The sequence below is a fragment of the Pseudomonas sp. Choline-02u-1 genome (genome assembly GCF_002836515.1).
In the GTDB taxonomy this organism is placed as follows: Bacteria; Pseudomonadota; Gammaproteobacteria; order Pseudomonadales; family Pseudomonadaceae; genus Aquipseudomonas.
The window spans coordinates 1-55,823 of the sequence record NZ_PJBC01000014.1 but is presented as its reverse complement, the minus strand read 5'-3'; the positions used below and the strand labels follow the sequence as shown (position 1 = coordinate 55,823).

Genomic DNA, 55,823 nt, shown 5'->3' with positions numbered 1-55,823 from the left:
GTGCCATCGGGTAATTTCATTCTGAAGTGGACAGCCAGTTTTGTTATGGTGCAGCTCGTTTTTTAACGGACTGATATTCTGCCCACGGATCGGCACTCATTTATGTCAAAGAGTTGCTGTAGAAATGCCTGAACCAATCCCGATCAAGGACCATGAAAAAGAGACGCGGCTGGTCAATAAACGATTGATTGCCTGTGCTCTGTTCGTCTTCGCCATCAGCTGTGCTCTGGTTGTGCGCCTATACATCCTCCAGGTCGTGGAGTTCGAGTACCACTCGACCATCTCCGAAAACAACCGTGTCCACGTCTTGCCGATTCCGCCGACGCGCGGGCTGATCTACGACCGCAACGGTGTCCTTCTCGCCGACAACCGTCCCAGCTACAACCTGACCATCACCCGTGAGCGTGCAACTGACATCAATCAGGAGCTGGACGAAGTCATCAACTTGCTGCACTTGCCTGCAGAAGACCGCACGGTATTCGATAAGGCGATGAAGCAATCCCGTCATCCGTTCACACCGGTCACTTTGTTTTATGAGCTGACGGAAGAGCAAATCGCCGTCCTGGCGGTCAACGAGTTCCGTTTGCCGGGTCTTGATGTCGAACCGCAGTTCGTCCGGCACTACCCCCTCGGCGCTCATTTCGCCCATTCGATCGGTTATGTCGGCCGGATCAATGAAAAAGAATCGAAAACCCTGGACTCCGTTGAATACCGTGGTACGCAATCCATCGGTAAGACCGGTATCGAGCGCTTCTATGAAGCGCAGCTGCATGGCCATGTCGGTTACGAAGAAGTCGAAACCAACGCTCAAGGCCGAGTGCTGCGGGTGCTCAAGCACACCGATCCGGTGCCAGGTAAAAACATCGTCCTCAGCCTGGACGTCAAGCTGCAGGAGGCCGCTGAAGCGGCGTTGGGCGATCGTCGTGGTTCAGTGGTAGCCCTCGATCCGTCCACGGGAGAAGTGCTGGCGATGGTCAGCAATCCGAGTTTCGATCCGAATCTGTTCGTCACAGGCATCAGCTCGAAGGAATATTCGGCGCTGCGGGATTCCATCGACCGGCCGCTGTTCAACCGTGTATTGCGCGGCCTCTACGCCCCAGGCTCGACGATTAAACCGGAAGTCGCCGTCGCGGGGCTGGACGCAGGCGTCGTGACTCCGCAGACGCGAGTATTCGATCCCGGCTATTACCAACTTCCGGACTTCGATCACAAGTATCGCAACTGGAACCACAGCGGTGACGGCTGGGTGGACATGGACGCGGCGATCATGCGTTCCAACGACACCTACTTCTACGACCTTGCGCACAAGCTTGGCATTGATCGTCTGCACGACTACATGGCGATGTTTGGCCTTGGTGAAAAAGTCTCGCTGGACATGTTTGAAGAGTCGCCCGGCCTGATGCCGTCGCAAGCGTGGAAACGCGCTACAAGGCGACAGGCCTGGTATCCCGGCGAGACGGTTATTCTTGGCATCGGCCAAGGCTACATGCAGGTCACGCCACTGCAATTGGCTCAAGCCACTGCCCTGATCGCCAACAAGGGCATATGGAATCGGCCGCATCTGGCCAAGTCTGTGGATGGCGTTGCGCCGGTTGACGAGCATCCGATGCCGAATATCCTGCTCAAGGATCCGCGCGATTGGGAGCAGGTCAACCACGGCATGCAGATGGTCATGCACGATGCTCGAGGCATTGCCCGAGCGGCCGCTGCGGGCGCGCAATACCGCATCGCCGGCAAGAGTGGTACGGCGCAAGTGGTGGCGATCAAGCAGGGTGAGCGCTACAACCGCGAAAAAACCCTCGAGCGCCATCGTGACAACGCCCTGTTTGTAGGATTCGCACCGGCCGAACATCCGAAGATCGCCATCTCGGTAATGATCGAAAACGGCGAGGCGGGTGGTCGTGTTGCCGGTCCAGTAGTGAGACAGATCATGGACGCTTGGTTACTCGACCAGGATGGCCACCTCAAGCCGCAATACGCAGCGCCGAGCAAAGCACCGGGCGATCCTCACGTCTGAGGCGTAACGGTTTCACAGCACAGGCTCCCGCAAGGGGAGCCTGTAATTACGCTCCGGGAACCGGGCAATTCATGTCACCTTCCTCGCATTTCAAATAGTGTTTGAGTGCCTCGACACGCGTCTTGGTCATGCCGGTCAGGCAAACGCTGTAAATCAATGGATAGACACTCCCGCCCGCCACCCCAGATGCCGAAAACTTGCACTCGGCATCCCGGAAGCTGATCCACGCCCGCTGCGCGTTGACCAGCAGCTTCTTGCCTTCCGGGTTGTCCTTCAAGCGCCCGGTGACCTGCTGGTACAGCGCATTCAGTTCCTTGTCTGCCGCTTTGAACGCTTGCCCCGCACATTGATTCATCGTTGCCTGATCGCTGGCATTGGCACAGTCAGTGGCGGCATGGGCGAATGGGGAAAACACAAAGGGCGCAAAGGCCAGAAGCACGCGTACTGACATGAGGTTCTCACTGTATCGAATGTAAAGAGCACCACAGTGTAGCGATTGTTATGTACGAAAGCGGGACGCCTCAAGCAAGCGATCCGCCGTGGCCGTGATTTCCTCGACTTCATGCAGTCGCTCCAGCCAGTGTTCGGGAATTCCTCGAGCCCCGTAGTAGGCTCCTGCCAATTGGCCCACGATAGCCGCTGTCGTATCCGCATCGTCACCCAGATTGGCTGCTGTGAGTACGGCGTCGGTGTACGTATGCGTGTGATGAAAGCACCACAAAGCGGCTTCCAGTGATTGGACGCTATAGCCGCTGCCTTTGATTTCAGTCTCGCCTTTGTCGAGGTATTCACCCCGCGCGATAGCAACCACCTTGGGCTGGGAAAGCTCTGACAGTGACGACCGGCGAAGCTGCGTTTTGTCCGCACCTTCAAGCGCTCTTGTGATCAGATCAGCCAGCAATTGGCAGCACTCGACTGCCTCCGGCGCGGCATGAGTTGTGCGCGAACTGTCGGCCGCAAAGGCCTGGATCTGTCGAATGTCGGGAAAATAGAACAGCACGACGGGCGCCAGTCGCATCAGCGATCCGTTGCCGGCAGTCAACGGGTCAGTCGAGCCGGCAAAAGGCTCCCCAGTTTGCTGGTACTGATGCAGCGCCCGGCTAACGGTCATGCCGATGTCGAAACATTCACCGGTGGAGCTCAGGTATCCCCATTTCCACCAATTGAGATAGCGGCCCATCTGATCAGCCGCGTCGAACCCATTCTTGCTCAGCAGGCTCTCGGCCAGGCACAGCGCCATTGAGGTGTCATCGGTCCATTGCCCAGGTTTGAGCTGGAACGGACCACCGCCAACCATATCACTGACCGGCTGGAATGATCCTCGCGGTTGAAACTCCACTGTTGTGCCGACCGCATCGCCGCAAGCCAAACCGAGGAGGGCGCCGCGATAACGATCGGCGAGAGAAGGCTGCATGATTCTTCCTTGTTTCTGCGAATTCGCGGGAAAGATAACAGGTCAGACGACGCTGATCACAGAGCGGAAACTACGGCAGGATGTGTCCGCTCGAATCAGTGGCTGCAGCGCTTCGATACAACTTCGCATTGGACATGTGGTCATACAAGCCTAGTGTTCAGAACAGGAGGTGACGTATGAAACCAGTACCTAACAGTTTCGAACGCAAAATCACGCTCAAGGCGTCGCGTTCCCACGTTTGGCGTGCATTGGTCGATGCCGAGGCATTTGGTCAGTGGTTTGGCGTGGCGCTCGAGGGCCGGCGGTTCATTGCAGGTGAATGGACGCAAGGCCAGGTCACGTACCCCGGTTATGAACACGTGTTGTGGAATGTGCTGATCGAGCGCGTCGAGCCGCAGCAGTTGTTTTCTTTCCGCTGGCACCCGTATGCAGTCAATCCGAAGATCGATTACTCGCAAGAGCCGACCACGCTGGTCAAGTTCGAATTGCAGGACTTCGAAAAGGGTACGTTGCTCAAGGTTTCGGAATCGGGCTTTGCACACATTCCCGACATCCGCCAGAAGGAGGCGTATTACATGGACAGTCGTGGTTGGGAGGAGCAATTGAGCAGGCTTGAACAGTTCCTCGCCGAAAGCGCGAAGGCCCGTGAAAGCGGAAATGCCTGAAGGGTCTAAGGGTTTTCGGAAGTGGTTGTATGGCGAATGTCTTACACGCGTTGATAGCTTTTACGACTATTGCTGATTGGATCCACTCGGTAATCTACACACATCAACTGAGACGCAGGGAGTGTTTCAGGATCATGGATGATCGACCATTTGCAAGGATCGCTGCCGACAGGGAGTCGATAATGGTCTTGGGAAAAACCCGCTTCGGCGGGTTTTTTTTCGTCTGTATGCAGGTGCCGCCGAAGGCTGCGATCTTTTGATTTTGCTTCTAAAGCCAAAGTCAAAGAAACCGCAGCCTGCTGCAAATGTCACCCGTTACGAAGCAATCAACTGCCGCAATACGTAATGCAGAATCCCCCCGGATTTGAAGTACTCGACCTCATTCAACGTATCAATCCGGCACAAGACTTCAATCTTCTCCTGACGCCCGTCCTCGCGAGTGATCACCAAAGCCAGGTTCATCCGCGGCCTCAGCTCAACGCCGGTCAATCCCAGAATCTCGAACGTCTCTTTGCCGGTCAGATTGAGGCTCTTGCGATTCTGATCAAGCTTGAACTGCAATGGCAGCACACCCATGCCAACCAGATTCGAGCGGTGAATACGCTCAAAGCTCTCCGCAATTACAGCTTTGACGCCCAGCAGATTGGTGCCTTTCGCCGCCCAGTCACGGCTCGACCCGGTGCCATACTCCTGACCGGCAATCACTACCAGCGGCGTGCCCGCAGCCTGATATTTCATCGCAGCGTCATAGATCGCCATTTTCTCCCCGGTGGGAATGTAAAAGGTATTCCCGCCTTCCTCGCCCCCGAGCATCTCGTTACGAATACGGATGTTGGCAAACGTGCCCCGCATCATCACCTCATGATTGCCGCGACGGGAACCATAAGAGTTGAAGTCGCGTGGCTCGACGCCTTTTTCCTGCAGATAACGCCCCGCAGGGCTGTCGACCTTGATGTTGCCGGCGGGGGAGATGTGGTCTGTGGTTACCGAATCACCCAGCAAAGCCAAGACCCGCGCGCCCTTGACGTCTTTTACCTCCGGCAGAGGACCGGAAATGTCGTCGAAGAAAGGCGGATGCTGGATGTAGGTCGAATCGTCCTGCCAAACGTAAGTCGCCGCTTGCGGGACTTCGATGGCTTGCCATTGCTCATCACCGGCGAACACTTCGGCGTATTCCTTGTGGAACATCGTCGTATTGACCTGAGCCACCGCCTCGGCGATTTCCCGGCTACTTGGCCAGATGTCGCGCAGATATACCGGATTGCCCTGTTGGTCTTCGCCCAGCGGTTCGCTGCTGATATCGGTGCGCACGCTACCGGCCAATGCGTAGGCGACGACCAGCGGAGGTGAGGCCAGCCAGTTGGTCTTCACCAGCGGATGTACGCGGCCTTCGAAGTTGCGGTTGCCGGACAAGACCGAAGCGACGGTCAGATCGGCTTTCTGAATGGCTTTCTCGATCGGCTCCGGCAGTGGCCCGGAGTTGCCGATGCAGGTGGTGCAGCCATAGCCGACCAGTGAAAAACCGAGTTGATCAAGGTACTGCGTCAGCCCGGCAGCCTTGTAGTAATCAGTGACGACTTTCGAACCAGGGGCTAGTGAGCTTTTTACCCACGGCTTGCGCGTCAGGCCTTTCTCGACGGCTTTCTTCGCCAGCAACCCGGCCGCCATCATCACGCTCGGGTTGGAAGTGTTGGTGCAGGAAGTAATCGCGGCGATAACCACGGCACCGTTTTTCAGGCGATACGTCTTGCCCTCGTATTCGTAGTCAGCTTCGCCTATCAGATCGGCGTTGCCCACCGCCACGCCGCCACCGCCCTCGCTTTCCAGGCGTCCTTCTTCCTTGCTGGTGGGTTTGAATTGCAGGTCGATGAAATCACTGAAGGCCTGCGCGACATTCGGCAGCGAAACGCGATCCTGCGGGCGTTTCGGCCCGGCCAGACTCGCTTCGACGCTGCCCATGTCCAGCGCCAGGCTGTCGGTGAACACCGGCTCCTGACCCGGCAGCCGCCACAGGCCTTGAGCTTTGGTGTATGCCTCGACCAGCTTCACCACTTCCGGCGGCCGGCCCGACAGGCGCAAATATTCGAGCGTGACATCGTCGACCGGAAAGAAGCCGCACGTCGCGCCGTACTCCGGAGCCATGTTGGCGATGGTTGCGCGGTCGGCCAGTGGCAAGTCGGCGAGGCCGTCGCCATAGAACTCGACGAATTTACCGACCACGCCTTTCTTGCGCAGCATCTGCGTCACGGTCAGCACCAGATCGGTCGCGGTGATACCTTCCTTGAGTTTGCCGGTGAGTTTGAAGCCGATCACTTCGGGAATCAGCATCGACACCGGTTGCCCGAGCATGGCGGCTTCCGCTTCGATCCCGCCAACGCCCCAGCCAAGTACGCCGAGTCCGTTGATCATGGTGGTGTGGGAGTCCGTGCCGACCAGCGTGTCGGGAAATGCGTAAGTGCGGCCATCTTCGTCTTTGGTCCACACGGTGCGGCCGAGGTATTCGAGGTTGACCTGGTGGCAGATGCCGGTCCCCGGCGGTACCACGCTGAAGTTATCGAATGCGCTCTGGCCCCAGCGCAGAAAGGCGTAGCGCTCGCCGTTGCGTTGCATTTCGATGTCGACGTTCTGCTCGAACGCACTGGCGCTGGCGAACTTGTCGACCATTACTGAGTGGTCGATCACCAGATCCACCGGCGACAATGGATTGATCCGTTGCGGATCGCCGCCGGCCTTGGCCACAGCGGCGCGCATCGCCGCCAGGTCGACCACGGCGGGGACGCCGGTGAAATCCTGCATCAATACACGGGCCGGGCGGTACTGGATTTCCCGATCGGAGCGGCGCTCCTTGAGCCACGCGGCGATGGCCTTGAGGTCGGCGCCGGTGACGGTTTTTTCGTCTTCCCAGCGCAGCAGGTTTTCCAGCAGAACCTTCAACGACATCGGCAGCTTGTCGAGGTCGCCCAGGCTTTTGGCGGCTTCCGGCAGGCTGAAATAGTGGTAGGTCGTGGCGTCAATTTGTAGGGTTTTCAGTGACTTCAGACTATCGAGGGACGGCATTACGATCACTCCTTTGAGTCCGCACGGCTACGGACTGAGGGGACGGGCAGAGCATTAAACCTAGCCCTGTTTTGAGTAGCTGGCTAATAACTGGACTCTATGAGCGGAACCAAGGTTCCGACTTCGGCTATCATGCGCCGGTTTTCGTGACAGGCATTGCGGCAACGCAAGGCTTGAGCATCGCGCAGCGGCCGAATCATCGGCCGCTGCCCAGGAGTAAGAATGAACACCCTATTCATGCATTGCCGGCCCGGCTTCGAAGGCGAAGTCTGTTCGGAGATTTCCGACCTCGCCGCCCGTCTCAATGTCGCCGGTTACGCCAAAGCCAAAACGGCCGCGGCCTGCGCCGAGTTTGTCTGCACCGAAGCCGATGGCGCTGAACGCCTGATGCGCGGTCAGCGTTTCGCTGAGCTGATCTTCCCGCGCCAGTGGGCGCGTGGTTTTTTCATCGATCTGCCAGAAAACGATCGGATCAGCGTGATCCTGGCGCACATGGCCGATTTCCGGGTGTGCGGCAGCCTGTGGCTGGAAGTGGTCGATACCAATGACGGCAAGGAACTGTCGAACTTCTGCAAAAAATTCGAGGGCCCGCTGCGCAAGGCGCTGACCGCCGCCGGCAAACTGGTGGAGGACGCCAGCAAGCCGCGTTTGTTGCTGACCTTTAAAAGTGGTCGTGAGGTGTTCCTCGGCATGGCTGATGCCGGCAATTCGGCCATGTGGCCGATGGGCATTCCGCGCCTGAAGTTTCCCCGCGAAGCGCCAAGCCGTTCGACCCTGAAGCTGGAAGAGGCGTGGCACCACTTCATTCCGCGTGATCAGTGGGACGACCGTCTGCACAGCGACATGACCGGCGTCGACCTCGGTGCGGCGCCGGGCGGCTGGACCTGGCAACTGGTTAACCGCGGCATGCTGGTCACCGCCATCGACAACGGCCCGATGGCTGAAAGCCTGATGGACACCGGCCTGGTTCAGCATTTGATGGCGGACGGGTTCACCTTCAAGCCCAAGCAGCCGGTTGACTGGATGGTTTGCGATATCGTCGAGAAACCGGCGCGCAACGCGGCGATGCTGGAAGAATGGATTGGCGAGGGACATTGCCGCGAAGCAGTGGTCAACCTGAAGCTGCCGATGAAGCAGCGTTATGCCGAAGTAAAGCGGCTGCTGGAACGCATTGCCGATGGTTTCAAGGCGCGGGGAATCAAGGTAGATATTGGCTGCAAGCAGCTGTATCACGATCGTGAGGAAGTGACCTGCCACCTGCGCCGGCATGACAGCAAAAAGCCCAAGTCTCGCTGACCCATAGAGGTTGGACGAGATCCCGGGCAATGCGCGACAATGCCGGCCAGTTTCTGGAGTGAACCATGAGTGAAATGATCGATTCTCCGGTCGACGGCACCCTCGACGCCACCGGCCTCAATTGCCCGGAACCGGTGATGATGTTGCATCAGCACATCCGCGACCTGGTGCCCGGCGGCCTCTTGAAGGTGATCGCTACCGATCCTTCGACCAAACGTGACATCCCCAAGTTTTGCGTGTTCCTCGACCATGAGTTGGTCAGCCAGCATGAAGAAGCGGGTACTTATCTGTACTGGATTCGCAAGAAACCCTGACTCTGGGCAAAAAAAAGACCTGCAAATGCAGGTCTTTTTTTATGGGTGATCAGCCGAGCGAGCGACTGATCCGGATCCGCTTGCGCGCGCTGCGTGTCAGACGAATCGACAGCATCAGCGCCGCGCAACTCAAGCCGACAATCAAACCCTGCCACAGCCCGCTCGGGCCACGTGACTCGCCGAGCCAGTCGGTCAGCCCCAGCGCATAACCTACCGGCAAACCGATCCCCCAATAAGCGAACAGGGTCAGGATCATCGTCACGCGAGTGTCCTGGTAGCCACGTAACGCGCCGGCGGCGGTCACCTGGATCGCATCGGAAAACTGGAACAGTGCCGAATAGACAATCAGCATCGCCGCAATATGAATCACCGTCGGATCAGCGGTGTAGATCGATGCAATCGGCTCGCGCAGCAAAAGCATCAGGCTCGCCGACAGGCAGGCGTAGGCCAGTGCGGTGCCCATGCCGACTCCAGCGGCAAAACGTGCCTCACGCGGTTCCTCACGGCCCAGCGCCTGGCCGACACGCACGGTGACCGCCATGCCCAGCGAATAGGGAATCATGAACACCAGCGAGCTGACGTTCAGCGCGATCTGGTGCCCGGCCACCACCGTCGCGCCGAGGCTGCCGATCAGCAGGGCGATCACGGCGAAGATGCTCGACTCGGCAAACACCGCGATGCCGATCGGCAAACCAATCGATAGCAGACGTTTGATCACCGCCCACTGCGGCCAGTCGAAACGGCTGAACAGTTCGCTTGAGCGGTAGGCCGGCGCCCAGCGTTCGTAGCCGGCCAGGCCCAGCGCCATCACCCACATCACGATCGCCGTGGCCCAGCCGCAGCCGACGCCACCCATGGCCGGCACGCCGAAGTGGCCATAGATGAAGATGTAATTCAGCGGAATGTTCAGTGCCAGCCCGCACAGGCCCAGCACCATGGCCGGGCGCGTGCGGCCGATGCCGTCACTGGTGCAACGCAGCACGTGATAAATGGCCACTGCCGGCAGACCGCTGGCGATGCCGTGCAAGTACTGCATGCTCGGGTCGATCAGTTCGGCATCGACCTTCATCAGGTGCAAAACCGGTTCGGCGGCGACCAGCATCGCAGTGGCGATCAACCCCACCACCAACGCTAGCCATAGCGCCTGACGCACGATCGGACCGATCTCGCTGTGCTTGCCAGCGCCGAAGCGTTGCGCGACCTTCGGCGTGGTGGCCAGCAAGGTGCCGGTCATCAACAGAAACACCGGGACCCAGATCGAGTTGCCCAATGCTACCGCCGCCAGATCCTTGGGCCCTACGCGTCCCGCCATCACCGCATCGACGAAGCCCATGGCCGTGGTCGCCAGTTGCGCGATGATGATCGGCAGCGCCAGGGCGAGCAGGTTTTTCAACTCCAGGCGAATCCGCGCAGGGCGGGACAGGGAGACGGCGACGGGTTGGTCAGTTACAGAGTTCACAGGCGAAGCGTCCAGAAAGTATTGATGCGCAGAGCGGCGCATTCTACGCCGCTGACGCCTCGGTCAGGAAAAATCCTCTGTTGCGTATTTGTAAGCGCAAACCCTGCTGGCTGATCGGCGCGTCTGCACCTAAACTGCCGATCCGCCCAAGGAGCCCGCCATGCTGATTGTTGCCGACGAAAATATCCCGCTGCTCGATGCTTATTTTGCCGGTTTCGGTGAAATCCGCCGTGTGTCGGGCCGCTCCATTGACCGTGCCACGGTCGAGCACGCCGATGTGTTGCTGGTGCGTTCGGTGACCCGCGTTGACCGTGCGCTGCTTGAGGGCAGCAAGGTGCGCTTTGTCGGTACCTGCACCATCGGCACCGACCATTTGGATCTCGATTACTTCAAAGAGGCCGGGATTGGCTGGTCGAGCGCGCCGGGGTGTAATGCTCGTGGCGTGGTCGACTACGTACTGGGCAGTTTGATGACACTGGCCGAAATCGAAGGCGTTGATTTGACTCAGCGTACCTACGGCGTTGTCGGCGCCGGTGAAGTCGGTGGTCGCCTGATCAAGGTCTTGAAAGGTTTGGGCTGGAACGTAAAGGTTTGCGATCCGCCGCGTCAGGCTGCCGACGGCGGCGATCATGTCAGCCTCGAGCAGATCCTCGAGCAGTGCGACGTGATAAGTCTGCATACACCTTTGACCCGTAACGGCGACGATGCGACCTGGCATCTGTTTGATCGGCAGCGTCTGCAGCAACTCAAGCAAGGTGCGTGGCTGATCAATGCGGCGCGCGGCCCTGTGGTCGATAACGTTGCGCTGCTTGAAGTGCTGCTGGAGCGTGAAGACCTGCAGGCAGTGCTCGACGTCTGGGAAAAGGAGCCGGAAGTTGATCCTGCGCTGGCCGAACTCTGTGTGTTGGCGACACCGCATATTGCCGGTTACAGCCTTGACGGCAAGCAACGCGGAACCGCGCAGATCTACCAGGCCTACTGCGCTTTCAGCGGCCAGCCTGCGATTATCCAGCTGAGTGATCTGTTGCCAGCGCCGTGGTTGTCGGAAGTTTCCTTGCATGGCGACAGTGATCCGGCGTGGGCGCTGGCGATGTTGTGTCGGGGCGTGTATGACCCGCGCCGCGACGACGCGGATTTTCGCCGCAGTCTGGTAGGAAATGTCGCTGAGCAGCGTGAGGCATTTGACCAATTGCGCAAGCAGTACCCGGTACGACGCGAGATCGAAGGGCTGAAGGTGCGGATTGAAGGGGATGCGCCTGTGTTGCGCCAGATTGTGGCGGCGCTCGGCGCAACCCCGGTCCCATAACCGCATTGGCCTGTAGGAGCTGTCGAGTGAAACGAGGCTGCGATCTTTTGATCTTGCTTATTGAAGATCAAAAGATCGCAGCCTTCGGCAGCTCCTACACGATTCGCAGCTAAATCAGGCGCAGAAAAAACCCGGCCAATCAGGGTCGGGTCGGGAAGACGTTGGCTACATCACTCTTGTTCGGCAGGCTTGACCAATCGCTTCTCCAGTTCGCGGCAGGCGTCCTGGATCATGTCTTCAGTGATTGGTACTTCGCGGCCCTGCTCATCGATAATCGAGCAACCCAGAGACTGGTCGGGTTGGGTGCGGATCACTTCAATCTTGTCTTCGCTGCTGTGTTGCAAGGACATGGCCTGTCTCCTCATCAGGTTGTGTGCCTAAGTTAAAACCGCCACGTGACCAGGCTGTGACAACTCCCTGCGATCTGTCGGCGAGCGGCATCTCTACTCAAACAGAAATGCCGTCTCGTCTCAACCGCAACCTTAGACCAATCGTTTCTAGCATCCGGACATCCCGGGCATATTTAACCTGACTCATTGTGATTTACAGAGTTCCACCCCATTTGAGTCTGTAGGCTGGCCCGATTCATTTGCGCAGACGTGAATTCCATGATCTCCTTGCTATCTTCCCGACACCGGCGCGCCTTGCGCCTGACCAGTCATTTTCTCCTGCCGTACCGCTGGCATGCCTTCGGCGCTTTACTTGCGCTGATCGTCACCGCGGGCATTACCTTGTCAATGGGGCAGGGCATCAAGCTGCTTGTGGACCAAGGTTTCATGACCCGATCGCCGCATCTTCTTAATCAGTCCATCGCGATCTTCATGTTGCTGGTACTAGGCCTGGCACTGGGCACTTTCGCCCGTTTCTATCTGGTGTCATGGATCGGTGAGCGCGTGGTCGCTGATATTCGTCGCCAAGTGTTCAATCATTTGGTGTACCTGCATCCAGGCTTTTATGAGGACAACCGCAGTTCGGAAATCCAGTCGCGCCTGACCGCCGACACCACGCTACTGCAATCGGTGATTGGCTCGTCGCTTTCGTTGTTCCTGCGCAACCTGTTGATGGTAGTTGGCGGTGTGGTGCTGCTGTTCATCACCAATCCCAAACTCACCAGCATTGTGGTGATTGCGCTGCCGCTGGTGATTGCGCCGATCCTCATATTCGGCCGTCGCGTGCGCAATCTGTCGCGCCAGAGTCAGGATCGTATCGCTGACATTGGCAGTTACGTGTCTGAAACCCTCGGCCAGATCAAAACCGTGCAGGCCTACAACCATCAGGTGCAGGATGAGCAGCGTTTCGCCTCCACCGTAGAGCAGGCGTTCGAGACCGCACGCAAACGGATCTTCCAGCGGGCGTGGTTGATCACGCTGGTGATCGTGCTGGTGCTTGGCGCGGTGGCGGTGATGTTGTGGGTTGGTGGCATGGATGTCATGGCCGGGCGGATATCGGCCGGCGAGCTGGCGGCATTCGTTTTTTATAGCCTGATCGTCGGTAGCGCGTTCGGCACGCTGAGCGAAGTGATCGGCGAACTGCAACGCGCTGCGGGTGCCGCTGAACGCATCGCGGAATTGCTGCGCTCGGAAAACATTATCCAGCCACCGGTGGCCGGACTGGTCACTTTGCCAGCGCGAGTCAAAGGTGAGCTTGAATTGCGCGACGTGCGCTTTTCCTACCCCTCTCGTCCGGAAAGTTACGCAGTCGATGGCTTGAGTTTGACGGTGAGGGCGGGCGAAACCCTGGCATTGGTGGGGCCGTCAGGCGCGGGCAAATCCACGGTTTACGACCTGTTGCTGCGCTTCTACGATCCGCGCGAAGGGCAGATTCTGCTGGATGGAGCGCCGCTGACCAGCCTTGACCCGCTGGATCTGCGCCGCTGTTTCGCTCTGGTGTCGCAAACCCCGGCGCTGTTTTTTGGCAGCGTGGAGGAGAACATTCGCTACGGCTGCCCGACCGCCACACTGGCGCAGGTCAAGGAAGCCGCGCGAATTGCCCACGCCCACGACTTCATCGAACAAATGCCGGATGGTTATCAGACTCATCTGGGCGATGGCGGCCTCGGCCTGTCCGGCGGTCAACGCCAGCGCCTGGCCATCGCTCGGGCCTTGCTCGTGGACGCGCCAATCCTGCTGCTGGACGAAGCCACCAGCGCCCTCGACGCACAGAGCGAGCATCTGATCCAGCAAGCCTTGCCAACGCTGATGGAAAACCGCACCACGCTGGTCATCGCCCACCGACTGGCCACGGTGAAAAACGCTGATCGGATTGCGGTGATGGATCAAGGCAAGTTGGTGGCGGTTGGGACACATCAGCAATTGATCGCCAGCAACCCGCTGTATGCGCGGCTGGCGGCGTTGCAGTTTAATGATGGCCACGCAGTGGACTTGTAGGAGCTGCCGAAGGCTGCGATCTTTTGATCTTGCTTTACAAAAAATGCCCGCATTGAATGCGGGCATTTTTACATCAAAGATCGCAGTTTTCGGCAGCTCTTGCCTACCCGGGATTACCGGTTACTGATCATCAAAATACCGCTCATGCCAATCCACCAGCGGTTGGGGAGAATTAAGCTTCTGGCCGTAGATCACCGAATATGACAGTACGTTCTGCACGTATTGACGGGTTTCGTCGAACGGGATGCTTTCCACCCAGACGTCAAAACTCAGGTGATCAGCGCCGCGCAGCCACTGACGCACGCGGCCGGGGCCGGCGTTGTAAGCGGCGGAGGCGAGGACGCGGTTACCGTTGAACTGGCTGTGCACCTGACTGAGGTAAGCAGCACCGAGCTGGATGTTCTTGTCCGGATCGAGCACTTGCTGGGGCGAGGCCAGCGGAATGCTGAACTTGCGCGCGGTTTCCTTGGCGGTGCCGGGCATCAGTTGCATCAGACCGCTGGCGCCGACGCCGGAGCGCGCGTCGTCCATGAAGGCGCTTTCCTGCCGGGTGATGGCGAACACCCAGCTTGAATGCAGGCCGCGGACCTTGGCTTCACGCACTAGGGTATCGCGGTGAGCCATCGGGAAGCGGATGTCCAGGTCGTCCCAGTACTGCGCCTGACTGATGGTGCGGATTGCCGGGAAGTACCATTTCAGGTCATACGCCAGTTTCGCCTGGGCGACCATTTCATCGCGATTGAAATGACGGCTGACGTGATACCACTCGCGACGCCCGTCGACGATCTGCCCACGTGCATGAAACTCCAGCGCACGACGCACGCCGGGGGTGTTGCGAACCTTGCTGATCAACGCCTGGCTGAGCACCAGCGGCTTATTGTTCAACGAGTAAGGCGACTGCGAGCGATCAGCGGCAAGGAAACCGTAGAAGTCCCGTTCCCGCGCCAGATTCTTGTACAGGGTCAGCGCTTGCGGGTTTTGCGGTTGGGCCAGTTCCAGGCTGCGCGCCTGCCAGTAGCGCCAGCGGTTGGTGGTGGCCAGGTCTTGCGGCAGACGTTTGGTCAGTTCGTAGGCATCGTTCCAGCGTGCCAGACGCAGCAGCAGGCGCAGGCGCCATTCCGATACGGTGTTGTCGCGCAGCTCCGGATCGTATTTGGTCATAACGTCCAGCGCGCGGCTGTCGAAGCGGCGCGCAAGGGTCAGGCCGATCTCGCGAGCAATCGCGACTTTTTCATCGCGAGAGAAATGCATGCTGCTGGCGTAACCGTCGAGCAGAGCCATGGCCTTGTCCGGATCCTGCCTTGCGAGGCGGCGCAGGCCGAGGCTGACAACGTCTGACATCGGCTCGTCGGCCGGGGTGAAGCGCGACGGCTGGTTAAGCAGTTCGGGTTTCTGCGCGACGTCGACCAGCAAGCGACCGCGCGGGGCGAGGCTGGTCAAGCCGTTGATCAGGCTGTTCGCCAGCGGATAGTTACGCGCCTGCGCGGCGAGTTTGGTGCGTTCCCAGCGTTTCTGTTCGGTCAGTTGGCCGTCGGCAGCCCAGATGCCGAACAGGGCGTCACAGGCGGCGGGTTGCGATTTGCCGGTCAGCCAGAGTTTTTCCGCGTTGGCGTAGCCTTCAGCTTTCTTGTCGTGGCTGATCTGATACTGCGCGTTGAGGCAGTCTAGCTCAGTGAAGTTCAGCTTCGGATCGTAGTATTTGACGAAGGTCGCCCAGTCGCCACGGTCGGCGAGCCAGCGCAACCAGCGCAGCTTCATCCAGTTGGCTTGCGGCAGGTCACCGTGTTCGGCGAGGAATTTCTCGATTTCCGCGTTGCTTGCCGTCTTCAGACGCGCGGTCAGTTCGTCGTAGGCCAGATACGGTTCCAGCGGATAATCGGACAGCGCCTGGCTGTAGCGGAAATACGGGCCGGTATCGCCCTTGGCCAGCGCGCGCTTGGCTTCATCGTAATACTGGCGTTGGGTAGACAGGTCCACCGCCTGGACGGATTGAGCGGCAGCGGCGGTAAGAAACAAGCAGGACATAACACTGAAAAGGCGACTGCGCATGAGACATCCGGGCAGAGAAATCATGACAAGTGCCGATCGGAATCCGCACTGAATTGCCTGTAGCTTAGCCTTTTGCCAGCAAGCGGCGAAAGCTTTGCGAGCCTCGCTGCACAAGTTCGCAACAAATGTTGTGCAGAGTGCTTCGACAGACAAATTGCCGGCCTGCTGAAGCCTCAAGTCAGGTAGAATGCGCGCCCGGTTTTTGGAGAAGCTCATGACCCTGCTCAAATTCAGCGATGTGTCCCTTGCGTTCGGCGCTATGCCGTTGTTGGACAAGGTGTCCTGGCAGATCGCCCGTGGTGAGCGGGTGTGCATCATCGGTCGCAACGGCACTGGCAAGTCCAGCATGATGAAACTGGTCAAGGGCGACCAGAAGCCCGATGACGGCTCGGTGTGGCGTGCCCCCGGTCTGAAAATCGGCGAATTGCCGCAAGAATTGCCAGTGGCCGACGACCGGACGGTATTCGATGTGGTGGCTGAAGGCCTCGACGGTGTAGGCGCCTTGCTCGCCGAATACCATCACCTGAGCCAGAACATCGTCACCGACGCCGATCTGGACAAGCTGATGCATGTCCAGCACGACCTCGAAGCCCGTGACGGCTGGCGCTTGCAGACGCTGGTCGACAGCACCCTCAGCCGCCTGCAACTGCCGGCCGACAAGACTCTCGCCGAACTCTCCGGCGGCTGGCGTCGTCGCGTGCTGCTGGCACAGGCGCTGGTGTCCGAGCCCGATCTGCTGCTGCTCGACGAACCGACCAACCACCTGGACATCGGTGCGATTGCCTGGCTCGAAGAGGCGCTGAAAGATTTCCAGGGCGCCGTGCTGTTCATCACGCACGACCGTTCCTTCCTGCAAAACCTCGCCACGCGCATTCTCGAACTGGATCGCGGCGGCCTGATCGATTGGAACGGCGACTACGCCAGTTTCCTCGTACACAAGGAAGCCGCGCTGGCGGCTGAAGAGACCGCCAACGCGCTGTTCGACAAGCGTCTGGCTCAGGAAGAAGTGTGGATCCGTCAGGGCATCAAGGCCCGTCGCACCCGTAACGAAGGCCGTGTACGTGCGCTGAAAGCTTTGCGCGTTGAGCGCAGTGAGCGTCGCGAGCGTACCGGCAAGGCCAACATCCACCTGGAAACCGCGGACAAGTCCGGCAAGCAAGTGATGGTGCTGGAGAACGTGAGCTTCGCGCATCCGGGCGGGCCGTTCCTGATCAAGGATTTTTCGATGGTCCTGCAGCGCGGCGACCGTATTGGTCTGCTCGGCGCCAACGGTACCGGCAAGACCACACTGTTGAAACTGATGCTCAGCGGTCTGCAACCGACCAGCGGCAAAGTGGAAGAGGGCACGCGCATCGACGTGGCGTACTTCGACCAGTTGCGCCATCAGTTGGATCTGGAAAAAACCGTGATCGACAACGTCGCCGAAGGTCGCGACTTCATCGACATCGACGGGCAGAGCCGTCACGTGCTGAGCTATCTCGGCGACTTCCTGTTCAGCCCGCAGCGTGCGCGCACGCCGGTCAAGGCGTTGTCCGGTGGTGAGCGTGCACGTCTGTTGCTGGCGAAGCTGTTCAGCAAACCGGCTAACCTGCTGGTACTCGACGAGCCGACCAACGATCTCGACGTGGAAACCCTCGAACTGCTCGAAGAAGTGCTGCTGACCTTCAATGGCACCGTGCTGATGGTGAGCCACGACCGGGCATTCCTCGATAACGTGGTGACCAGCACCCTGGTATTCGAAGGCGAAGGCAAGGTTCGTGAATACGTCGGCGGTTATCAGGACTGGATCCGTCAGGGCGGCTCACCGCGTCTGTTGGGCGTGACTGAAAGCAAGTCGGGCAAGGCTGACCTGAACTCGGCGGTGGTTGCCGCTGAGCCTGCTGTGGTTGCTGCGCCTGCCGCTGCTGCACCGGCTGCAAAGAAAAAGCTGAGCTACAAGCTGCAGCGCGAGCTGGAAGCCTTGCCGGGCGACATCGACGCCAAGGAACAGCAGATTGCTGCGGTTGAGGCTGAAATGGCTGAAGCCGGTTTCTATCAGCGTCCGCCGGCGGAAACGGCCAAGGTCATTGCTTCGCTGGAACAATTGCAGGCCGAGCTGGATGCGTTGGTGGAGCGTTGGGCCGAGCTGGATGCCTGATCGATCGTGATGTGCAAAAGCCCGGCGCTCAGTGATGAGCGCCGGGCTTTTCATATGTAACGCGATCAGCAGGCTGGATCAGATCAAAATGTGGGGAGCGAAACCAGTCAGCGTTTGACCAGGTGCACCGCGAGCACATCGCAAGGGGCGCCATGCAGCACATCATTTGCGGTCGAGCCTAGCAATAGCGCCAGACCGTGACGGCCATGGCTGCCAACCACGATCAGATCGCACGCTTGTTCCTTGGCAAAATGATGAATTTCCTGGCGTGGCTGGCCGTAGGTCAGGTGGCAATTGGCGCCAACGAGCTCGGTATATTTGGATTTGAGCTTTTCAAGGCGTTCCTTGGCCTGATCGAACTGCTGTTGTTGCAGTTGTGACAGATCCATCGGCACATCGCCACCGAAGGCCATGGCCATTGGTTCAACGATATGCACCAGCGACAACTTGGCACCGTTGCTCACCGACAACTCGCGGGCGCGGTGGATCACAGGGTCGCACTCTTCGGTCAGATCTACAGCGACCAGTATGTGGTGGTAGGGCATGAGGTGCTCCTCCTGAGGTTTCGATATTGGTAAGTATGGCTGGTTTCAAGCGCATTGGTTCGCAAGCGAGACAATGGGCCCATCAAAAATCGGGAGTACAGATATGACGGTCTGGCTGGTGGTGTCAATCCTGCTGGTAGTTTTAAGTCCGCTGGCATGGCTGCGCCCATCGCGTGCGCAGAGCGGTCGCATGGCCTTGCGTATGGAGGCGCGGCGCATGGGCCTCGCCATGCAACTCGCGCCCCAGGAGTGGCCGCACTGGCTGCTGCCGGAGCCGCCGAATCCTTGTGCCCAGTACCATCGGCCGCGGCGAGGCGGTCAGCCGGCGTGCTGGACCTACTGGCAGAAAACTCCGGGCGTGTGGGTCAATCAATGGCAGGAAGTCTGCGATGACCGGGCGCTGCTCGATTATTTCGAAAAATTGCCGGGCAATGTTTTCAAGGTCGAGGCGGACAAGCAGATGATCGCATTGTATTGGGGCGAGAAGGGTGAGGCGACGGTTCTGCAGGATATCGACGCGACCCTTAAAGCGCTGGCGTGATGCGTGGACTTTTCTCACTGCAACGGTGTGAAACGTCCGGCAGACGCGCATTAAAAAGCCCGACATGATTCATCGGGCGGGGTTGGCCAGGCAGGCCGGAAATAGTTTTTTCTGCTGACGCGGTTTCAAGCGCGCTGTGCATTTCCCAGTAGTCCCACCAGCGTAGCCCTTTAAACAAAGGCTGCGACGGATTAGGGCGATTTTTCTAATTATTGATTCTATGAATGGCTGGACATGCAAGTGCGTGTTGCAGGTCTACGCCCTACGGAAATGACCGCAAAGTCGCATTTCAACCGGTATTTTGGGCGATTGACAATTGCCGGGAATTCCGAGAAGGTGACGTACCCAAATCAAACGGGCGTATGAATTGAGCGTTTGTCTTACAGACTGCTCCTACAGAATCCCGACTATCGCGTTGGCGGGTGTGCCGGGTGGATTGGCGTTAGCATTGACGAAAAAGCGTCCTGCCGAGCCATTCGCCTGCGTCCGACGTGTACTGTTCAGCTTCCATATCGTGGAGATCAGTTGATGATTTACGAAGGTAAAGCCATCACGGTTAACGCTCTTGAAAGTGGCATCGTCGAATTGAAATTCGACCTCAAGGGTGAGTCCGTCAACAAGTTCAACCGTCTAACCCTGAACGAACTGCGTCAGGCCGTAGACACCATCAAGGCAGATGCTTCGATCAAGGGCGTGATCGTCAGCAGCGGCAAAGACGTATTCATCGTCGGCGCCGACATCACCGAATTTGTCGACAACTTCAAGCTGCCGGATGCCGAGCTGGTTGCTGGCAATCTCGAAGCCAACAAGATCTTCAGCGATTTCGAAGACCTCAACGTACCAACCGTCGCGGCCATCAACGGCATTGCCCTCGGTGGCGGTCTGGAAATGTGCCTGGCGGCTGACTATCGCGTCATGTCCACCAAGGCCAAGATCGGCCTGCCAGAAGTCAAGCTGGGCATTTACCCGGGCTTCGGCGGTACAGTGCGTCTACCGCGCCTGATTGGTGTCGATAACGCCATTGAGTGGATTGCCGCCGGCAAGGAAAACCGCCCTGAAGACGCGCTCAAAGTCAGCGCCGTCGACGCCGTGGTTGCCCCAGAGAAGTTGCAGGAAGCAGCCCTTGAGCTGATCAAGCGCGCCATCTCCGGCGAGTTCGATTACAAGGCCAAGCGTCAGCCGAAACTTGAAAAACTCAAGTTGAACGCCATTGAGCAAATGATGGCTTTCGAAACTGCCAAAGGCTTCGTGGCTGGCCAGGCCGGCCCGAACTACCCGGCGCCGGTCGAAGCGATCAAAACCATCCAGAAAGCCGCGAACTTCGGTCGTGACAAGGCACTGGAAGTGGAAGCAGCAGGCTTCGTCAAGCTGGCCAAGACCTCTGCCGCACAGAGCCTGATCGGCCTGTTCCTGAACGACCAGGAACTGAAGAAAAAAGCCAAGGCTTACGACGAAATCGCCAAAGACGTGAAGCAGGCCGCCGTACTCGGTGCCGGCATCATGGGCGGCGGTATCGCCTACCAGTCGGCCTCCAAAGGCACGCCGATCCTGATGAAGGACATCAACGAGCACGGCATCGAACAGGGCCTGGCAGAAGCTGCCAAGCTGCTGGTCGGCCGCGTTGACAAAGGTCGCATGACCGCTGCGAAGATGGCTGAAGTGCTCAACGGCATTCGCCCGACGCTGTCGTACGGTGACTTCGGTCACGTCGATCTGGTCGTCGAAGCGGTGGTCGAAAACCCTAAGGTCAAGCAAGCGGTACTGGCTGAAGTCGAAGACAAGGTCAAAGAGGACACCATCCTCGCGTCCAACACCTCGACTATCTCCATCAGCCTGTTGGCCAAGGCCCTCAAGCGTCCGGAAAACTTCGTTGGTATGCACTTCTTCAACCCGGTGCACATGATGCCGCTGGTGGAAGTGATCCGTGGCGAGAAGTCCAGCGAACTGGCCATCGCCACTACCGTGGCTTACGCGAAGAAAATGGGCAAGAACCCGATCGTCGTCAACGACTGCCCGGGCTTTCTGGTCAACCGCGTGCTGTTCCCTTACTTCGGCGGTTTCGCCAAGCTGGTCAGCGCCGGTGTCGACTTTGTCCGTATCGACAAGGTCATGGAGAAATTCGGCTGGCCAATGGGCCCGGCGTACCTGATGGACGTGGTCGGCATCGACACCGGTCATCACGGTCGTGACGTGATGGCTGAAGGTTTCCCGGATCGCATGAAGGATGACCGTCGTTCGGCCATCGACGTGCTGTACGAAGCCAAGCGCCTGGGCCAGAAGAACGGCAAGGGCTTCTACGTCTACGAGGCCGACAAGAAAGGCAAGCAGAAGAAAGTCGCCGACCCGTCGGTACTCGAAGTGCTCAAGCCGATCGTTTACGAGCAGCGCGAAGTCACTGACGAAGACATCATCAATTGGATGATGATCCCGCTGTGCCTGGAAACCGTGCGTTGCCTGGAAGACGGCATCGTTGAAACCGCCGCCGAAGCCGACATGGGTCTGGTTTACGGTATCGGTTTCCCTCCATTCCGTGGCGGTGCGCTGCGCTACATCGATTCGATCGGTGTCGCCGAGTTCGTTGCCCTGGCTGACCAGTACGCTGATTTGGGCGCGCTGTACCACCCGACCGAAAAGCTGCGCGAAATGGCCAAGAACGGCCAGAGCTTCTTCGGTTAAGCGCCCCCAACTAGAGTGAGAGTGAACTTATGAGCTTGAATCCTAGAGACGTCGTGATTGTCGACTTCGGTCGTACTCCGATGGGCCGCTCCAAGGGCGGCATGCACCGCAACACCCGCGCTGAAGACATGTCGGCGCACCTGATCAGCAAACTGCTGGAACGCAACAGCAAGGTCGACCCGGCGGAAGTCGAGGACGTGATCTGGGGTTGCGTCAACCAGACCCTGGAGCAGGGTTGGAACATCGCGCGCATGGCGTCGCTGATGACCCAGATCCCGCACACGTCTGCAGGCCAGACCGTCAGCCGACTGTGTGGCTCGTCGATGAGCGCGCTACACACCGCTGCGCAAGCGATCATGACCGGTAACGGTGACGTGTTCGTGGTCGGCGGCGTCGAGCACATGGGCCACGTGAGCATGATGCACGGTGTCGACCCTAACCCGCACATGTCGCTGTACGCGGCGAAAGCCTCGGGCATGATGGGTCTGACCGCTGAAATGCTCGGCAAAATGCATGGCATTACCCGCGAGCAGCAAGATGCTTTTGGCGTGCGTTCCCACCAGTTGGCCCACAAGGCAACCGTGGAAGGCAAGTTTAAAGACGAAATCATCCCGATGCAGGGTTACGACGAGAACGGTTTCCTGAAACTGTACGACTATGACGAAACCATTCGTCCGGAAACCACCCTGGAAAGTCTGGCGGCATTGAAGCCGGCATTCAATCCAAAGGGCGGCACCGTGACTGCAGGTACTTCGTCGCAGATCACCGATGGTGCCTCGTGCATGATCGTGATGTCGGCGCAGCGTGCACAGGACCTGGGTATCCAGCCAATGGCGGTGATCCGTTCGATGGCGGTGGCAGGTGTGGATCCGGCGATCATGGGCTATGGTCCTGTGCCGGCAACACAAAAAGCCCTCAAGCGTGCGGGTCTTGGCATCAACGATATCGACTTCTTCGAGCTCAACGAAGCTTTCGCTGCACAGGCCTTGCCAGTGCTGAAAGATCTGAAAGTGCTCGACAAGATGAACGAGAAGGTTAACCTGCACGGCGGCGCGATCGCTTTGGGTCACCCGTTCGGTTGCTCCGGTGCGCGTATTTCCGGCACCCTGCTGAACGTGATGAAGCAGAATAGCGGCACCTTCGGGGTGGCCACTATGTGCATTGGTCTCGGCCAAGGCATCTCCACCGTCTTCGAACGCGTTTAAGCGTCTCGTCGATGGAAGCCGGGGCCCAGTGCCCCGGTTTTTGTTTTTGGGTTTTTTATTTTATTTTCGAAAAGATTTCAGTGAGGGCCGAAGCATGCCGATACAACCTGGGCTCTACCAACATTACAAAGGTCCGCAATACCGTGTATTCAGTGTTGCGCGGCATTCCGAAACCGAAGAAGAAGTGGTCTTTTACCAAGCCCTGTATGGCGATTACGGCTATTGGGTGCGCCCGCTGAGCATGTTCGTCGAGTCGGTCGAGGTTGACGGCGAACAGGTGCCACGCTTTGCTTTGGTGCAAGCCGAACCGAGCGTTTTTGACAAGGCATGAGGCCAGGGCGCAGGCAACCCTGTGCTTGACCTCATCTTGTATCAACTATATATAGCGGTGCCGCGTCAGGCGCCAACCGCCTTTCACTTCTAGAATTCAGGAATTTTCTGATCCATGGGCAAATCGCTGGTCATTGTGGAATCCCCGGCTAAGGCCAAGACCATCAACAAGTATCTGGGCAACCAATACGTGGTGAAGTCGAGTATCGGCCATATCCGAGACCTGCCCACTAGCGGTTCGGCTAGCGCCAGCAAAGAGCCAGCCGCCAAGCGCGGCAAGGCGGCTGCGGGCGAAGGTCCGGTGCTCTCGCCGAAAGAGAAAGCGCGTAAGCAGCTGGTCTCGCGCATGGGCGTCGATCCCGAGCATGGCTGGAAAGCCAAGTACGAGATCCTTCCAGGCAAAGAGAAGGTCATCGAAGAGCTGCGCCGGCTCGCCAAGGATGCTGACACCATCTATCTCGCAACCGACTTGGATCGCGAGGGGGAAGCCATTGCCTGGCACCTGCGCGAAGCCATCGGTGGTGACGACAGCCGCTACAAGCGAGTGGTGTTCAACGAAATCACCAAGAAAGCGATTCAGGAAGCCTTCTCCGAACCGGGCGAGCTGGACATTGATCGTGTCAACGCCCAGCAGGCGCGTCGCTTCCTCGACCGCGTCGTCGGCTACATGGTCTCACCGCTGCTGTGGGCGAAGATTGCCCGCGGCCTGTCCGCCGGTCGCGTGCAATCGGTTGCCGTGAAGCTGGTGGTCGAGCGTGAGCGAGAAATCCGTGCGTTCATTCCGGAAGAATATTGGGAAGTGCACGCTGATCTCGGCACTGCCAAAGGCTCGACCGTGCGTTTCGAAGTGGCTCGCGAAAAAGGCGAAGCCTTCAAGCCGCTGAACGAAGCCCAGGCCATGGCCGCGCTGGAGAAGCTCAAGGCTTCCAGCTACAGCATCGTCAAGCGTGAAGACAAGCCGACCAGCAGCAAGCCATCAGCACCGTTCATCACGTCGACCTTGCAGCAGGCTGCGAGCAACCGTCTCGGTTTCGGCGTGAAGAAAACCATGATGATGGCCCAGCGTCTCTACGAAGCCGGCTACATCACTTACATGCGTACCGACTCGACCAATCTCTCGGCCGACGCCGTGGCGATGGCGCGCACTTACATCGAAGACGAATTCGGCAAGAAGTACCTGCCGGAGACACCGAACGTTTACAGCAGCAAAGAAGGCGCGCAAGAAGCTCACGAAGCGATTCGTCCGTCTGACGCCAATACCACGCCAAGCAAGCTGGCGGGCATGGAGCGTGATGCTGAGCGTCTGTATGAGCTGATCTGGCGCCAGTTCCTCGCCTGCCAGATGCTGCCGGCGCAATACCTGTCGACCACCGTCAGCGTCGGCGCTGGCGACTTCGAGCTGCGTGCCAAGGGCCGTATCCTCAAGTTCGATGGCTACACCCGCGTCATGCCGCAAATTGCCAAGCCTGGCGATGATGACGTACTGCCTGACATGGCGCAGGGCGATGTGATGAAGCTGATCAAGCTCGATCCGTCGCAGCATTTTACCAAGCCGCCGGCGCGTTACTCCGAAGCCAGTCTGGTCAAGGAAATGGAAAAACGCGGCATCGGTCGTCCTTCGACTTACGCTGCGATCATTTCGACTATTCAGGATCGCGGTTATGTAACGCTGCACAACCGTCGTTTCTATTCTGAAAAGATGGGCGACATTGTCACAGAGCGTCTGTCTGAAAGTTTCTCTAATCTCATGGACTACGGCTTCACCGCCGGCATGGAAGAGAACCTTGATGATGTGGCGCAGGGCGAGCGCGACTGGAAAAACGTGCTGGACGAGTTTTACGGCGACTTCAAGAAGAAACTCGAAGTAGCAGAGAACCCGGAAAGCGGCATGCGCGCTAACCAGCCGGTCATGACCGATATTCCGTGCACCACTTGCGGTCGTCCGATGCAGATCCGTACTGCCTCGACCGGCGTGTTCCTTGGTTGCTCGGGCTACAGCCTGCCGCCGAAAGAACGCTGCAAGGCAACGGTCAATCTGGTGCCGGGCGATGAAATCGCAGCGGACGACGAGGGCGAATCGGAATCGCTGGTACTGCGTGGCAAGCATCGCTGCCCGATCTGCAGCACGGCGATGGACGCCTACCTGCTGGACGAAAAGCGCAAGTTGCACATCTGTGGCAACAACCCGGATTGCGCCGGTTACGAAATCGAAGAAGGCAGCTATCGCATCAAGGGCTACGAAGGTCCGAGTCTGGAATGCGATAAATGCGGCAGCGAGATGCAGCTCAAGACCGGCCGTTTCGGCAAGTTTTTCGGCTGCACCAACCCTGAGTGCAAAAACACCCGCAAGCTGCTGAAGAGCGGTGATGCGGCGCCGCCGAAGATGGATCCGGTGAAGATGCCTGAGCTGAAATGCGAAAAGGTCAACGACACCTACATCTTGCGCGATGGCGCCTCCGGCCTGTTCCTGGCGGCCAGTCAGTTCCCGAAAAACCGCGAGACCCGTGCTCCGCTGGTGATCGAGATTCTGCCGCACAAGGACGAGATCGATCCGAAGTACCACTTCCTGTGTGAAGCTCCGCAGAAGGATCCTGATGGTCTGCCGGCGGTCATCCGCTACAGCCGCAAGACCAAGGAGCAATACGTGCAGACCGAAGTCGACGGCAAGCCGACTGGCTGGAAGGCGTATTACGACGGTGGCAAGTGGACAGTTGAAGACAAGCGCAGCGCGAAAGCCAAGGCTGAGTAAGCGTTAGTCTGAGCAGCGAAAAGGCCGCATGAAACCATAAGGATTTCATGCGGCCTTTTTGTTTTGCTTGCAGTGGTATCGGCTCATCCATGACACTGTTCGGCCTGTGTGAAGCAATTATTTCGTTGTGGAGGCTGCCGTCATGGCCCACGAACTCTATACCCGTACCAACCAGAAGATCTATTTCGCCGGCCTGTCACTGGAAGCTTTGGCTCATGCTGAAGAGGGGCGGGCGATGAATTCTCTGGCGCTGATCCAGGCCGGGCGTGAGTCAGCGTTGTTCCACCTCTATGGCGCACTGCTGGGTTTGTGTCATGAGATTGCCGGCTTTTACCGTCTGCCGCAGGCCCATACGCCGAGGGCGGAAGAGTTGCTGAAACGGGAAGTGCTGGAATCGATAGCGATCCCGGAGCTGGCGGAAATGGTCGAGCTGGCCGGGAACCCGGAAACCTGGCTGGCCAAATTGTTGGCGGCGCACGCGGCACTGTTTCAGCCGCCAAAGGTGCTACACAAACCGAAAGGCGACGTGACACAGCCGCTGATTCAAGCGATCAATCTTGATGAAGAACAAGCGCCAGAAGAATTGAGTCGAGAAGAGCTAGAGAGCTGGCGGCAAAACCTCAAAGGCTTGGCCATCAGATTCCGTGAAGGCTTGAACGAGTGCTGACGGGGTTTGATGCAGTGGTAATCTGAAACATGCTGCTGGTCAAGATCCCGAGCGGAGCTCGAATGATGTCTATATAATTGCTGCCTTTCGTGGAGAACAGACCTATATGCCAACGTCCTTTCTAGAAATTGTCGAGTTACCAGACGGCCGAATCGAACTGCGCAGGGCTGAGGACGAAGGTTCTCTGGTGACGCTGGATTTCTCCGAGGATGCCAAAGCGTTTCTGCAGGGTCAGCACGTTGAAATCGCCAAAGCGATGTTGAGCGTTGGCGTGCAAATGGCAGGTCGTATGGTTGAAGGCGAATTTGATAAGGAAGAAGGGCCGCGAGTTCTTCATTGACCCACGCTTTGGCCCTGTTTCAATCGCTTGCGCTATAAATCTGCTTCTCTGTCCCTGGAGAAGCTCTACGCTTCACACAGCGCGTATTACCAGGCAATTAACCCAAACGAATGTTCAGACTCTGAGCTTCGCCCGTACGTGCGGCGCTGATCAGTTGTTGTCGTGAATTGGCATTTAATGGGTTGAGCCAGGTCACTACGGTATGGCTGCGCCCCAGGCGCAACGCTTCGCACGCTAGTTGCTGAGCACTCTGCGTGCCACGCGGTTGCAGCAGCAGGATGCGTTCGCGGTTCAGACCCGCATCGCGCAGCCAGGTTTGCGTCAGGCTGGTGGGTGGTGCGATCAGTGTCAGCCAGCGAGCGTCCTGATCATCGCTGAGCTCACGCAGAATCGGCGCCAGCAGGTTCAGGCAGTTCCCGGCGGCACCACGCAGTGACAGCTCACTGAAAGCATCGGGTTTGGCGTTCCAGTCTCGCTCGACCACTTCTTTCAGAGTCGGCGCCATAGGCTGCGCCAGAAACGCTTCGAATAAAGGCAGTTGTGTTTGCTGAGGTGTATGTGGGAACTGCATGGAGCCTCCTTTAGCGGCGAATGACGCCGACACTCAAGCCTTCAATCACCAGTTCCTGATCTTTCAGGTCGACTTCGATAGGGGCAAACTCGGGGTTTTCGGCGATCAGCCAGACTTTGCTGCCTTCTCGTTTGAAGCGCTTGACCGTCACTTCGTCGCCGATACGCGCAACCACGACCTGGCCGTTACGTGCTTCACGAGTGGTATGAACCGCCAGCAGGTCACCGTCGAAAATGCCGATGTCCTTCATGCTCATACCGTGAACACGCAACAGGTAGTCGGCGCGCGGATGGAAGAAGGTCGGATTTATGTTGCAGGACTCTTCGATGTGCTGCTGGGCGAGGATCGGCGCGCCGGCAGCCACTCGGCCAATGATCGGCAGGGTGGAGTCATCGGCCTTGGCTTCGAAGCCAGGAATACGGATGCCGCGGGAAGCGCCCGGGGTCATCTCGATCGCGCCTTTGCGGGCCAGGGCCTTGAGATGTTCTTCCGCCGCGTTTGGCGATTTGAAACCCAATTCCTGAGCGATTTCCGCACGGGTGGGCGGATAGCCGTTGTCTTCGAGGCAACGTTTGATGAAGGCCAGAATCTCGGCTTGGCGTGGCGTCAGCTTTAGCATATTGATCGCTCTGTCTTTTTATACAGTGACTGGGATTATATACAGTGAAGCGGTCTTGGCAATGGGCGTTTTTTTGCCTCCCGCCGAGCGGTCGCGAAGGGCGCTTATTAATGCTGGCGCCTTGTGTGGTTAAATAGCTGACCGACCATTCCCAAAACGAACCGGCAGGCTTGACAAGGCTTAGGCTGAAACGTATGTTTCAAACAAGTGTTTGTCAGGCGGAGTAGCCATGGCCCAGTCGGAAACCGTTGAACGCATTCTTGATGCTGCCGAGCAGTTGTTCGCGGAGAAAGGATTCGCTGAAACCTCATTGCGTTTGATCACCAGCAAAGCTGGCGTCAATCTGGCTGCGGTGAATTATCACTTCGGCTCGAAAAAGGCGCTGATTCAAGCTGTGTTCTCGCGCTTCCTCGGTCCGTTCTGCGTCAGTCTTGACAAAGAGCTGGAGCGCCGCCAGGCCAAGCCGGAAAACAAGCCGACGCTTGAAGAGCTGCTGGAAATCCTCGTCGAGCAAGCGCTCGTCGTCCAGCCTCGCAGCGGTAACGATCTGTCGATCTTCATGCGCTTGCTCGGCCTCGCGTTCAGTCAGAGCCAGGGTCACTTGCGGCGTTATCTGGAAGACATGTACGGCAAGGTGTTCCGCCGCTACATGCTGCTGGTCAACGAGGCGGCGCCGCGCATTCCACCAATCGAGCTGTTCTGGCGCGTGCACTTCATGCTCGGCGCTGCAGCGTTCAGCATGTCCGGGATCAAGGCCTTGCGAGCGATTGCCGAGACCGATTTCGGCGTCAATACCTCCATCGAGCAAGTCATGCGCCTGATGGTGCCTTTCCTCGCGGCCGGCATGCGCGCCGAGACCGGCGTTACTGATACCGCAATGGCCAGCGCGCAATTGCGGCCGCGCAGCAAGTCCATGCCGGTCGCCGCCAAGGTTTGACCGCGCACGGGTGGGCGCGGCAGCTGGTATCCGCTAAGCTAGCCGGCCATGCCGACTCTCGTACTGAACCCGATCTGCATGAATTCTGTTGGCCGTCCCGGCGCTGCCCGTGGTAGCGAACACAGGCGGATCGGGTTTTTCGTTTTCAAGGAATCTCTATGACTGCTGGCCTGCAAGGCTCGTTGATGGTGGACGTCGCCGGTACCTGGCTGACGGCCGAAGATCGCCAATTGTTGCGTCAGCCCGAAGTGGGCGGCCTGATCATTTTTGCCCGTAACATCGAGCATTCACGCCAGGTGCGCGAACTCAGCGCCGCGATCCGCGCGATTCGTCCGGACCTGTTGCTGGCGGTGGACCAGGAAGGCGGGCGCGTGCAGCGCTTGCGTCAGGGATTTGTTCGTCTGCCGGCCATGCGCGCCATCGCCGATAACCCGAATGCAGAGTATCTCGCCGAGCAGTGCGGCTGGATCATGGCTACCGAAGTGCTGGCGGTCGGGCTCGACCTTAGTTTCGCCCCGGTGCTGGATCTGGACTATCAGCGCAGCGCCGTGGTCGGCACCCGTTCATTCGAAGGCGATCCCGAGCGCGCAGCCTTGCTCGCCGGTGCATTCATTCGCGGCATGAACAGCGCTGGCATGGCCGCCACCGGCAAACATTTCCCGGGCCACGGCTGGGCCGAAGCCGACTCCCACGTGGCGATCCCGAACGACGAACGCAGTCTCGACGAGATCCGCGCCAACGATCTCGTGCCCTTCGCCAGACTCAGTCAACAACTGGCCGCCGTTATGCCGGCCCACGTCATCTATCCGCAAGTCGATTCACAGCCCGCCGGTTTTTCCCGACGCTGGCTGCAGGACATCCTGCGCGGCGAATTGCAGTTCGATGGCGTGATCTTCAGCGATGATCTGTCGATGGCCGGCGCCCACGTGGTCGGCGACGCTGCCAGCCGTATCGAAGCCGCACTCACTGCGGGCTGCGATATGGGGCTGGTCTGCAACGATCGCGCCGCTGCCGAACTGGCGCTAAGCGCGGCGCAGCGCATGAAGGTCAAGCCTTCCGCGCGCATCGCGAAGATGCGCGGTCAGGCCTTTGCCAGCACTGATTATCGTCAGGACCCGCGTTGGCTCACCGCCCTCGGCGCGCTCAAAGACGCTCAACTGATCGATTAAGGATTTTTCGTTATGACCGTTTACGCAATCATCGGTGGCACTGGCCTGACTCAGCTCGAAGGCCTGAGCATTCGCCAATCGCTGGCAGTCGACACCCCGTACGGCGCGCCTTCGGCCGAGGTGCAGATTGGTGAGTACGCCGGCAAGGAAGTGCTGTTCCTCGCCCGTCACGGTCACCCGCATCGCTTCCCGCCGCACAAGGTCAATTACCGCGCCAACCTCTGGGCGCTGAAGCAGGCGGGTGCGGAAGCGATCATCGCGGTGAATGCAGTGGGCGGGATTCACCCGGCCATGGGTACCGGGCATTTTTGCGTGCCGCACCAGATCGTCGACTACACCAGCGGGCGCGAACACACTTATTTCGCTGACGATCTGGAACACGTCACCCACATCGATTTCAGCTTTCCCTACAGCGAGCCGTTGCGCCAGCAACTGATTGCCGCGGTCGCCGCCGAAGGCTGCGAATACAGCGATCAAGGCGTGTACGCCTGCACCCAGGGCCCGCGTCTGGAAACGGTCGCCGAGATCGTGCGACTGGAGCGTGATGGCTGCGACATCGTTGGCATGACCGGCATGCCGGAAGCCGCGCTGGCCCGGGAGTTGGATCTGGATTACGCCTGCCTGGCGCTGGTGGTGAATCCAGCCGCGGGCAAGACCACAGAAGTGATCACCATGGCCGAAATCGAGCAGGCACTGCACGATGGCATGGGCAAGGTAAAATCAACGCTGGCGCGGGTGCTGGTCAGCTAACGACTGCCCATGAGCATTTTCATCGAGCGGCTCAAAGGGCTGACATGGACCCACGCATTCAGTAGCAAGGCGTTGGCCAAGGCCCGCGCTTATGCCGCCGATGATCGGGTCGAGATCCTCGAGATCGATGACAAGAAGATAGAGGCGTTTTGCGTCGGCTCGCAACTTCAGGCGTATGAGCAAAGCATCTACCTGTCCGAAGATCGGCTGGGGTCGGTAAACCTGCGTTGCCTATGCAGCTGTCCTGTTGCAATCGACTGCAAGCACTGCGCTGCGGTGCTCTATCACCTGCTGGGCACTGGCCAGGATGCGTCTGGAAGTGACGCGCAGACGCCGTTGGGACGAGCGCTGGAGCACTGGCTTTCGACAATTCCCGTGCCGGCCAAGCCCGCTGAAGAAAGTGCGCAAACCGCAGGCACGCAACTGTTTTACAAGCTCAAACCGACGTCTGCGAACGGCAAGTGGCTGCTCGATATTTTCAAGGTCCACCAGCTCAAAAGCGGCGAGTTACGCGAGTTCAAGCCGATGTACTCGCTCTCGGAAATGCTCATGCGCCAGCCCGGCTACCTGTCTGAGCTGGATCTGCGCATCGCCCGGCTGTTGGTCGCCATGCATTCCCATCACGCCTATTACAGCGGCTATCCGCTGGAAGGCAGCAGTGGCGCCGAACTGCTGGAAATGCTCCTGCGCACCTCGCGGCTGTTCCTCGACTTCGAAGACCTGCGAGCGCTGACACCGGGGGCGAAACGCGTGGGTCAGTTCTATTGGGCTGAGCAGGCCGATGGCGGATTCCGCGCGCAATGGAGCAGTGCCGAAGCTGCGCAGGAAACCGTGCTGGCGCTGGAGCCGCTTTATTACCTCGATCGTGAACGGCGACAGGTTGGCCCGCTGTTCACTGAGCTGGAAGTAAAGCTCGCCTGCCATTTGACCCAGGCGCCAGATATTCCGGCGCATCAGGCCATGCAGTTCAGCCATCGCATGAGCGCGGCAACCCAAATTGCGCCACCACACAAGCTCACCGAACGGATCATCGATGACGTGCTGCCGCAGCCGCAACTGACCTTGGTCAGCGGTCGAGAACGCTCGCGCTGGGAGTCTGTGCTGGAGCACCGCGCCGCTCTGCTGTTTACCTACGACGGTCATCCGGCGGTGGATCGCAACCCGGAAGTCATGATCCTCAACGGCAGCGAAACTCAGCGCATTCAGCGTCAACCTGCGCTGGAAAAGAAGCTGCGCCAGAACCTGCAAAAACATGGCTTCAAGAAAGCCACGCGCAAGAGTGCAATGGATCGTCCCGGCGAGATGTTTACCTTGCCGGATGATTCCGCCTGGCTCGGGTTCATGCACGAAGGGCTGGCCACACTGCGCGCCGCAGATTGGAAAATCGAGTTCAGTCCCGGTTTCCATTTCGATGTACAACCGGTTGAACAGTGGTACGCCGAGGTCGAAGAAGAGGCCACGCATCAGTGGTTTGATCTGCAGTTGGGCATCGTCGTCAGTGGCGAGCGCTACAGCTTGCTGCCGATCCTTCTGCATCTGTTGCGGACCCAGCCGCGCTTGCTCGACCCGGTAAATCTGGCGCAGCGCAGCGATGACGAAAGACTCCTGATAGAGCTCAAGCCCAGCGGTTTTGGCGAACCGGCGGGCGCCAAAGTCGCGTTGCCGCTGAGTCGGGTGAAACCGCTGATGGCGACGCTGGGCGAGCTGTACCTGGGCGGCCATCAGGGTGATGCGCTGCGCTTGACCGCTCCAGACGCCGCGCGCCTGAGTATGCTCGATGGCGTGCCGCTGGATTGGCAGGGCGGCGAACGTCTGCGTACTTTTTCCAAACGTCTGCAGAATTCGAGCCACGCCCACGTTGCTGCGCCGGCCGGCCTCAACGCGCAACTGCGCCCGTATCAACTCGAAGGCTTGAACTGGATGCAGACCCTGCGCGAGTTGGAGGTCGGCGGCATTCTGGGCGATGACATGGGCCTGGGCAAAACCCTGCAGACCCTGGCGCATCTGCTCACGGAAAAACACGCCGGGCGTCTGGAGTGTCCGGCACTGGCGGTGATGCCCACCAGCCTGATTCCCAATTGGCTCGACGAGGCCGAGCGTTTCACGCCGCAGTTGAAAATCCTGGCGCTGCACGGGGCAGGGCGGCAAAAAGACTTCGCCAATCTTGCCGGATACGACTTGGTGCTGACCACTTACGCATTGCTGCCCAGGGATCTGGAGATCTTGCAGCCGCAGTCGTGGAGCGTGCTGATTATCGACGAGGCGCAGAACATCAAGAACCCGCTGAGCAAAGCCGCCCAGGCCGCCCGTGACTTGCAAGCCCGTCAGCGCTTGTGTTTGAGCGGTACGCCGCTGGAAAACCACCTCGGTGAGCTGTGGTCACAGTTCCATTTCCTCATGCCCGGCTGGCTCGGCGACAGCAAATCCTTCAACCGCGATTACCGCACACCGATCGAGAAACACGGCAATGTGCAGCGAATGCAGCACCTGACCGCACGCATCAAGCCGTTTTTGCTGCGGCGCAAGAAGGATCAGGTCGCCACCGAGTTGCCACCGAAAACCGAGATCATTCATTGGGTCGAACTCAGCGATGGTCAGCGCGACGTCTATGAGACGGTGCGTGTGGCGATGGACAAAAAGGTCCGCGACGAAATCGCCCGCAGTGGCGTGGCGCGCAGTCAGATCATCATCCTCGATGCGCTGCTCAAGCTGCGTCAGGTCTGCTGCGATCTGCGCCTCGTCAATATGCCGCTCACGGCGAAGGCGTTGCGCTCGGGCAGCGGCAAGCTGATCAGCTTGATGGAGATGCTCGAGGAATTGCTCGGCGAAGGTCGGCGCATCCTGCTGTTCTCGCAGTTCACCTCGATGTTGGCGCTGATCGAGCAGGAGTTGCAGCAGCGCGGGCTCGGTTATTCGCTGCTGACCGGCGACACCACCGACCGGCGTACGCCGGTCAAGGATTTCCAGGGCGGCAAGGTGCCGTTGTTCCTGATCAGCCTCAAGGCCGGCGGCACTGGTCTGAACCTGATGGCGGCGGACACGGTGATTCACTTCGATCCGTGGTGGAACCCGGCGGTGGAGAATCAGGCGACTGATCGGGCGTATCGCATCGGGCAGAACAATCCGGTGTTCGTCTACAAGTTGATTGCCAAAGGCACCGTCGAAGAGAAGATCCAGGCGTTGCAGCAGGAGAAAGCGGCGCTGGCCGGGGCGGTACTGGAGGGTGGCACGACGGGCGGATTCAAACTGGAACAGAGTGATATCGAGGCGCTGTTTGCGCCGTTGCCGGTTACCAAAGGTTGAAGGGTTTGAACCGCGGTGTGGCCATTCGCGAGCAGGCTCGCTCCCACATTTGATCTTCAGTGAATCTGGATCGTGTGGGAGCGAGCCTGCTCGCGAAAAGCTATCTAACCAGCAACGCCGCTTTCAACGCTTGTCGATCTTGTCCGGCAGCGGCGCAAACAGCGCTTCAATATCATCGCTCTGCAACTTCCAGTCCCCGGCTTTACGTCCATCCAGCACGCCCGCTGCAAGGTCGGACTTTTCCTTCTGCAGGTGCTGAATCTTTTCTTCCACCGTGCCCCGGGCAATCATCTTGTACACGAACACCGGTTTTTCCTGGCCGATGCGATAGGCGCGGTCAGTCGCCTGATTCTCGGTCGCAGGGTTCCACCACGGGTCGTAGTGAATCACGGTATCGGCTTCGGTCAGGTTCAAGCCGACGCCGCCAGCCTTCAGACTGATCAGAAAGATCTGACGCTTGCCGCTCTGGAATTCCTTCACCGGTGTGCGCCGGTCACGGGTCTGGCCAGTGAGCAGGGCGTACGCGATCTTGCGTTTTTTCAATTCCTCTTCGATCAATGACAGCATCGAAGTGAATTGCGAGAACAGCAGAATCCGCCGGCCTTCCTCGAACAATTCATCGAGCATGTCCATCAGACTATCGAGCTTGCCCGAGGTGCTGCCGCGCGCGGGCAGGGTGGCGTCGTTGACCAGGCGCAGATCGCAGCAGACCTGGCGCAGCTTGAGCAATGCTTCGAGAATGATGATCTGGCTGCGTGCCACGCCTTTGCGAGTGATCTCGTCACGGACTTTCTTGTCCATCGCCAAACGCATGGTTTCGTACACGTCGCGTTGCGCTTCGTTGAGTTCGACCCAATGGATGATCTCGGTTTTCGGCGGCAGCTCAGTGGCGACCTGCTCTTTGGTGCGGCGCAGAAGAAACGGTTTTATCCGACCGTTGAGGTGTTGCAGTCTGACTTCGCTGCCGCGCTTTTCGATCGGCACGCGGTAATCGGCATTGAAGCCTTTCACGTCGCCCAGCCAGCCCGGCAACAGAAAGTGAAACAGCGACCACAGCTCGCCCAAATGGTTTTCCAGCGGTGTACCGCTGAGGCACAGACGCTGGCGCGCATTCAGCTCGCGCGCGGCCTGAGCGGCTTTACTGTTGGGGTTCTTGATGTATTGCGCTTCGTCCAACACCAATACGTGCAGCGGCTGCATGACCAGGCGTTCGACATCTTTGGGCAGCAGGGCGTAGGTGGTGAGGAGCAAGTCGAAGTCGGCCAGATTATCGAAATGTTTCTTGCGGCTGGCGCCATATAGGGCGAGCACTTTCAGTTGCGGGGTGAAATGCGCAGCCTCATCCAGCCAGTTGGGAATCAGGCTGGTCGGCATCACTACCATGCAGGGACGATCGAGGCGTCCGGCGTTCTTCTCGCTGAGAATATGCGCCAGGGTCTGTAGGGTTTTGCCCAGGCCCATGTCGTCCGCGAGAATGCCGCCGACTTCCAGTTGCCGCAGCGATTGCATCCAGCTCAAGCCTTCGAGCTGATAAGGGCGCAAAGTTGCATTCAGACCGTCTGGCGCTTGGGCGCTGAAGTCGCGAATGTCGCGCAAACGCTGAGCGAGCGTGCGGATCTGCTCGCCGCCTTCCCAAAGCAACGGCAGGCTTTCCAGCGAATTGAGCCGGGTGGCGTCAGCCTTGCTCAGGCGCAGGGTGGTTTCGCCCGGCTCCTGCAAATAGAACTCGCCCAGCGTCATCAATACCGGCTTCAAGCGGCCAAGCGGCAGCGCCACTTGCAACGGCCCATGCTCGCTGGTGCGTTGCGGAATGTTCACCAGAATCAGCTCGTCATCGCGACGACGGGCCAGGCGCTCCGGGTTGAGAATCTCGGCGTGCGAGCGCATCAGGTTCAGCAAAATCGGCAGCAGGCTCAGGCGTTCACCGTTGACGATGATGCCCAGTTCCAGATCGAACCAGTCGCGCTCCGGCGCCTGTTCGACCGTGGCGTACCAGTCGTCGACGGCGGTCAGGTCGAAGCCGAATTCTTCATCGATCTGCAACTCCCAGCCCTGGCTGCGCAACTTTGGCAGGTCATTCAGAGTGAAGGTCAGCCAGGCGCTGTCGTTGACCATTTCATACAGTTCGCCGGCGCTTTCCGGCAGCGCTTTGCTCTGCCGGGTGGCGATGCGGAAACCGAGGATGCGCAACTGTTCGCGGTAGGACTGTTCGACATCCGGGTGGCGTTTTATCCGCAGGGTCTGGGCTTCCTGACGGATCAGGATATCGCTGTGTTTTTGCCCGCTGACGTATTCGTCCAGATAGCTGAACGACAGCGCCGCGCGGTGTTGAATGTAGCGCTGCATCTTGCCGTTGCGCGGCTCGAAGGCGCTGAACTCGGCGCTCGCCAGCCACAGGCGCGGCACCGGTTGCACATTATCCACCAGTACCTGTGGCGGCGCTTTCGGGCTGCGGTTCTCCAGCACGGCCTGGAGTTTTTCCAGCAGTTCGGCATCTTTCGCGGCGGCGGGGTAGTCGAGGGTTTCCTGGATTTTCAGCAGCACCGCAGCGCAGTGTTTGCAGTTGCTGCGCACCGGGCAGGTGCAGGTGGCGTCGACCAGTAGCAGGGTGGCTTTGGCCGATTCGCGCAGATGGATGGTCTGCCGGTAAACGCTACCGCCAGAACCTTCGCAACTGGCGGTGATGGTCGCATCGCCGATCTGGGCGATGCGCACTCGATTCTCCAAAGCGTAGCGGCGGCCGCGCTCCAGACTCTGTTCTTTGAATCGGCTGACCCACGACGGGGCCAGCGGTTTGCTCAGGGGTGGCGGCATAAGGACTTCGATCAGTCCGGCACGACTTCAGGCGCTTCGCGAGGCGCTGGTGCGGTCAGGGAAGTGATCTTGATCAGCAGCGCCAAGTGGCCGTTGTCGAGGTAGTTGAGCTGGCCGTTCTTGGTATGGCTGTCCTGACGCAGACGCTCACTGGCCGTCACCAGGCCATTGGCGTCGATCTGATTGACCCAGAAATCGGCGGTCACGTCGGTGAAACGGCCGAGTTTCATTTCCAGCGTGCCCTCGATGGGGAACTGGCCGAACTGTTCCTGACCTTCGCTCACTGCAACTTTCGCCGGCGCTTCGCCGAGGGTCTGCTGCCAGGCTTTGTGCATCAGCACGGTGTACTCGCCGCTGGCGGTGAGTTTGCTCACTACATCATTCAGCGCCGGCGTGCGCTGGCTGTCGTTGCCCAGACGCTGAGCGCCAGCCGCCCAGTCTTCCGGGGCGGCGCGGCTGACAATCGCTGGCACGGCATTCTGGCGCACCAGGATCATTTCGACCTGATAAGTGTCATCGGCAAACGCCGTCGGTGCTGCAAGTGCGAGCAACAAAGTCACAGAGCGAAACAGGCGCATTGGGCGTCCTTCAAGCGGATTTCGGGATGAGACGCTCAAACAGCGCCTCGACAGTATTGAAACGTTCTTCCGGACGCTCCATCGGCACCTGGAATTTGAACATCGTCGCGCCTTCGAACTTGTAGCGTTTGGGCTGCGTCTGAATCAGCTTGATCAGGGTCATCGGGTCAACCGGCGTCTGCGCTTCGAACTCAATGCGTCCGCCTTGTGGCCCTCCATCGACTTTCTTGATGCCAAGCTTTTCGGCCTGCAATTTCAACGCGGTGATCCGCACCAGGTTCTTGGTCGGCTCCGGCAGCAGGCCGAAACGGTCGATCATCTCGACCTGCAGATCCTTCAGACCTTCCTCGTCGGTGGCCGAGGCGATGCGTTTATACAGAATCAGCCGCGCATGGACATCCGGCAGATAATCTTCCGGAATCAGCGCCGGCACCCGCAGATTGACTTCCGGACCGCCACCAAGCGGTTGATCGAGGTTCGGCTGCTCGCCTTTGCGGATCGACTTCACTGCGCGCTCGAGCATTTCCATGTACAGGGTGAAACCGACGGCCTGAATCTGCCCGCTCTGACCATCGCCGAGCAGTTCGCCGGCGCCACGGATTTCCAGGTCGTTGGTGGCCAGGACGAAACCGGCGCCGAGGTCCTGGGTATTGGCGATCGCCTCCAGACGCTTTTCCGCGTCGGAAGTGATCTGCTGGCGCGGCGGCGTCAGCAGGTAGGCGTAGGCCTGGTGGTGACTGCGGCCGACACGACCACGCAACTGGTGCAACTGGGCCAGGCCGAACTTGTCGGCGCGCTCGATGATGATGGTGTTGGCGCTCGGCACGTCGATGCCGGTCTCGATGATGGTCGAGGCGATCAGCACGTTGAAGCGCTTGTGGTAGAAGTCGCTCATCACCTGTTCGAGTTCACGTTCGCGCATCTGCCCGTGGCCGATACCGATGCGCGCTTCCGGCACCAGTTCGGCGAGGTCGGCGGCGCACTTCTCGATGGTCTTCACATCGTTGTGCAGGTAGTAAACCTGACCGCCACGCAGCAGTTCACGCAGCAGGGCTTCCTTGACCGTGCTCTTGTTCTGCTCCATGACGAAAGTGCGCACCGACAGGCGACGCGCCGGCGGCGTGGCGATGATCGACAGATCGCGCATCCCCGACACCGCCATGTTCAGCGTGCGCGGAATCGGCGTCGCGGTCAGGGTCAGAATGTCGACTTCGCTGCGCAGGGCCTTGAGCTGTTCTTTCTGGCGCACGCCAAAGCGGTGCTCTTCGTCGATGATCACCAGCCCGAGGTTTTTGATCTTCACGTCGTCGGACAGCAGCTTGTGCGTGCCGATGACGATGTCGATCTTGCCTTCCGCAAGATCGGCGATCGCCGCGTTGACTTCCTTGGCCGACTTGAAACGGCTCATCACTTCGACCGTCACCGGCCAGTCGGCGAAGCGGTCGCGGAAACTGTTGTAGTGCTGCTGGGCGAGCAGGGTGGTCGGTACCAGAATCGCCACCTGCCGACCGCCGTGCACGGCGATGAACGCGGCGCGCATGGCCACTTCGGTCTTGCCGAAGCCAACGTCGCCGCAGACCAGACGATCCATCGGTTTCGGCGCGAGCATGTCTTCGCGCACGGCCTCGATGGTCGCTTGCTGATCCGGGGTCTCCTCGAAAGGGAAGCCGGCGCTGAAGGTTGCGTAATCGGCCTTCGGATCGGCGAAGGCATAACCTTCACGGGCGGCGCGACGGGCATAAATGTCGAGCAGTTCGGCCGCGACGTCGCGCACCTGTTCGGCGGCTTTGCGCTTGGCTTTTTGCCAGGTTTCCGAGCCGAGGCGGTGCAGCGGCGCGAGCGAATCGTCGCTGCCGGTGTAGCGCGCGATCAGGTGCAGGTTGGCCACCGGCACATAGAGCTTGGCGTTTTCGGCGTATTCGAGAGTGAGGAACTCTGCAGCCTGATTGTCGATTTCCAGAATCGTCAGGCCCAGATAGCGCCCGACACCGTGATCGATATGCACCACCGGTGCGCCTTCGCGCAGCTCGGTGAGGTTCTTGATCACCGCGTCATTGCTGACGTCGCTGCGTTTCTCACGACGGCGGCGTTGCATGACGCGCTGACCGAACAGCGGACTCTCCGCCACCAGCGCCAGCGCCGGGTCGTCGAGCACCAGGCCTTCGTCGAGCGGGGCGATGGTGATCGCCAGACGATCCTTGCTGGCGACGAAATCCGGCCAGCTATCGACGGTTTTCGGCCGCAGTTTCAGGCGTTCCAGCAGTTCCAGCAGGACTTCGCGACGCCCCGCCGATTCAGCGGTGAACAGCACGCGACCGGGGAATTCCTCGAGGAAGCCGGCCAGCGCCGCCAGCGGTTGCGTGGCCTTGGCTTCGATGGCCAGATCCGGCAGCGCGTGCGCCGGGAAGCGCTCACGGCCAACGCCGCTTTCAACGTCCTGTTGACTGGCAACAACCCGTGGCCAGTTCTTCAAGCGCGCGAAGCAGTCTTCTACCGGCAGGAACAACTCGGCCGGTGGCAATAAAGGACGCGAAGGATCGACGCGGCGTTCTTCGTAACGATTGCGCACGTCGTTCCAGAAATTTTCCGCCGCTTGCTCGATACCGGGCAGCGAGAACACTTGGGTGTCCTGGGGCAGATAATCGAACAGTGTCGAGGTTTCGTCGAAGAACAGCGGCAGGTAGTACTCAATGCCGGCCGGGGTGATGCCGTTGCTCAGATCCTGAAAGATCGGGCAGCGGCGGAAGTCGACGTCGAAGCGCTCGCGAAAGCGCGCCTTGAAGCGGGTGACTGCGTCTTTCTGCAATGGAAACTCGCGGGCCGGCAGCAGCTTGACCGACTCGACCTTGTCGATCGAACGCTGGGTTTCCGGATCGAAGGTGCGCAGGGTTTCGATTTCGTCATCGAACAGGTCGATGCGGTACGGCAGCTTGCTGCCCATCGGGAACAGGTCGATCAGCGCGCCGCGTACGGTGAACTCGCCGTGCTCATACACCGTGTCGACATAGCGATAGCCGCTGGCTTCGAGCCGCGCGCGCATTTGTTCGACGTCGAGTTTCTGGCCGATATCGAGCACCAGGCTGCTGCCAAGCAGGAATTTGGTTGGCGCCAGTCGGTGCAGGGCAGTGGTGATCGGTACCACAAGCACGCCGTGAGCCAGTTCTGGCAGGCGATAGAGGCTGGCGATGCGCTGGGAGATGATGTCCTGGTGCGGCGAGAACAGGTCGTAGGGCAGGGTTTCCCAGTCGGGGAAATGCAGCACGGGCAAATCCGGGGCGAAGAAACTCAGCTCCTGTTCCAGCCGTTCGGCACTTTGGCTGTCGGCGGTCAGCAGCAGGGTAAAGCGCTTGGCAGCGCTTGCAGCTTCGGCAATCGCCAGGCTGAGGGCGGCACCGGGCAGATTGCCCCAGTGCTGTTTACCTGCCTCGGCAGGGAGTAGCGGTAGACGCAGAACAGGCACGGAAGGTTGAGCTCCAGGCGTTGCGACAAAGTCGGTAATTGTAGCGGCCTCCGGTGCCGCCTGTCAGTTGCAGACTGCGTCTATCTTCACGGTTTGGACGAAATGTAGTGGTAACCATAAAAACGAGCACTTTTTTCGTGGTTATGTAGTGCCGAAACCGGGCGGTGTTACGGAGGGTTACAGACATCGTCTAACAGTCGTCGAAAAATTGACTGTCCTGAAAGCCCCGGTTTTACTGGGCTGGAGAAGGGCGTAAATTTTTTGAACGGAATTTTGTTACCGATTGCGCGACAAGCGCGCATTGCTGAAAGGGCTTGTCGGCGGCATAATGTAGCCCCTTTTTTCTGCCCCTACATGTGGAAGGTTACCGTGACTCAGAAGCCCGACCAGTGTCTTGGTGAATGGATCGACCGTGAAGCACTCGCAGAAGCGATGATCCCGCTTATCGGTCAGCTCTACCGCAATAACAACGTGGTTAGCTCGATCTATGGCCGCAGCCTGATCAACCAGTCTGTCATCGCGATTCTCAAAGCTCACCGCTTTGCTCGCCACCGTTCTTCGGACGACAGCGAACTCTCCGTCCACGAAACATTCCCACTGCTCAAGGCCATGAGCGAGCTCAAGCTCGGCGCGGCGTCGGTGGATCTGGGCAAGCTGGCGTTCAAATTCCGCAACGAAGGCAACGGCCGCAGCGCCGAGCAGTTCGTGCGTGAAGAGATGGCGGACGTGGTTGGTCAGCAGAACGCCTCGGCCCGCAAAGGCACCGACGTTGTTCTTTACGGCTTCGGTCGTATCGGCCGTCTGCTGGCGCGCATCCTGATCGAGAAAACCGGTGGTGGCGACGGCCTGCGTCTGCGCGCCATCGTCGTGCGCAAAGGCGCCGAGAACGACCTGACCAAACGCGCCAGCCTGCTGCGTCGCGATTCGGTACACGGTTCGTTCAACGGCACCATTACCATCGACGAAGAAAACAACACCATCACCGCCAACGGTAACCTGATCCAGGTGATCTACGCGAAGAACCCGACCGAAGTGGATTACACCCAGTACGGCATCAAAGACGCGCTGCTGGTGGACAACACCGGTGTATGGCGTGACGCCGATGGCCTGGGTCAGCACCTGGCGTGCCCGGGCATCGACCGCGTTGTTCTGACCGCACCCGGCAAAGGCAAGCTGAAGAACATCGTTCACGGCATCAACCACGGTGAAATCACCGCTGATGACAAGATCGTCTCGGCTGCTTCCTGCACCACCAACGCCATCGTGCCAGTGCTCAAGGCCGTAAATGACAAGTTCGGCATCATCAATGGTCACGTCGAAACCGTTCACTCGTACACCAACGACCAGAACCTGATCGACAACTTCCACAAGGGCGATCGCCGTGGTCGCAGCGCCGCGCTGAACATGGTGATCACCGAGACCGGTGCTGCCACCGCTGCTGCCAAGGCCCTGCCTGAGCTGGCCGGCAAGCTGACCGGTAACGCGATTCGTGTTCCGACGCCAAACGTGTCGATGGCCATTCTCAACCTGAACCTTGAGAAAGCCGCCACCCGTGAAGAGATGAACGAGTACCTGCGCTACATGGCGCTGCACTCCGATCTGCACAAGCAAATCGACTTCGTCAATTCGCAGGAAGTAGTTTCCACCGACTTCGTTGGCTCGCGCCACGCCGGTGTGGTGGACGCTGAAGCCACTATCGTGCAAGACAACCGCGTTGTGCTGTACGTCTGGTACGACAACGAGTTCGGTTACAGCTGCCAGGTGGTTCGCGTGATGGAAGACATGGCTGATGTAAATCCGCCAGCGTTCCCACGCTAAGCCTTAGCAAAATGAAAACGCCCCGACCTGTGTCGGGGCGTTTTTGTTTGTGGAGTGATCGTTCCCACGCTCTGCGTGGGAATGCAGCCCGGGACGCTCTGCGTCCCATTGGAACGCGGAGCGTCCCTTGAAGCATTCCCACGCAGAGCGTGGGAACGATCGCGCTGGCGGGTGCGATCTAACTAACGCCGCCGGCCACAGCGGCTTGCGCCGTGCGCAACTCATGCCGGTTGCCACGGAACAACACCAGCGTTGCAATCAACCCAAATACCGCTGCGCCACTGAGCCAGATCCCCGGTGCAGCCTTGTTGTCCAGCACATGAATCAGATAGGTACACGCCGCCGGCGTAAACCCGCCGAACGTCGCCGTTGCCAGGCTGTAGGCCAGCGAGAAGCCGGTGGTGCGCACTTCGACCGGCATGATTTCGGTCAGCGCCACCACCATCGCGCCGTTGTACGAGCCGTAAAGGAACGACAGCCACAATTCGACAACCAGCAAATGGCTGAAGCTCGGATTCGCCACCAGCCACGACAGCGCCGGATACGCCGTCAGGATCGCCATAATCGTCGCTGCCAGCAGTAAGGGTTTTCGCCCGATCTTGTCTGACACGGCGCCCATCACCGGTAGCCAGAAGAAATTCGACAAGCCGATGCACACCGTCACCAGCAATGCATCGAGATCGGACAGGTGCAACTCAGCCTTGCCGAATGTCGGGGTGTAAGCGGTGATCAGATAGAACGACACCGTGGTCATCACCACCAGCGCCATGCCGGCAATGACAATGCCAAAGTTCTGGCCGATCGAGCGGACGATCTCGCCGAGGGTAGGGCGGTGGGTGCGCGCCTGGAATTCCGGGGTTTCCTCCAGCGAGCGGCGGATAAAGAAAATCACCGGCACGATCATGCAGCCGATCAGGAATGGCACACGCCAGCCCCATTCGCCCATTTGCTCCGGACTCAGCCAATGGTTGAGACCGACGCCAAGGAGACCGGCGAAGACGACCGCAGCCTGCTGGCTGGCGGACTGCCAGCTGACAAAGAACCCTTTGCGACCGGGCGTAGAGATCTCCGCCAGATAAACCGACACGCCGCCCAATTCCACGCCGGCCGAGAAACCTTGCAACAGGCGGCCGAACAACACCAGCAGCGGTGCGGCGACGCCGAGCGTCGCGTAGCCGGGCACGCAGGCAATCAGCACTGTACCGGCGGCCATCATCGCCAAGGTGATAATGAGCCCTTTGCGTCGACCGTGACGGTCGATGTAGGCGCCGAGGAAAATCGCCCCGAGCGGACGCATCAGGAAGCCGGCACCGAAGGTCGCCAGCGACAGCATCAGTGAAGCGAACGCGCTGTCCGTGGGGAAGAAGGTTTTAGCGATGGCCGTGGCGTAGAAGCCGTAGACCATGAAGTCGAACATTTCGAGGAAGTTGCCGCTGACAACACGAAAGATCGCTTTGCCTTTGCCCGTGGTGGAGGACATGGGAGGTACTCACTGTTCAATTTTGTATAAAGGCGTTGCAGCCATGGGGAAGCGAGCGGGCGCTTGTAGTTCATAATGGCCGCCGTGGTTTTGCCGGGAGATGAAGAATTGTTAACTGGACGCTGGTTGGGGCTTGTGGTGCTCGCGATGGCATTGGCCGGCTGTGGCAACGGCGCTTGCGTGGAACAAATCGGTGGCTCGACCATGGGCAGCACCTGGTCGGTCAAGTATGTACGGCACGCCGGGGTCGCCGATCCTGCGCAGGTGCGCGGCGAAGTGGAAGCCGTCCTTGGCGAAGTCGATCAACAGATGTCGACCTATCGCAGTGATTCAGTCATCGAACGTTTCAATTCCTTGCCCGCCGATAGCTGCCAGTCCATGCCGGCGGCGGTGCTCGAATTGGTCCGCATCGGCGACCAGCTTTCAACACAAAGCGAAGGCTCCTACGACCTGACCGTGGAGCCGCTGCTGGACCTCTGGGGATTTGGCCCGCAAGGACGCGAAGAAAAAGTCCCCGATGCGGCCGCTCTGGCCGAAGTCATGCAGCGGGTCGGCCATCAACACCTGCGCATTGACGGTGACCATTTGTGCAAGGATGCCGCCGTCGCAGTCGACTTCAACAGCATCGCAGCCGGTTATGCCGTGGATGTCATCGCGGTCAGATTGCAGCACATGGGCATCGACAATTATCTGGTCGAAGCCACGGGAGAGCTCAAAGCCAAGGGCAAGAAGCCTGACGGCTCAGCATGGCGCATCGCTCTCGAAGAACCCCGGGATGACCAGCAAGTGGCCGAGCGGATTATCGATGTCGATGGCTATGGTGTTTCCACTTCTGGTGACTATCGCCACTATTTTCTGCAAGACGGCCGGCGTTATTCCCACACCTTCGATGCACGTAGCGGGCGGCCGGTCCTACACGACCTGGCGTCAGTCACGGTGATTCATCCTTCAGCGTTGATGGCCGATGGACTATCGACGCTGTTGCTGATTCTCGGGCCGGAAAGGGCGCGGGACTATGCCCAAAAGCATGGCATTGCTGCATTCTTTGTCCTGCGTGCCGATACAGGTTTCGACACCCGCAGCAGTCAGGCATTTACGCAGCTTGTCGGTGAAAAAAACTGACCGAAGACAAGACGAAAGCTGGCGTTGTAGTGCAGGCAAAAGTAGCCTACGACGCGACCAAGGGTTAATGTGCGCGGCGTTGACGCTTCTATAGACTGTGTCCGGGTTCTTCACTGGCCCCCAATTGTTCCTTCGCGCCGCCGTTCGGCGTGATTTAGCCGCCGGTGCTGTTGGCACCGCGGCCTGTTCTGAGGAGTACGCATGGCTGTCTACAACTACGACGTGGTGGTACTGGGTTCCGGCCCGGCGGGAGAAGGCGCGGCAATGAACGCCGCCAAAGCGGGGCGCAAGGTCGCGATGGTCGATAGCCGTCGTCAGGTCGGCGGCAACTGCACCCACCTCGGCACCATCCCGTCCAAGGCACTGCGTCACTCGGTGCGGCAGATCATGCAGTTCAACACCAACCCGATGTTCCGCGCGATCGGCGAGCCACGCTGGTTCTCCTTCCCGGACGTGTTGAAAAGCGCCGAAAAAGTCATTTCCAAACAAGTCGCCTCGCGCACCGGCTACTACGCCCGTAACCGCGTCGACGTGTTCTTCGGTACCGGCAGCTTCGCCGACGAGCAAACCATCGAAGTGGTCTGCGGCAACGGCGTTGTCGAGAAGCTGGTGGCCAAGCACATCATCATCGCCACCGGTTCGCGTCCGTATCGCCCGGCGGACATCGATTTCCACCACCCGCGTATCTACGATAGCGACACCATCCTCAGCCTCGGCCACACCCCGCGCAAACTGATCGTTTACGGCGCTGGTGTGATCGGTTGCGAATACGCGTCGATCTTCAGCGGTCTGGGTGTGCTGGTCGAACTGGTCGACAACCGTGGCCAGTTGCTGAGCTTCCTCGACTCGGAAATTTCCCAAGCGTTGAGTTACCACTTCAGCAACAACAACATCACCGTGCGCCACAACGAGGAGTACGACCGCGTCGAAGGTGTGGACAACGGGGTGATCCTGCACCTGAAGTCCGGCAAGAAGATCAAGGCCGACGCCTTGCTCTGGTGCAACGGCCGTACTGGCAACACCGACACGCTGGGGCTGGAAAACATCGGGGTCAAGGTCAACAGCCGTGGCCAGATCGAAGTCGACCAGAACTACCGCACCTGCATAGAGAACATCTACGGCGCCGGTGACGTGATCGGCTGGCCGAGCCTGGCCAGTGCCGCCCACGACCAGGGCCGTTCGGCCGCTGGCAGCATCGTCGACAATGGCAGCTGGCGCTTCGTCAATGACGTGCCGACCGGCATCTACACCATTCCGGAGATCAGCTCGATCGGCAAGAACGAGCAGGAGCTGACCCAGGCCAAAGTGCCGTACGAAGTCGGCAAGGCGTTCTTCAAGAGCATGGCGCGTGCACAGATCGCCGGTGAGCCGCAGGGCATGCTGAAGATTCTCTTCCACCGCGAAACGCTGGAAGTGCTCGGCGTGCACTGCTTCGGTTATCAGGCGTCGGAGATCGTTCACATCGGTCAGGCGATCATGAACCAGCCGGGCGAGCTGAACACCCTGAAGTATTTCGTCAACACCACGTTCAACTACCCGACCATGGCCGAAGCCTATCGGGTAGCGGCGTACGACGGCCTCAACCGGCTTTTTTGACGGGCTCCGGCCGGTGGCCTGAGCCGGCCGGGGAGACCGATTTCAGCAATTCTCAAGGGTGGCAGTGGCCAAACCGGGAAAGTCTGTAATCAGGCTGTCAACGCCGAAGTCGGCGAGTCTGCGCATCAGTGCAGGCTCGTTGACGGTCCACACCGACACATGCAGGCCCTGACGTTGCGCTTTTTGCAGGCGTTCCGGCGTACACAGCGTCCAGTTCAACGCGAGAATCTCGCAACCGTAACTGGCCGCAACCTTCAATGGATCAAGCCAGGCGTACTCGGCCACCAGGCCACGCGACACGTCCGGCACCAGATCCAGCGCTGCCTTCAAGACTTCCCGCGAACTCGAGGTGATCGTGACCTTGTCGAGCAGGCCATGGCGCTGAGCCATTTCCCGAATCGCCAGCACGGTAGTTGCCGCGCGGGTGCGTGAAGCGCTTTTGACTTCCAGCTGCCAGTGCTCGAAATCACACTTCTCGAACAACTCTTCCAGCGTCGGAATCGGGCACGGCTTGATCCAGCCCGGGCCACCCTTGCGCGCGTCGTAGGTCACCAGTTCGGCGGCGGTGTGCTCGACGACTTTGCCGCGGCGCTCGGTGGTGCGCTTGAGCGTCGGGTCGTGAATGACCATCAGTTCACCGTCCTTGGAGAGGTGCAGATCCAGTTCGCAGCGGCGCACGCCGTGCTTGAGGCATTCCTGAAAGCTGCTCAGGGTGTTTTCCGGTGCTTCGCCCTTGGCGCCGCGGTGGCCGTAGATGAGGGTCACGGTGCTTCCTTAAGTTAAATTCCAGAGTCGTTCTGTTCGCGGGCCAGACGGCGTTCCTGGGCCTGCTTTTGCAAGATGTAGCGCGCGAGCAACTGGCGCTGGGCATCGGTCGGGCGCTCGAACTCGGTGCCGACGTCATAGCCATCGCCCTTCGGATCGCAATGGGTAACCCGGGCGCGCAACAGCAGGCCCAAGGCTTGCGGCATCAGCACCAGTTTCACCGACAGGTGCGCGCCGGTGGCAATCGGGGTCGGGTACTGAAAATCGATTCCGCCCTCGGAGATGATTACCGGTTGCGGCTCGCCGATGTGGCCGAGCACGGTCAGGGCGACCACCTGGCTGAGCAGGTCGATGCGTTTGTTCTGCGATTTGAGGAACGCAGCGATGGCGCGGTCGCGCTCGCTGATCTGGCGCAGCAGGTGCTGCGACTCGAATTCGCTCAGGTGTAATTCGCTGAGCAGGTTGAAGAGTGGGGAAGCATCCTGCAACACTTCCTCGCCTGCGGCTTCGGGAGCGGACAGGGGCCGAATTTCCAGTGCGATCATGTCCTCGATACGGTAGTATTCGCGGCGATCTTCTTCATCTAATGTCGACATGGCGAACCCATGGTAGCGGCGGTGGTCTGAGTGTAAAGCTGGTTTTCGACCCCCGCCACAAGGACGTTCCTTTTCCCTCCGAACAAGCCCCGACATGTTCAGACCTCTCTTCGTATTTATCGGCACGCGTTATACCCGTGCAAAGCGTCGCAATCATTTTGTGTCCTTCATTTCCCTGACTTCGATGATCGGACTCGCCCTTGGCGTGGTCGTGATGATTGTCGTGTTGTCGGTGATGAATGGCTTCGATCATGAGATGCGCACCCGCGTGCTGGGCATGGTGCCCCACGCCACCCTTGAGACCGGCGAGCCGATCAACGACTGGCAGAGCCTGGCCGACAAGGTCAAGCAGAACCGGCAGGTGACGGCAGTAGCGCCGTTCACCCAGATGCAGGGTTTGCTGACCAACAACGGTCAGGTCTCCAAAGTGCTGCTCAATGCCATTGATCCTGCGCTCGAGCGCAATGTGTCGATCATCGACAACTTCATGAAGCAGGGCAAACTCGACGACCTGACACCGGGTAGCTTCGGCATCGTCATCGGCGACAAGGCCGCGACCAAGCTCGGCGTTGGTATCGGTGACAAGATCACCTTCGTCGCGCCCGAAGTCAGCGTCACCCCGGCAGGCATGTTCCCGCGCATGAAGCGTTTCACCGTGGTCGGGATTTTCCACGTCGGTGCCGGCGAGCTCGACGGCTACCTGGGCGTGACCAACCTGCAGGACCTGGCCAAGATGCACCGCTGGAAAGCCGATCAGGTGCAGGGCCTGCGGCTGAAGTTCGACGATCTGTTCCAGGCCCCGCGCGAGGCGTGGAACATCGCCCAGCAGCTCGGTGAAGATCGATACTACGCCCGCGACTGGACTCGCACTCACGGCAACCTGTATCAGGCGATCCGCATGGAAAAAGCCATGATCGGGTTGCTGTTGCTGCTGATCGTCGCCGTCGCCGCGTTCAACATCATTTCCACGCTGGTGATGGTGGTGAACGACAAGAAGGGTGACATCGCCATTCTGCGTACCCTCGGCGCGACGCCGGGCACCATCATGCGCACGTTCATGGTTCAGGGCACGGTGATCGGCGTGGTCGGCACGGCCATCGGCGCGGTGGTCGGGATCCTTGCGGCGCTGAATGTCAGTGCGGCCATTTCGGCGCTTGAAGGGTTGATCGGCCACAAATTCCTTAATGCTGACGTGTATTTCATTGATTATCTTCCTTCGCAGGTGCAGAGCCAGGACGTCGTCATGGTCTGCGCCGCTGCGTTGGTCCTGAGTTTCCTCGCCACCCTGTATCCCGCCTGGCGTGCCGCGCGCACCCAGCCGGCGGAGGCGTTACGTTATGAGTGAGTCGGGCATGAGCGAACAAGCAATTCTGAGCTGCCGTAACCTGGGCAAATCCTACGAGGAGGGGCCTGAGTCGGTACAAGTGCTGGCCGGCCTGCAACTGGAGTTGCACCCGGGCGAGCGTGTGGCGATCGTGGGCAAATCCGGTTCCGGCAAGAGTACGTTGCTCAACCTGCTCGGCGGTCTCGATACGCCGAGCAAGGGCAGCGTCTGGCTCGATGGCGAAGAGCTTTCGGCCCTGAGCGAGAAGAAGCGCGGTCTGCTGCGTAACCGCGCCCTTGGTTTCGTTTACCAGTTCCACCATTTGCTGCCGGAATTCACCGCGCTGGAAAACGTCTGCATGCCGCTGTTGATCGGCAAGACGCCAATCCCGGAGGCGCGTCAGCGTGCCACGGCATTGCTGGAGCGTGTCGGTCTCGGCCATCGTCTGGAACACAAGCCGGCGGAGCTGTCCGGCGGCGAACGTCAGCGTGTGGCCATCGCCCGCGCCCTGGTCAACAACCCGGGGCTGGTGATGCTCGACGAGCCAACCGGCAACCTCGACCTGCACACCGCCGAAGGCATTCAGGATCTGATGCTGGAGCTGAGCACGTCGATGCGCACGGCGTTCCTGGTGGTGACGCATGACATGAACCTGGCTCGGCAGATGGACCGCGTCCTGCAATTGCAGGAAGGTTGCCTGACTCCCATCTGACTGGCTGAAACCCGGCGCCCGTAAGGGCGCCGGGTCTTTTATTTCTATACGGTGCCCCAGCGAATGTTCAGACCGTTATCGATCTTTATCGGCACGCGCTATACCCGCGCCAAGCGCCGCAATCGCTTTGTTTCGTTCATCTCGATGACCTCGATGATCGGCCTCGCCCTCGGCGTCCTGGCGATGATCGTGGTGCTGTCGGTGATGAACGGCTTCCAGCGCGAAATGAGCTCGCGCATCCTCGGCATGGTGCCGCACGCGACCATCGTCGGCGTCAAGCCGATCGACGACTGGCAGCCGGTGGCCGCCGCCGCGATGAAAAACCCCGAAGTGACCGCCGCCGTGCCGTTCACTGAAATGGAAGGCATGCTTTCCTACAAGGGTTCGATGCAGCCGATCCAGATCAGCGGCGTCGATCCGGCGCAGGAAGGCAAGGTCTCGATCGTTGCTCAGCACATCGTCCAAGGGCGTCTGGATGCCTTGAAGCCGGGCGAATTCGGTGTGGTGATCGGTGAAATCACCGCGCGGCGTTTTCGCCTCAATGTTGGCGACAAGATCACCCTCATCGTTCCGGAAGTCAGTACCGCGCCGGGCGGTATCACCCCGCGCATGCAACGCCTGAATGTGGTTGGCGTGTTCAAGGTCGGCGCCGAGCTGGACGGCTCGATGGGCCTGATCCACGTTGCCGACGCTGCGGCCATGCAGCATTGGCAGCCGAATCAGGTGCAGAGCGTGCGGTTGGCGGTCAAGGATCTGTACGCCGCGCCGAAGGTGTCTGCGGACATTGCCGCTGGCCTCGGTGCCGACTTCAAGGCTGACGACTGGACCCACACCCAGGGCAGCCTGTTCAGCGCGATGAAGATGGAAAAAACCATGATCGGCCTGCTGTTGCTGATGATCGTCGCGGTAGCGGCGTTCAACATCATCGCGACGTTGATCATGGTGGTGAACGACAAAGGCGCCGACATCGCGATCCTGCGCACCATCGGCGCTACGCCGCGGCAGATCATGGCGATCTTCATGGTGCAGGGCACGGTGATCGGAATTGTCGGCACCATCATTGGCGGTGTGCTGGGCGTGATTGCCGCGCTCAATGTCAGCGAGATGGTCGGCTGGGTCGAGCGCGTGACAGGCCAGCACATCTTCAGTTCGGACGTGTACTTCGTCAGCAATCTGCCCTCGGAGCTGCAGAGTGGCGATGTGCTGCTGATCTGCTCGGCGGGATTCATTCTGAGCTTTCTGGCGACGGTGTATCCGGCATGGCGAGCGGCGAAGATCGAACCGGCGCATGCCTTGAGATATTCGTAAGCGACTCCATGCTCGTTCCCACGCTCTGCGTGGGAATGCCTCAACGGACGCTCTGCGTTCGGCTCTTGAAGGGACGCGGAGCGTCCCGGGCTGCATTCCCACGCAGAGCGTGGGAACGATCAGGTTCGAGGCAACTTGATTACAAACCGCGTCCAACCCGCTTCAGATTCGCAATGAATCGTCCCGCCATGGGCCCGCACGATCGACTGAGTGATCGCCAAGCCCAACCCGGCATGCTCACTACTGCCTTCCTGCCGCGCCGGATCCGCTCGATAGAACCGGTCAAACAAACGTGGCAACACCTGCGCTGAAATTCCCTGACCACTGTTCTCGACGCAGACGCGAACAGCGTTCGCCTGATCGACGATGCTCAACCGCACATAACCTTGAGGCGGGGTAAACCGCAGCGCGTTATCCAGCAGATTCGACAAGGCCCGGCGCAACATGCCGCGATCACCATCGATGTGCGCCTCGCCCTCACGACTCAAACTCACGCCGGCGTCTTCGGCCAATGGTGCAAAAAACTCCAGCAACATGTCCGCCTCATCCGCCAATTCCAGCGGTTCGCGGGTGGGCATCAGCAAACCGTGGTCAGCCTTGGCCAGATAGAGCATGTCGTTGACCAGTTGCGCCATCCATTGCAGTTCTTCGAGGTTGCTGTGCAGCGCTTCGCGATAGTCTTCGAGCGGGCGAGGGCGGGTGAGGGTGACCTGAGTGTGTGTCAGCAGGTTCGACAGTGGCGTGCGCAGTTCATGGGCTATGTCGGCAGAGAACGCCGAAAGACGCTGAAACGAGTCGTCGAGGCGTGCGAGCATGGCGTTGAAGCTGTGGGCCATTTCCGCAAGCTCTGGCGGCATCTTCTCTTCAGGCAGTCGGGCATTCAGCGATTGCGCAGAAATCCCACGGGCCACCGCGCTCATTCGTCGCAACGGGCGCAGACCGCTGCGCGCGGCCCAGGCACCGAGCAGGGCCGTGGCTAGCGCTGACAGGCCGACGGTGAGCCAGATCAGATGCTGCATGCGCTCAAGAAAATGCTGGTGATGGGTGATGTCCAGGAGCAACGTCAGCTGCGGCGAATCCATGGTCTCCGGGTAGAGTGGGGCGCGAAGTACGCGGTAGTCGGTCCCTTCATGGCTGATGGTCGACAGTCCGGTTAGCAGCGGCAGATTCTTCGGGATTTGAACCGAGCTGTCGTACCAGTGCTGACCGTCGCCGCTGGTAATGCGCAGCGACAGATCCGCCTGACGGCTGAGCTCATCGGCCAGCCGCGCTTCGCGCTGAGCAGGCTGCAGATCCTGCAAAGCGCGGCGCAGGCCGATCAGCTGAGCTTCCAGTTGCTGTTGGTCGAGTTCGATGAAGTGCGCCTCGCTGGCGCGGTCGAACAGGACCCCGGCGAGCAGCGAAACCACTGCGGTGCAGGCGGCAAACAGCAGGGCGAGACGTGTGCTCAAGGACAATCGACGCATCACAGCGTGCGCTCCTCGAGCACGTAACCCATGCCGCGCACGGTGTGGATCAGCTTGTTGGGGAAATCGTCGTCGACCTTCAGGCGCAACCGACGAATCGCTACTTCGATGACATTGGTGTCGCTGTCGAAATTCATGTCCCAGACCTGCGAAGCGATCAGCGACTTCGGCAACACTTCGCCCTGACGGCGCAAGAGCATTTCCAGCAGGGCGAACTCTTTGGCGGTCAGGTCGATGCGCTGGCCACTGCGTTCGACGCGGCGGCGGATCAGGTCAAGACGCAGATCAGCCAGTTGCAGGCTGGTTTCCTGCGGCGTGGCGCTGCCGCGGCGCAACAGACTACGCACCCGCGCAAGCAGTTCGGAAAAGGCGAAGGGCTTGACCAGATAATCATCGGCGCCCAGTTCAAGGCCGTGAACCCTGTCCTCCACCGCGTCTTTGGCGGTCAGAAAAAGTACCGGTGTGTCCAGCCCGGCACTGCGTACCGCCTGGACAATCTGCCAGCCACTGCGCCCGGGCAGCATCACATCGAGGATCAGCAGCGCGTACTCGCCGCTCAAGGCCAATTGCTGGCCGCTGTTGCCGTCGGCCACCAGCTCGGTATTGAACCCGGCCTCGGTCAGGCCCTGGCGCAGGTATTGGCCGGTTTTCGCTTGGTCTTCGACGATCAACAGTTTCATGGGCGACTCGGGGCTGGTTCGGGATGAATAACGGGCGAGGGCGTTATACCTTGAGAGCGAGCAATAAGCGCCAAGCTGACAAAGTTGTAATCTGCCTGTCAGGTCGATGCCAGTGCAGGGTGGTTAGAGTTTCCCACAAGCTGAACTTCCTCTTGTTGGAGCCTGACCATGTTTTTTCGTTTATCCCTGACGTTAGCCGCCTGTCTGCTCGCATTGAGCTCGCCCGTCTCGGCGACACCGGCGCACGCCTTCGCCTTCGGCCAGCCGGCTGCCGCGAGTCAGGCCTCACGCAGTATCGAGATCGTCATGGGCGACATGAACTTCGATCCGAAAACCATACAGATCAAGGCCGGTGAGACGGTTCGCTTTGTGCTGGTGAATAAAGGCCAGTTGCTGCATGAATTCAACCTCGGTGATGCGGCGATGCATGCCAGTCACCAGCAGGAAATGTTGCAGATGCAGCAAAGCGGCATGCTCACGCCTACTGGAATTAAGGAAATGTCCCACGACGTGGCAGGCATGGATCACGCAGCGATGGGCCATGGCATGCAGCATGACGACCCCAACAGCGTGTTGGTCGAGCCGGGTAAAACCGCCGAGCTGACCTGGACTTTCAGCAAGGCCACGGCGCTCGAGTTTGCCTGCAATATTCCCGGGCATTATCAGGCGGGGATGGTCGGCAAATTGACAGTCAGTCAGTAAGCACTCAAAGGCGCGGGCAAAGGCTGGTAGAATCCGCTGATTCTTCAGTCAGGTTTCCGCCATGCATCCCGCAGCCGAACATTCGCCGCTGGGCAAATCCAGCGAATACATCGCCACTTACACGCCGTCCCTGTTGTTCCCGATTCCGCGCACCGCGAAATGGGCCGAGCTGGGCCTGACCGCCGAAACCCTGCCTTATAAAGGTGTGGATTTCTGGAACTGCTTCGAACTGTCGTGGCTGCTGCCCTCGGGCAAACCGGTGGTGGCGATCGCTGAATTCAGCATCCCGGCGGACTCGCCGAACATCATCGAATCGAAGTCGTTCAAGCTCTACCTCAACTCGCTGAACCAAACGCCGTTCGCCGACGTCGCGACATTGGAAGCGACGCTGGTCAAGGATCTGTCCGCCGCTGCCGGCAAACCGGTGGGCGTGCGGGTGCGCAGTTTGAAAGACGTGGAAGCTGAAGGCGTTGTGGCATTGCCGGGTGTGTGCATCGACGATCTGGATATCAGCGTCAGCAACTACGAACACCCACGCCCGGAGCTGCTGCGTTGCGACGATTCGCGAATTGTTGAAGAGAGCGTGCACAGCCATCTGCTCAAATCCAACTGTCCGGTGACCAGCCAGCCGGACTGGGGCAGCGTGGTAGTGGACTATCGCGGCGCAGCGCTGGATCACGCCAGCCTGCTCGAATACATCGTCAGCTTCCGCCAGCACTCTGACTTCCATGAGCAGTGCGTGGAGCGGATCTTTCTTGATCTGCAGCGGTTGTTGAAGCCGGAGAAACTCACGGTGTTTGCGCGCTATGTGCGGCGGGGTGGGCTGGATATCAATCCGTATCGCAGTACCGAAAGCGTACAGCTGCCGAACCACCGCCTCGTACGCCAATAAACTACCC

General features: G+C 59.5%; 43 protein-coding genes. 26 read left to right on the top strand and 17 right to left on the bottom strand.

Annotated features, from left to right (window positions below; all coding sequences use genetic code 11):
• Window positions 1-124 precede the first annotated feature (124 nt).
• Entirely contained in the window at window positions 125-2,017 is a 1,893-nt protein-coding gene (gene mrdA, locus CXF97_RS12695; RefSeq protein ID WP_101158785.1) for a penicillin-binding protein 2, read from the top strand.
• Between the two features lie 46 nt (window positions 2,018-2,063).
• Here the strand turns inward: mrdA and CXF97_RS12690 are convergent, their stop codons facing one another.
• Window positions 2,064-2,468 (bottom strand): lysozyme inhibitor LprI family protein, encoded by a 405-nt coding sequence (locus CXF97_RS12690; RefSeq protein ID WP_101158784.1) that lies wholly within the window; start codon window positions 2,466-2,468, stop codon window positions 2,064-2,066.
• 48 nt (window positions 2,469-2,516) lie between these two features.
• Entirely contained in the window at window positions 2,517-3,431 is a 915-nt protein-coding gene (locus CXF97_RS12685; protein WP_101158783.1) for an ADP-ribosylglycohydrolase family protein, read from the bottom strand.
• Between the two features lie 176 nt (window positions 3,432-3,607).
• Between CXF97_RS12685 and CXF97_RS12680 the strand changes: the two genes are divergently transcribed.
• Window positions 3,608-4,096: an SRPBCC family protein gene (locus CXF97_RS12680; protein WP_101158782.1), complete on the top strand. Its 489-nt coding sequence runs from the start codon at window positions 3,608-3,610 to the stop codon at window positions 4,094-4,096.
• Between the two features lie 315 nt (window positions 4,097-4,411).
• Here CXF97_RS12680 and acnA read toward each other — a convergent pair whose 3' ends face one another.
• Window positions 4,412-7,153, bottom strand: a complete 2,742-nt coding sequence (gene acnA / locus CXF97_RS12670; protein WP_101158780.1) for an aconitate hydratase AcnA — start codon at window positions 7,151-7,153, stop codon at window positions 4,412-4,414.
• Window positions 7,154-7,375: 222 nt separating this feature from the next.
• On the opposite strand from acnA, the gene rlmM reads away from it, so the two are divergent.
• Both rlmM and tusA read left to right on the top strand, forming a co-directional pair.
• The gene (gene rlmM, locus CXF97_RS12665) at window positions 7,376-8,449 is read left to right on the top strand and encodes a 23S rRNA (cytidine(2498)-2'-O)-methyltransferase RlmM (protein WP_101158779.1); all 1,074 of its coding nucleotides are present in this window, start codon (window positions 7,376-7,378) and stop codon (window positions 8,447-8,449) included.
• 65 nt (window positions 8,450-8,514) lie between these two features.
• Window positions 8,515-8,763 carry a sulfurtransferase TusA gene (gene tusA / locus CXF97_RS12660; protein WP_101158778.1) on the top strand — a complete coding sequence of 83 codons (249 nt, stop codon included), beginning with the start codon at window positions 8,515-8,517 and terminating at the stop codon, window positions 8,761-8,763.
• 49 nt (window positions 8,764-8,812) lie between these two features.
• Here the strand turns inward: tusA and CXF97_RS12655 are convergent, their stop codons facing one another.
• Window positions 8,813-10,222, bottom strand: a complete 1,410-nt coding sequence (locus CXF97_RS12655) for an MATE family efflux transporter (protein WP_101158787.1) — start codon at window positions 10,220-10,222, stop codon at window positions 8,813-8,815.
• Between the two features lie 160 nt (window positions 10,223-10,382).
• Between CXF97_RS12655 and pdxB the strand changes: the two genes are divergently transcribed.
• Window positions 10,383-11,528: a 4-phosphoerythronate dehydrogenase PdxB gene (pdxB, locus tag CXF97_RS12650; RefSeq protein WP_101158777.1), complete on the top strand. Its 1,146-nt coding sequence runs from the start codon at window positions 10,383-10,385 to the stop codon at window positions 11,526-11,528.
• A gap of 170 nt (window positions 11,529-11,698) precedes the next feature.
• Here the strand turns inward: pdxB and CXF97_RS12645 are convergent, their stop codons facing one another.
• Window positions 11,699-11,878, bottom strand: a complete 180-nt coding sequence (locus CXF97_RS12645) for a PA1571 family protein (RefSeq protein WP_101158776.1) — start codon at window positions 11,876-11,878, stop codon at window positions 11,699-11,701.
• A gap of 258 nt (window positions 11,879-12,136) precedes the next feature.
• Between CXF97_RS12645 and CXF97_RS12640 the strand changes: the two genes are divergently transcribed.
• Complete coding sequence (locus tag CXF97_RS12640) at window positions 12,137-13,915, top strand: ABC transporter transmembrane domain-containing protein (RefSeq protein WP_101158775.1); 1,779 nt, start codon at window positions 12,137-12,139, stop codon at window positions 13,913-13,915.
• 120 nt (window positions 13,916-14,035) lie between these two features.
• On the opposite strand, the gene CXF97_RS12635 is transcribed toward CXF97_RS12640, so the two are convergent.
• On the bottom strand, window positions 14,036-15,964 hold the full coding sequence (locus CXF97_RS12635; RefSeq protein ID WP_101158774.1) for a transglycosylase SLT domain-containing protein: 1,929 nt from the start codon (window positions 15,962-15,964) through the stop codon (window positions 14,036-14,038).
• Between the two features lie 214 nt (window positions 15,965-16,178).
• Between CXF97_RS12635 and CXF97_RS12630 the strand changes: the two genes are divergently transcribed.
• A complete protein-coding gene (locus tag CXF97_RS12630; protein WP_101158773.1) occupies window positions 16,179-18,101 on the top strand; it encodes an ATP-binding cassette domain-containing protein in 1,923 nt (640 codons plus the stop codon).
• Window positions 18,102-18,208: 107 nt separating this feature from the next.
• On the opposite strand, the gene CXF97_RS12625 is transcribed toward CXF97_RS12630, so the two are convergent.
• Window positions 18,209-18,646 carry a universal stress protein gene (locus CXF97_RS12625; protein ID WP_101158772.1) on the bottom strand — a complete coding sequence of 146 codons (438 nt, stop codon included), beginning with the start codon at window positions 18,644-18,646 and terminating at the stop codon, window positions 18,209-18,211.
• Window positions 18,647-18,749: 103 nt separating this feature from the next.
• Here CXF97_RS12625 and CXF97_RS12620 point away from each other — a divergent pair, with 103 nt between their 5' ends.
• From CXF97_RS12620 to CXF97_RS12585, 7 genes are all read left to right on the top strand, one after another.
• Entirely contained in the window at window positions 18,750-19,187 is a 438-nt protein-coding gene (locus CXF97_RS12620; RefSeq protein WP_101158771.1) for a hypothetical protein, read from the top strand.
• A 528-nt stretch (window positions 19,188-19,715) separates the two neighbouring features.
• Window positions 19,716-21,863 (top strand): fatty acid oxidation complex subunit alpha FadB, encoded by a 2,148-nt coding sequence (gene fadB / locus CXF97_RS12610; protein ID WP_101158770.1) that lies wholly within the window; start codon window positions 19,716-19,718, stop codon window positions 21,861-21,863.
• Between the two features lie 29 nt (window positions 21,864-21,892).
• Entirely contained in the window at window positions 21,893-23,068 is a 1,176-nt protein-coding gene (fadA, locus tag CXF97_RS12605) for an acetyl-CoA C-acyltransferase FadA (protein ID WP_016775495.1), read from the top strand.
• Between the two features lie 94 nt (window positions 23,069-23,162).
• Entirely contained in the window at window positions 23,163-23,399 is a 237-nt protein-coding gene (locus tag CXF97_RS12600) for a DUF1653 domain-containing protein (RefSeq protein WP_101158769.1), read from the top strand.
• A gap of 114 nt (window positions 23,400-23,513) precedes the next feature.
• On the top strand, window positions 23,514-26,147 hold the full coding sequence (topA, locus tag CXF97_RS12595) for a type I DNA topoisomerase (protein ID WP_101158768.1): 2,634 nt from the start codon (window positions 23,514-23,516) through the stop codon (window positions 26,145-26,147).
• A gap of 142 nt (window positions 26,148-26,289) precedes the next feature.
• Window positions 26,290-26,814 (top strand): DUF6586 family protein, encoded by a 525-nt coding sequence (locus CXF97_RS12590; RefSeq protein ID WP_101158767.1) that lies wholly within the window; start codon window positions 26,290-26,292, stop codon window positions 26,812-26,814.
• A 106-nt stretch (window positions 26,815-26,920) separates the two neighbouring features.
• Window positions 26,921-27,154 carry a hypothetical protein gene (locus CXF97_RS12585; RefSeq protein ID WP_003226592.1) on the top strand — a complete coding sequence of 78 codons (234 nt, stop codon included), beginning with the start codon at window positions 26,921-26,923 and terminating at the stop codon, window positions 27,152-27,154.
• 97 nt (window positions 27,155-27,251) lie between these two features.
• Here the strand turns inward: CXF97_RS12585 and sulA are convergent, their stop codons facing one another.
• Together sulA and lexA are read right to left on the bottom strand one after the other, a co-directional pair.
• Window positions 27,252-27,725: an SOS-induced cell division inhibitor SulA gene (gene sulA / locus CXF97_RS12580; protein WP_101158766.1), complete on the bottom strand. Its 474-nt coding sequence runs from the start codon at window positions 27,723-27,725 to the stop codon at window positions 27,252-27,254.
• A gap of 10 nt (window positions 27,726-27,735) precedes the next feature.
• A complete protein-coding gene (gene lexA / locus CXF97_RS12575; RefSeq protein WP_016775490.1) occupies window positions 27,736-28,344 on the bottom strand; it encodes a transcriptional repressor LexA in 609 nt (202 codons plus the stop codon).
• A 229-nt stretch (window positions 28,345-28,573) separates the two neighbouring features.
• Here lexA and CXF97_RS12570 point away from each other — a divergent pair, with 229 nt between their 5' ends.
• The 4 genes from CXF97_RS12570 to CXF97_RS12555 all read left to right on the top strand — a co-directional run bounded on the left by CXF97_RS12570 (window position 28,574) and on the right by CXF97_RS12555 (window position 34,503).
• Window positions 28,574-29,281 (top strand): TetR/AcrR family transcriptional regulator, encoded by a 708-nt coding sequence (locus CXF97_RS12570; RefSeq protein WP_016775489.1) that lies wholly within the window; start codon window positions 28,574-28,576, stop codon window positions 29,279-29,281.
• Between the two features lie 158 nt (window positions 29,282-29,439).
• Window positions 29,440-30,450, top strand: coding sequence for a beta-N-acetylhexosaminidase (gene nagZ / locus CXF97_RS12565; protein ID WP_101158765.1), 1,011 nt, complete (start codon window positions 29,440-29,442; stop codon window positions 30,448-30,450).
• Between the two features lie 12 nt (window positions 30,451-30,462).
• Entirely contained in the window at window positions 30,463-31,200 is a 738-nt protein-coding gene (locus tag CXF97_RS12560) for an S-methyl-5'-thioinosine phosphorylase (RefSeq protein ID WP_101158764.1), read from the top strand.
• 9 nt (window positions 31,201-31,209) lie between these two features.
• Window positions 31,210-34,503: a DEAD/DEAH box helicase gene (locus CXF97_RS12555; RefSeq protein ID WP_101158763.1), complete on the top strand. Its 3,294-nt coding sequence runs from the start codon at window positions 31,210-31,212 to the stop codon at window positions 34,501-34,503.
• 123 nt (window positions 34,504-34,626) lie between these two features.
• Here the strand turns inward: CXF97_RS12555 and CXF97_RS12550 are convergent, their stop codons facing one another.
• The 3 genes from CXF97_RS12550 to mfd are packed head-to-tail and all read right to left on the bottom strand — an operon-like array spanning window position 34,627 to window position 41,355.
• Window positions 34,627-37,317, bottom strand: coding sequence for a DEAD/DEAH box helicase (locus CXF97_RS12550; RefSeq protein ID WP_101158762.1), 2,691 nt, complete (start codon window positions 37,315-37,317; stop codon window positions 34,627-34,629).
• Between the two features lie 11 nt (window positions 37,318-37,328).
• Window positions 37,329-37,895: a CsiV family protein gene (locus CXF97_RS12545; protein WP_101158761.1), complete on the bottom strand. Its 567-nt coding sequence runs from the start codon at window positions 37,893-37,895 to the stop codon at window positions 37,329-37,331.
• A gap of 10 nt (window positions 37,896-37,905) precedes the next feature.
• On the bottom strand, window positions 37,906-41,355 hold the full coding sequence (mfd, locus tag CXF97_RS12540; protein ID WP_101158760.1) for a transcription-repair coupling factor: 3,450 nt from the start codon (window positions 41,353-41,355) through the stop codon (window positions 37,906-37,908).
• A gap of 354 nt (window positions 41,356-41,709) precedes the next feature.
• Here mfd and CXF97_RS12535 point away from each other — a divergent pair, with 354 nt between their 5' ends.
• Window positions 41,710-43,173: a glyceraldehyde-3-phosphate dehydrogenase gene (locus CXF97_RS12535; protein WP_101158759.1), complete on the top strand. Its 1,464-nt coding sequence runs from the start codon at window positions 41,710-41,712 to the stop codon at window positions 43,171-43,173.
• Window positions 43,174-43,351: 178 nt separating this feature from the next.
• Here the strand turns inward: CXF97_RS12535 and CXF97_RS12530 are convergent, their stop codons facing one another.
• Window positions 43,352-44,653 (bottom strand): MFS transporter, encoded by a 1,302-nt coding sequence (locus CXF97_RS12530; RefSeq protein WP_101158758.1) that lies wholly within the window; start codon window positions 44,651-44,653, stop codon window positions 43,352-43,354.
• Window positions 44,654-44,728: 75 nt separating this feature from the next.
• On the opposite strand from CXF97_RS12530, the gene CXF97_RS12525 reads away from it, so the two are divergent.
• Entirely contained in the window at window positions 44,729-45,775 is a 1,047-nt protein-coding gene (locus CXF97_RS12525) for an FAD:protein FMN transferase (protein ID WP_178081180.1), read from the top strand.
• Between the two features lie 201 nt (window positions 45,776-45,976).
• Complete coding sequence (gene sthA, locus CXF97_RS12520) at window positions 45,977-47,371, top strand: Si-specific NAD(P)(+) transhydrogenase (protein ID WP_039760770.1); 1,395 nt, start codon at window positions 45,977-45,979, stop codon at window positions 47,369-47,371.
• A gap of 42 nt (window positions 47,372-47,413) precedes the next feature.
• Here sthA and CXF97_RS12515 read toward each other — a convergent pair whose 3' ends face one another.
• Together CXF97_RS12515 and CXF97_RS12510 are read right to left on the bottom strand one after the other, a co-directional pair.
• Window positions 47,414-48,136 (bottom strand): glycerophosphodiester phosphodiesterase, encoded by a 723-nt coding sequence (locus CXF97_RS12515; protein WP_007910500.1) that lies wholly within the window; start codon window positions 48,134-48,136, stop codon window positions 47,414-47,416.
• Between the two features lie 14 nt (window positions 48,137-48,150).
• Window positions 48,151-48,732, bottom strand: a complete 582-nt coding sequence (locus CXF97_RS12510; RefSeq protein WP_101158757.1) for a PilZ domain-containing protein — start codon at window positions 48,730-48,732, stop codon at window positions 48,151-48,153.
• 94 nt (window positions 48,733-48,826) lie between these two features.
• Between CXF97_RS12510 and CXF97_RS12505 the strand changes: the two genes are divergently transcribed.
• From CXF97_RS12505 to CXF97_RS12495, 3 genes are all read left to right on the top strand, one after another.
• Window positions 48,827-50,077 (top strand): lipoprotein-releasing ABC transporter permease subunit, encoded by a 1,251-nt coding sequence (locus CXF97_RS12505; protein WP_101158756.1) that lies wholly within the window; start codon window positions 48,827-48,829, stop codon window positions 50,075-50,077.
• The gene (lolD, locus tag CXF97_RS12500) at window positions 50,070-50,768 is read left to right on the top strand and encodes a lipoprotein-releasing ABC transporter ATP-binding protein LolD (protein WP_101158755.1); all 699 of its coding nucleotides are present in this window, start codon (window positions 50,070-50,072) and stop codon (window positions 50,766-50,768) included. Before CXF97_RS12505 ends, lolD begins: the two co-directional genes overlap by 8 nt.
• Before the next feature lie 63 nt (window positions 50,769-50,831).
• The gene (locus CXF97_RS12495; protein WP_101158754.1) at window positions 50,832-52,076 is read left to right on the top strand and encodes a lipoprotein-releasing ABC transporter permease subunit; all 1,245 of its coding nucleotides are present in this window, start codon (window positions 50,832-50,834) and stop codon (window positions 52,074-52,076) included.
• A gap of 119 nt (window positions 52,077-52,195) precedes the next feature.
• On the opposite strand, the gene CXF97_RS12485 is transcribed toward CXF97_RS12495, so the two are convergent.
• Window positions 52,196-53,542: a heavy metal sensor histidine kinase gene (locus tag CXF97_RS12485; protein ID WP_101158753.1), complete on the bottom strand. Its 1,347-nt coding sequence runs from the start codon at window positions 53,540-53,542 to the stop codon at window positions 52,196-52,198.
• Window positions 53,542-54,222 (bottom strand): heavy metal response regulator transcription factor, encoded by a 681-nt coding sequence (locus CXF97_RS12480; RefSeq protein WP_101158752.1) that lies wholly within the window; start codon window positions 54,220-54,222, stop codon window positions 53,542-53,544. The genes CXF97_RS12485 and CXF97_RS12480 overlap by 1 nt, the downstream gene beginning before the upstream one ends.
• Window positions 54,223-54,390: 168 nt before the next feature.
• Between CXF97_RS12480 and CXF97_RS12475 the strand changes: the two genes are divergently transcribed.
• Entirely contained in the window at window positions 54,391-54,924 is a 534-nt protein-coding gene (locus CXF97_RS12475; protein ID WP_101158751.1) for a plastocyanin/azurin family copper-binding protein, read from the top strand.
• 61 nt (window positions 54,925-54,985) lie between these two features.
• Window positions 54,986-55,816, top strand: a complete 831-nt coding sequence (gene queF / locus CXF97_RS12470) for an NADPH-dependent 7-cyano-7-deazaguanine reductase QueF (RefSeq protein ID WP_101158750.1) — start codon at window positions 54,986-54,988, stop codon at window positions 55,814-55,816.
• Window positions 55,817-55,823: the final 7 nt, after the last annotated feature.

Bases quoted from the DNA above. Each gene is read 5' to 3' on its own strand.
- nagZ (WP_101158765.1), top strand. From the start codon at position 29,440: ATGACTGCTGGCCTGCAAGGCTCGTTGATGGTGGACGTCGCCGGTACC.
- CXF97_RS12635 (WP_101158774.1), bottom strand. From the start codon at position 15,964: ATGCGCAGTCGCCTTTTCAGTGTTATGTCCTGCTTGTTTCTTACCGCC.
- CXF97_RS12600 (WP_101158769.1), top strand. From the start codon at position 23,163: ATGCCGATACAACCTGGGCTCTACCAACATTACAAAGGTCCGCAATAC.
- CXF97_RS12485 (WP_101158753.1), bottom strand. From the start codon at position 53,542: ATGCGTCGATTGTCCTTGAGCACACGTCTCGCCCTGCTGTTTGCCGCC.
- CXF97_RS12645 (WP_101158776.1), bottom strand. From the start codon at position 11,878: ATGTCCTTGCAACACAGCAGCGAAGACAAGATTGAAGTGATCCGCACC.
- pdxB (WP_101158777.1), top strand. From the start codon at position 10,383: ATGCTGATTGTTGCCGACGAAAATATCCCGCTGCTCGATGCTTATTTT.
- lexA (WP_016775490.1), bottom strand. From the start codon at position 28,344: ATGCTAAAGCTGACGCCACGCCAAGCCGAGATTCTGGCCTTCATCAAA.
- queF (WP_101158750.1), top strand. From the start codon at position 54,986: ATGCATCCCGCAGCCGAACATTCGCCGCTGGGCAAATCCAGCGAATAC.
- CXF97_RS12685 (WP_101158783.1), bottom strand. From the start codon at position 3,431: ATGCAGCCTTCTCTCGCCGATCGTTATCGCGGCGCCCTCCTCGGTTTG.
- CXF97_RS12505 (WP_101158756.1), top strand. From the start codon at position 48,827: ATGTTCAGACCTCTCTTCGTATTTATCGGCACGCGTTATACCCGTGCA.
- CXF97_RS12530 (WP_101158758.1), bottom strand. From the start codon at position 44,653: ATGTCCTCCACCACGGGCAAAGGCAAAGCGATCTTTCGTGTTGTCAGC.
- CXF97_RS12510 (WP_101158757.1), bottom strand. From the start codon at position 48,732: ATGTCGACATTAGATGAAGAAGATCGCCGCGAATACTACCGTATCGAG.
- CXF97_RS12475 (WP_101158751.1), top strand. From the start codon at position 54,391: ATGTTTTTTCGTTTATCCCTGACGTTAGCCGCCTGTCTGCTCGCATTG.
- tusA (WP_101158778.1), top strand. From the start codon at position 8,515: ATGAGTGAAATGATCGATTCTCCGGTCGACGGCACCCTCGACGCCACC.
- CXF97_RS12590 (WP_101158767.1), top strand. From the start codon at position 26,290: ATGGCCCACGAACTCTATACCCGTACCAACCAGAAGATCTATTTCGCC.
- CXF97_RS12535 (WP_101158759.1), top strand. From the start codon at position 41,710: ATGTGGAAGGTTACCGTGACTCAGAAGCCCGACCAGTGTCTTGGTGAA.
- rlmM (WP_101158779.1), top strand. From the start codon at position 7,376: ATGAACACCCTATTCATGCATTGCCGGCCCGGCTTCGAAGGCGAAGTC.
- CXF97_RS12480 (WP_101158752.1), bottom strand. From the start codon at position 54,222: ATGAAACTGTTGATCGTCGAAGACCAAGCGAAAACCGGCCAATACCTG.
- CXF97_RS12625 (WP_101158772.1), bottom strand. From the start codon at position 18,646: ATGCCCTACCACCACATACTGGTCGCTGTAGATCTGACCGAAGAGTGC.
- CXF97_RS12560 (WP_101158764.1), top strand. From the start codon at position 30,463: ATGACCGTTTACGCAATCATCGGTGGCACTGGCCTGACTCAGCTCGAA.
- acnA (WP_101158780.1), bottom strand. From the start codon at position 7,153: ATGCCGTCCCTCGATAGTCTGAAGTCACTGAAAACCCTACAAATTGAC.
- CXF97_RS12495 (WP_101158754.1), top strand. From the start codon at position 50,832: ATGTTCAGACCGTTATCGATCTTTATCGGCACGCGCTATACCCGCGCC.
- lolD (WP_101158755.1), top strand. From the start codon at position 50,070: ATGAGTGAGTCGGGCATGAGCGAACAAGCAATTCTGAGCTGCCGTAAC.
- sulA (WP_101158766.1), bottom strand. From the start codon at position 27,725: ATGCAGTTCCCACATACACCTCAGCAAACACAACTGCCTTTATTCGAA.
- CXF97_RS12525 (WP_178081180.1), top strand. From the start codon at position 44,729: ATGGCCGCCGTGGTTTTGCCGGGAGATGAAGAATTGTTAACTGGACGC.
- CXF97_RS12620 (WP_101158771.1), top strand. From the start codon at position 18,750: ATGACGGTCTGGCTGGTGGTGTCAATCCTGCTGGTAGTTTTAAGTCCG.
- fadA (WP_016775495.1), top strand. From the start codon at position 21,893: ATGAGCTTGAATCCTAGAGACGTCGTGATTGTCGACTTCGGTCGTACT.
- CXF97_RS12570 (WP_016775489.1), top strand. From the start codon at position 28,574: ATGGCCCAGTCGGAAACCGTTGAACGCATTCTTGATGCTGCCGAGCAG.
- fadB (WP_101158770.1), top strand. From the start codon at position 19,716: ATGATTTACGAAGGTAAAGCCATCACGGTTAACGCTCTTGAAAGTGGC.
- CXF97_RS12555 (WP_101158763.1), top strand. From the start codon at position 31,210: ATGAGCATTTTCATCGAGCGGCTCAAAGGGCTGACATGGACCCACGCA.
- CXF97_RS12690 (WP_101158784.1), bottom strand. From the start codon at position 2,468: ATGTCAGTACGCGTGCTTCTGGCCTTTGCGCCCTTTGTGTTTTCCCCA.
- topA (WP_101158768.1), top strand. From the start codon at position 23,514: ATGGGCAAATCGCTGGTCATTGTGGAATCCCCGGCTAAGGCCAAGACC.
- sthA (WP_039760770.1), top strand. From the start codon at position 45,977: ATGGCTGTCTACAACTACGACGTGGTGGTACTGGGTTCCGGCCCGGCG.
- CXF97_RS12545 (WP_101158761.1), bottom strand. From the start codon at position 37,895: ATGCGCCTGTTTCGCTCTGTGACTTTGTTGCTCGCACTTGCAGCACCG.
- CXF97_RS12550 (WP_101158762.1), bottom strand. From the start codon at position 37,317: ATGCCGCCACCCCTGAGCAAACCGCTGGCCCCGTCGTGGGTCAGCCGA.
- CXF97_RS12585 (WP_003226592.1), top strand. From the start codon at position 26,921: ATGCCAACGTCCTTTCTAGAAATTGTCGAGTTACCAGACGGCCGAATC.
- CXF97_RS12640 (WP_101158775.1), top strand. From the start codon at position 12,137: ATGATCTCCTTGCTATCTTCCCGACACCGGCGCGCCTTGCGCCTGACC.
- CXF97_RS12680 (WP_101158782.1), top strand. From the start codon at position 3,608: ATGAAACCAGTACCTAACAGTTTCGAACGCAAAATCACGCTCAAGGCG.
- CXF97_RS12630 (WP_101158773.1), top strand. From the start codon at position 16,179: ATGACCCTGCTCAAATTCAGCGATGTGTCCCTTGCGTTCGGCGCTATG.
- mrdA (WP_101158785.1), top strand. From the start codon at position 125: ATGCCTGAACCAATCCCGATCAAGGACCATGAAAAAGAGACGCGGCTG.